This window comes from Eggerthella sp. BIOML-A4 (genome assembly GCF_009875575.1).
GTDB lineage: Bacteria > Actinomycetota > Coriobacteriia > Coriobacteriales > Eggerthellaceae > Eggerthella > Eggerthella lenta.
On the sequence record NZ_WWRX01000004.1, the window covers coordinates 1 to 57,671 of the forward strand.

Annotated in this window: 42 protein-coding genes (1 of these 42 running past the window's edge); 31 read left to right on the forward strand and 11 right to left on the reverse strand. The window is 58.5% G+C overall.

What is annotated here, in order from left to right:
- Positions 1–165: 165 nt before the first annotated feature.
- On the forward strand, positions 166–2,469 hold the full coding sequence (locus tag GT613_RS04045) for an NlpC/P60 family protein (RefSeq protein ID WP_009608219.1): 2,304 nt from the start codon (positions 166–168) through the stop codon (positions 2,467–2,469).
- A gap of 62 nt (positions 2,470–2,531) precedes the next feature.
- Here GT613_RS04045 and GT613_RS04050 read toward each other — a convergent pair whose 3' ends face one another.
- The 3 genes from GT613_RS04050 to GT613_RS04060 are packed head-to-tail and all read right to left on the reverse strand — an operon-like array spanning position 2,532 to position 4,872.
- Entirely contained in the window at positions 2,532–3,746 is a 1,215-nt protein-coding gene (locus tag GT613_RS04050; RefSeq protein ID WP_009304062.1) for a glycosyltransferase family 4 protein, read from the reverse strand.
- Entirely contained in the window at positions 3,715–4,122 is a 408-nt protein-coding gene (locus GT613_RS04055) for a DUF2304 domain-containing protein (protein WP_009304063.1), read from the reverse strand. The genes GT613_RS04050 and GT613_RS04055 overlap by 32 nt, the downstream gene beginning before the upstream one ends.
- A gap of 15 nt (positions 4,123–4,137) precedes the next feature.
- Complete coding sequence (locus tag GT613_RS04060; protein WP_009304064.1) at positions 4,138–4,872, reverse strand: glycosyltransferase family 2 protein; 735 nt, start codon at positions 4,870–4,872, stop codon at positions 4,138–4,140.
- 281 nt (positions 4,873–5,153) lie between these two features.
- On the opposite strand from GT613_RS04060, the gene GT613_RS04065 reads away from it, so the two are divergent.
- Positions 5,154–6,761 carry a DUF6020 family protein gene (locus GT613_RS04065; RefSeq protein ID WP_009304065.1) on the forward strand — a complete coding sequence of 536 codons (1,608 nt, stop codon included), beginning with the start codon at positions 5,154–5,156 and terminating at the stop codon, positions 6,759–6,761.
- A 276-nt stretch (positions 6,762–7,037) separates the two neighbouring features.
- Positions 7,038–8,570: a DUF2142 domain-containing protein gene (locus GT613_RS04070; protein ID WP_009608217.1), complete on the forward strand. Its 1,533-nt coding sequence runs from the start codon at positions 7,038–7,040 to the stop codon at positions 8,568–8,570.
- A gap of 134 nt (positions 8,571–8,704) precedes the next feature.
- On the opposite strand, the gene GT613_RS04075 is transcribed toward GT613_RS04070, so the two are convergent.
- Entirely contained in the window at positions 8,705–11,080 is a 2,376-nt protein-coding gene (locus tag GT613_RS04075; RefSeq protein ID WP_009304067.1) for a glycosyltransferase family 2 protein, read from the reverse strand.
- Between the two features lie 210 nt (positions 11,081–11,290).
- On the opposite strand from GT613_RS04075, the gene rfbA reads away from it, so the two are divergent.
- The 5 genes from rfbA (at position 11,291) to GT613_RS04100 (ending at position 17,121) form a co-directional block, all read left to right on the forward strand.
- Positions 11,291–12,193: a glucose-1-phosphate thymidylyltransferase RfbA gene (gene rfbA, locus GT613_RS04080; RefSeq protein ID WP_009304068.1), complete on the forward strand. Its 903-nt coding sequence runs from the start codon at positions 11,291–11,293 to the stop codon at positions 12,191–12,193.
- Positions 12,194–12,195: 2 nt separating this feature from the next.
- On the forward strand, positions 12,196–13,098 hold the full coding sequence (gene rfbD, locus GT613_RS04085; protein WP_009304069.1) for a dTDP-4-dehydrorhamnose reductase: 903 nt from the start codon (positions 12,196–12,198) through the stop codon (positions 13,096–13,098).
- 4 nt (positions 13,099–13,102) lie between these two features.
- A complete protein-coding gene (rfbB, locus tag GT613_RS04090; RefSeq protein ID WP_009304070.1) occupies positions 13,103–14,122 on the forward strand; it encodes a dTDP-glucose 4,6-dehydratase in 1,020 nt (339 codons plus the stop codon).
- 8 nt (positions 14,123–14,130) lie between these two features.
- Positions 14,131–14,703, forward strand: a complete 573-nt coding sequence (gene rfbC / locus GT613_RS04095) for a dTDP-4-dehydrorhamnose 3,5-epimerase (RefSeq protein WP_009304071.1) — start codon at positions 14,131–14,133, stop codon at positions 14,701–14,703.
- A gap of 558 nt (positions 14,704–15,261) precedes the next feature.
- Positions 15,262–17,121, forward strand: a complete 1,860-nt coding sequence (locus GT613_RS04100) for a glycosyltransferase (RefSeq protein ID WP_240132859.1) — start codon at positions 15,262–15,264, stop codon at positions 17,119–17,121.
- Here GT613_RS04100 and GT613_RS04105 read toward each other — a convergent pair.
- The 3 genes from GT613_RS04105 to GT613_RS04115 are packed head-to-tail and all read right to left on the reverse strand — an operon-like array spanning position 17,118 to position 20,951.
- Positions 17,118–18,245 (reverse strand): glycosyltransferase, encoded by a 1,128-nt coding sequence (locus GT613_RS04105; RefSeq protein WP_009304073.1) that lies wholly within the window; start codon positions 18,243–18,245, stop codon positions 17,118–17,120. The two genes, GT613_RS04100 and GT613_RS04105, sit on opposite strands and share 4 nt — an antisense overlap.
- Before the next feature lie 9 nt (positions 18,246–18,254).
- Positions 18,255–20,087 carry an ATP-binding cassette domain-containing protein gene (locus GT613_RS04110; RefSeq protein WP_114550511.1) on the reverse strand — a complete coding sequence of 611 codons (1,833 nt, stop codon included), beginning with the start codon at positions 20,085–20,087 and terminating at the stop codon, positions 18,255–18,257.
- A gap of 15 nt (positions 20,088–20,102) precedes the next feature.
- Positions 20,103–20,951: an ABC transporter permease gene (locus tag GT613_RS04115; RefSeq protein WP_255459187.1), complete on the reverse strand. Its 849-nt coding sequence runs from the start codon at positions 20,949–20,951 to the stop codon at positions 20,103–20,105.
- 136 nt (positions 20,952–21,087) lie between these two features.
- Between GT613_RS04115 and GT613_RS04120 the strand changes: the two genes are divergently transcribed.
- The 10 genes from GT613_RS04120 to GT613_RS04165 all read left to right on the forward strand — a co-directional run bounded on the left by GT613_RS04120 (position 21,088) and on the right by GT613_RS04165 (position 32,276).
- Complete coding sequence (locus GT613_RS04120) at positions 21,088–23,145, forward strand: DUF6541 family protein (protein ID WP_161172511.1); 2,058 nt, start codon at positions 21,088–21,090, stop codon at positions 23,143–23,145.
- Between the two features lie 38 nt (positions 23,146–23,183).
- Positions 23,184–24,164 carry a glycosyltransferase gene (locus GT613_RS04125; protein ID WP_021410988.1) on the forward strand — a complete coding sequence of 327 codons (981 nt, stop codon included), beginning with the start codon at positions 23,184–23,186 and terminating at the stop codon, positions 24,162–24,164.
- A gap of 9 nt (positions 24,165–24,173) precedes the next feature.
- Positions 24,174–25,286 (forward strand): glycosyltransferase family 2 protein, encoded by a 1,113-nt coding sequence (locus GT613_RS04130; RefSeq protein WP_114513156.1) that lies wholly within the window; start codon positions 24,174–24,176, stop codon positions 25,284–25,286.
- A gap of 180 nt (positions 25,287–25,466) precedes the next feature.
- Entirely contained in the window at positions 25,467–26,588 is a 1,122-nt protein-coding gene (locus tag GT613_RS04135) for a glycosyltransferase family 4 protein (protein ID WP_114518480.1), read from the forward strand.
- 12 nt (positions 26,589–26,600) lie between these two features.
- Positions 26,601–27,590 (forward strand): LCP family protein, encoded by a 990-nt coding sequence (locus GT613_RS04140; protein WP_114513154.1) that lies wholly within the window; start codon positions 26,601–26,603, stop codon positions 27,588–27,590.
- Between the two features lie 61 nt (positions 27,591–27,651).
- Positions 27,652–28,482, forward strand: coding sequence for an ABC transporter permease (locus tag GT613_RS04145; RefSeq protein ID WP_229026937.1), 831 nt, complete (start codon positions 27,652–27,654; stop codon positions 28,480–28,482).
- Positions 28,472–29,263, forward strand: a complete 792-nt coding sequence (locus GT613_RS04150; RefSeq protein ID WP_021410993.1) for an ABC transporter ATP-binding protein — start codon at positions 28,472–28,474, stop codon at positions 29,261–29,263. The genes GT613_RS04145 and GT613_RS04150 overlap by 11 nt, the downstream gene beginning before the upstream one ends.
- Before the next feature lie 15 nt (positions 29,264–29,278).
- Entirely contained in the window at positions 29,279–30,463 is a 1,185-nt protein-coding gene (locus GT613_RS04155) for a CDP-glycerol glycerophosphotransferase family protein (RefSeq protein WP_227101286.1), read from the forward strand.
- A 35-nt stretch (positions 30,464–30,498) separates the two neighbouring features.
- A complete protein-coding gene (gene tagD, locus GT613_RS04160) occupies positions 30,499–30,987 on the forward strand; it encodes a glycerol-3-phosphate cytidylyltransferase (RefSeq protein ID WP_021410995.1) in 489 nt (162 codons plus the stop codon).
- The gene (locus tag GT613_RS04165; protein ID WP_086414467.1) at positions 30,984–32,276 is read left to right on the forward strand and encodes a CDP-glycerol glycerophosphotransferase family protein; all 1,293 of its coding nucleotides are present in this window, start codon (positions 30,984–30,986) and stop codon (positions 32,274–32,276) included. Before tagD ends, GT613_RS04165 begins: the two co-directional genes overlap by 4 nt.
- Positions 32,277–33,139: 863 nt before the next feature.
- On the opposite strand, the gene GT613_RS04170 is transcribed toward GT613_RS04165, so the two are convergent.
- A complete protein-coding gene (locus GT613_RS04170) occupies positions 33,140–35,752 on the reverse strand; it encodes a CDP-glycerol:glycerophosphate glycerophosphotransferase (RefSeq protein ID WP_021411001.1) in 2,613 nt (870 codons plus the stop codon).
- Between the two features lie 46 nt (positions 35,753–35,798).
- A complete protein-coding gene (locus GT613_RS04175; protein ID WP_157666220.1) occupies positions 35,799–37,256 on the reverse strand; it encodes a CDP-glycerol glycerophosphotransferase family protein in 1,458 nt (485 codons plus the stop codon).
- Positions 37,257–37,861: 605 nt separating this feature from the next.
- Here GT613_RS04175 and GT613_RS04180 point away from each other — a divergent pair.
- From GT613_RS04180 to GT613_RS04195, 4 genes are all read left to right on the forward strand, one after another.
- The gene (locus GT613_RS04180) at positions 37,862–40,315 is read left to right on the forward strand and encodes a glycosyltransferase (protein ID WP_021411003.1); all 2,454 of its coding nucleotides are present in this window, start codon (positions 37,862–37,864) and stop codon (positions 40,313–40,315) included.
- An 840-nt stretch (positions 40,316–41,155) separates the two neighbouring features.
- On the forward strand, positions 41,156–41,935 hold the full coding sequence (locus GT613_RS15420; protein ID WP_227101278.1) for an LCP family protein: 780 nt from the start codon (positions 41,156–41,158) through the stop codon (positions 41,933–41,935).
- Positions 41,936–41,961: 26 nt separating this feature from the next.
- Entirely contained in the window at positions 41,962–42,993 is a 1,032-nt protein-coding gene (locus GT613_RS04190; protein WP_021411007.1) for a glycosyltransferase family 2 protein, read from the forward strand.
- A 22-nt stretch (positions 42,994–43,015) separates the two neighbouring features.
- Positions 43,016–43,999 carry an LCP family protein gene (locus tag GT613_RS04195; RefSeq protein ID WP_114526352.1) on the forward strand — a complete coding sequence of 328 codons (984 nt, stop codon included), beginning with the start codon at positions 43,016–43,018 and terminating at the stop codon, positions 43,997–43,999.
- A 44-nt stretch (positions 44,000–44,043) separates the two neighbouring features.
- Here GT613_RS04195 and GT613_RS04200 read toward each other — a convergent pair whose 3' ends face one another.
- Both GT613_RS04200 and GT613_RS04205 read right to left on the reverse strand, forming a co-directional pair.
- The gene (locus GT613_RS04200; RefSeq protein WP_114526350.1) at positions 44,044–45,156 is read right to left on the reverse strand and encodes a glycosyltransferase; all 1,113 of its coding nucleotides are present in this window, start codon (positions 45,154–45,156) and stop codon (positions 44,044–44,046) included.
- 17 nt (positions 45,157–45,173) lie between these two features.
- Complete coding sequence (locus GT613_RS04205) at positions 45,174–47,135, reverse strand: MBL fold metallo-hydrolase (RefSeq protein WP_240132863.1); 1,962 nt, start codon at positions 47,133–47,135, stop codon at positions 45,174–45,176.
- Positions 47,136–47,359: 224 nt separating this feature from the next.
- Here GT613_RS04205 and GT613_RS04210 point away from each other — a divergent pair, with 224 nt between their 5' ends.
- The 9 genes from GT613_RS04210 to GT613_RS04250 all read left to right on the forward strand — a co-directional run.
- A complete protein-coding gene (locus tag GT613_RS04210; RefSeq protein WP_009304099.1) occupies positions 47,360–48,154 on the forward strand; it encodes a phosphorylcholine transferase LicD in 795 nt (264 codons plus the stop codon).
- Positions 48,151–49,443 (forward strand): lipopolysaccharide biosynthesis protein, encoded by a 1,293-nt coding sequence (locus tag GT613_RS04215; protein WP_009607756.1) that lies wholly within the window; start codon positions 48,151–48,153, stop codon positions 49,441–49,443. The genes GT613_RS04210 and GT613_RS04215 overlap by 4 nt, the downstream gene beginning before the upstream one ends.
- The gene (locus GT613_RS04220; protein WP_009304101.1) at positions 49,440–50,558 is read left to right on the forward strand and encodes a glycosyltransferase; all 1,119 of its coding nucleotides are present in this window, start codon (positions 49,440–49,442) and stop codon (positions 50,556–50,558) included. The genes GT613_RS04215 and GT613_RS04220 overlap by 4 nt, the downstream gene beginning before the upstream one ends.
- Before the next feature lie 24 nt (positions 50,559–50,582).
- Entirely contained in the window at positions 50,583–51,419 is an 837-nt protein-coding gene (locus GT613_RS04225) for a phosphorylcholine transferase LicD (RefSeq protein ID WP_009304102.1), read from the forward strand.
- Positions 51,420–51,541: 122 nt separating this feature from the next.
- Positions 51,542–52,537: an extracellular solute-binding protein gene (locus GT613_RS04230; protein WP_009304103.1), complete on the forward strand. Its 996-nt coding sequence runs from the start codon at positions 51,542–51,544 to the stop codon at positions 52,535–52,537.
- On the forward strand, positions 52,537–53,331 hold the full coding sequence (locus GT613_RS04235; RefSeq protein ID WP_009304104.1) for an ABC transporter ATP-binding protein: 795 nt from the start codon (positions 52,537–52,539) through the stop codon (positions 53,329–53,331). The genes GT613_RS04230 and GT613_RS04235 overlap by 1 nt, the downstream gene beginning before the upstream one ends.
- A gap of 6 nt (positions 53,332–53,337) precedes the next feature.
- Positions 53,338–54,939: an ABC transporter permease subunit gene (locus GT613_RS04240; RefSeq protein WP_009304105.1), complete on the forward strand. Its 1,602-nt coding sequence runs from the start codon at positions 53,338–53,340 to the stop codon at positions 54,937–54,939.
- A gap of 36 nt (positions 54,940–54,975) precedes the next feature.
- Positions 54,976–55,872, forward strand: a complete 897-nt coding sequence (locus GT613_RS04245; protein WP_009304106.1) for a sugar phosphate nucleotidyltransferase — start codon at positions 54,976–54,978, stop codon at positions 55,870–55,872.
- 174 nt (positions 55,873–56,046) lie between these two features.
- Positions 56,047–57,671, forward strand: the 5' portion of a protein-coding gene (locus tag GT613_RS04250; protein WP_161172513.1) for an N-acetylmuramoyl-L-alanine amidase. 1,804 nt of this gene lie beyond the right edge of the window; 1,625 of the gene's 3,429 nt are visible here — the first part of the coding sequence; its start codon is at positions 56,047–56,049; its stop codon lies off the right edge, out of view.

The following is a 57,671-nucleotide window of genomic DNA, read 5'->3' on the forward strand; positions in this document are numbered from 1 at the left end:
CTCGCGGAGGGCGTTTCGGCATGCGAAGGCCCCGCCCCCCTCGGGAGGCGGGGCCTTCGCGCGTTCTGGGGCTCCGCAATTACCCTTGCGCTAGGGGCTCTCTTTTAAGTTGATATCTATGCTAAACTTCAAAGAGTAGCTGCAATATGAAGGAAGGTTGATGATATGACAGGGGATGCTTCTCGTTTCTTTTCGGTTCGCATGTCGATAGTGCTCACGTTGTTCGCGGCGGTGCTTCTATCGGGCATGATGGTGCCGAGCATTGCCTTTGGTGAAGAGACGGGCGTTGGGCATGAGGCTGGAGCAGTCGATGGCGGCACGCAGGCTTCGACGGAGGCCCACGGGGCTGCTGATCAGGATGAAGATGATTCTGGCTCCGGAAATCCACATGATCCCGACGCTCCTTCTGACGAGGGTGCAGGTTCGGGAGGGGTCTCTCCTTCGCCTGCATATGTCCCTGGGTGGAACACTGTCGATGGCAACCGCTATTTTGCCGACGAGCAAGGAAAGCTCAAGAGCGGGTGGTTGATTGATGGAGGGAAGCGTTACTACCTGGATCCTGGCAACGGCAATGCGATGGCGCGCGGCTTCGTCGCTATCGAAGGCAAGTCTTACTATCTCGATACCGATGGGGTTCTGTTCTCTTCGGGATGGCTGCTGGTCGATCGCGCCTGGTACTACGCAGCTGCGTCGGGCGAGATAGAAACCGGCTGGCTGAAGCTGGGCGGGACCTGGTACTACCTCGATCCTTCGCGAGGTGGTGCCATGTTGACCGGCTCCTACCGTGTGGGATCGACGCTGTACCATGCACGTCCGAGCGGGGCGCTCGTCACCGGCAACGGTTGGGTGCGTACGGATGGCGCTTGGTACTATGCGAGTCCCTCGGGTGCTTTGCGCACCGGCTGGCTGAAGCTGAGCGGCACCTGGTACTGGCTCGACCCGGAAACCGGAGTCATGGCAACGGGTTGGTATAAAGATGGATCGACCTGGTACTATTCTGACGGGTCCGGTGCGATGCTTGCCAATCGCTGGATGAAGCAGGGAGGAACGTGGTACTACCTTAGGGCATCCGGTGCGATGGCTACCGGTTGGTTGAAGCAAGGTGGTATCTGGTACTGGCTTGATCGTTCTTCGGGAGCTATGGAGACCGGCTGGTATCGTGATGGGTCAACTTGGTACTACTCTGACGGATCAGGTGCGATGCTCGCCAATCGCTGGTTGAAACAGGCTGGGACATGGTACTATTTGAACCCATCGGGCTCTATGCGCACGGGCTGGTTCAAGCAACACGGAGTTTGGTACTGGCTTAATCCCGAAAGCGGCGCCATGGCTACTGGATGGGCGAAGGCGACTGATGGAAAGTGGTACTACTTCAACGGATCCGGCGCGATGCTTGCCGATCGATGGCTTAACCTGGGCGGCACATGGTATACGCTCAGCGCATCAGGCGCCATGCGCACCGGTTGGTACCAAGAGGGATCGGCGCGTTATTGGCTTGATCCGGAAACCGGAGCCATGGCTGTCGGTAGGTGCACGATCGATGGACGCGAGTACGTGTTCTCTGGCAGCGGTGCTATGGTCAACAACGTATGGGTGTCGCTTGGGAACGGCTCCTGTGGCTTCATCGATGGCTCGGGGGATGCCGTGCTCGTCGCCTCGTACGATGCTCAGGGCAGAATCGTATGTGCTGATGGGAAGACGGGCTGGCGCACAGCCGCTGGAAAGACCTTCTATTTCGATCCGAAGGACGAAGGCGCGTTGCGTACGGGCATGTTCGACGTCGATGGAGTTCGTTACTACGCCGACGCTTCGGGCATCAGGCAAACGGGATGGGTCAAAGCCTCCGGAACGTGGTATTACCTGGATCCCTCGAGCGGGGTCATGCGCACCGGTTGGGCTTCCGTGGGCGGTTCTTGGTACTATCTCGATCCTTCGACGGGGGCTATGCAGACCGGTTGGCTGCAGGAGAGCGGTGATTGGTATTACCTGAAGAGCAGCGGCGCGATGGTTTCCAACGCAAGCGTGAAGGTGTCGGACGGCACCTACTGGTACATGAACGGGTCGGGACGCCATGACAAGCAGGCGGGCATCGATATCATCATGCGCACGGCGCGCTCGCTTCTTGGCGTGCCCTATGTATGGCTTGGCGTGTACCCGCAGGACGGAGGCATGGATTGCGCTTCGTTTACGTGGTATCTGTATAAGCAGCTAGGGATCGATATCGGTTTCGAGACGTATGATCAGATGTACAGCGGCGTGAGAGTGTTCGGCGATCCCCAACCTGGCGATATCATCTTGATGTATTACGGTGCGTGGCCGAACTACAATCCTATGCTGCCTGAGCACGTGGTGCTGTATGCCGGCGGCGGAATGATTTACGAAGAGCCGGCATTCGGCGGTCGCTGCCAGTACGTGTCGCTCGCCTCGAAGGGAGCATCTACGACGACGGCGCAAAGGATTCTGTCATAGAACGGATCGTGGAGGGTCCAGAGGACCCTCCACGTGTTTTCAAGTGGCTTTCTTGATGCGATTTACAAGATGGGTTGGTTTCGCCGTTCCTGCGCCTCGGCGCAGGCGAGGGCAGTCAAACGAGCTGTTTCGCTCCAAGAGAATTTATCGATAACCAGTTGATTGATGTTTTGACCCATGATGAGGCATCGTGTGCGATCGCTATTGAGTTCGAGTATGGCGTTGGCTATCGTTTCGCCGTCCGCCGAGGGGAGTATGATGCCGTGTTCGTTGCTCGGCACCAGCTCTTGCACGCCTCCTACATTTGTGACGATGGGCGTTGCTTTGCATGCAGCTGCTTCCAGCAAGGAGGTCGAGAATCCTTCAGAGCGCGATGGAAGGCAGAACACGTTTGATTCTGTAAGCAGGGCAGAAACATCCGGCGAGTGCAGACGGCCGAGAAACGTTGCATTGGGAAGCGATGCCCGGAGGAGGCTGTCTTCCAATGGACCCTCTCCTGCGATGAGGAAATGAATCGATTTTTCATCGGCCAAGATGCGCATAGCTTCGATGAGGGCCGGTATTCCCTTTTCAGGTATCAGCCTTCCGGTGAAAGCCACGAGGAGCGTTTCGTCGGATAGGCTGAGTTCTTTCCTGAACGATCGGCAAGACGAGCCTTCAGCGAAGGCTCGCGCGTCGATGGAGTTGTTGAGCACCCCGCGGGCTTCGATGCCGAAATGCCGGAGCCATTCGGTTCCCGCGAGGGAAACCGCGTAGTAATCGGCGGAGTGGCGCTTCACCAGCTCGGTGACTGCGTGTTCGACTATTGCCACGAAGGGGTCGACGAGCTTGCTTCCCATGGTCAAGTGAGCCGATCCGTGGTCGACGATGATAGGGCGAATGCCCTTGGCCTCCGCTAGCGCGATTCCTTCCAGCGTATGGCGGTAGAACCGGGTGTTAATGGCAACGTAGTCGATATTTTGGTTGTGAAGGTACGCCATGATCCGTTCGTATGCCTTATCGTGGCGCGTAACGGGGTATCTGTCGCCCAAAAGCTTATAGCAGGGGAGACGAACTATCTCGACCCCTTCTCCCAGGTCTTCCCTCTCGGCGAGATCGTAGACGTTCGATGTGACGATGATGACGCGATTACCCTGGTCGGCCAGTTGGCGCGCAAGGTTCTGGGTGTACTTTTCAACGCCTCCGACGTGAGGGAGGTAGTGGGCGGAAAATATGCAGAAGGTGTCGTTCTTGTTCGTCAATGTGTTACCGAACCTGATCTTGAACGGTGTCTGCATTGGAGAGCCCGCTTGGGTCAGAGTCGCTTGGGCTCCGATCGTCTTTCTCCAGCTTTTTCGCGAGCAGAGCCTGCTCTTGCACGAGGTTCTTGATCATGAGGGCTTGCTTGCTGGCGATTGAGCTAAGCGAAAGGGATATGGCCAGCAAGAAGAACAATCCGATGAAGAAGATGAAGTTCGAAGGGGTTTCGAACCCGAGGAAGGACGAGATGGAGTACAGGGGCTGAGGAAACAGGGCGCATAGCACGATGACGACGGTGAGCGCCATCCACAGCAGCGAGTACTTGAGCAACAGTCGTTCTCGGGCGACCAGATGGACGACGTACGCGAAGAAGGCGACGCATAGGATGATTGCGACAATTTGAAGAACGAACACGAAACCCTCCGCTTTCTAGACTCGCTTGCGCTTGTGTGAAAAGCTGACGATCAAGATGGCCAGCGACACTTTGATCATGTAGTACAGGCTGGAAAGCCCTCCAATGGACGATTTTCCGCCCTGGCGCTCGCGCATGGTTACCGGAGCTTCGTTCACGGACAGACCCGATTTGATGGCGAGCATGATGGACTCGGGCTCCGGGTAGTCGGTGGGGTAGTTCCTTGCGAACAGCGCCATGGCTTTCTTGCTTGAAGCTCGAAAGCCGGACGTCGGATCGGTGATGCGCTTGCCGGAGAATGCTTTTATCCAGAATGACAGCCAAACGATGCCCAGCCTTCTGAGGGCGGTCGATCGGAATCCGTCGGTGTCCTCCACGAAGCGGGAGCCGATGGCCAGATCCGATCCCGACTCGATCAGCTCGACGAGACTGGGAATGCAGCGGGCATCGTGTTGGCCGTCGCCATCGAACTGGATGTCAACGTCGTAGCCGTTGAGGAGCGCGTACTTATGACCCGCTTGCACGCAGCCGCCGATGCCGAGGTTCTGAGGCAGGTTCAAAACGTTGAACCCGTGCGATTCGCATAACGACTGGGTTTCGTCTGTCGATCCGTCATTGACGACGACGTAATCGTATCCTGCGGACACTACGTCGTTGACGACCGAAACGATGCTCTCCTGCTCGTTGTAGGCGGGGATGACGACGAGGACGTTCAGGTGCTTGTTGTTGGGATATGCATTCGAGGTATCCATATATCGAAGTATACCGTAGTTCGAACCCTCTTTCGCGCGTATGCTTTCTTAAACCCGCATTAAGTCCCGCAATGGATCGATGGGTCGATTCTCAAGCTGGGTCGAACGTCTGCATCTTTTTCCTGCTTATCCTCCTTGCTCCCTGTATCATATGATTCGGCATTTTTGGTTTTTGTCCCGAGCTCGCCACCGTGACCCTTGTTGCGGCAAAAGCGGATTGGGTCGTTGCCGTAAAGCCGCATGTGAAAGCCATCGTATTGTTTTTCGTTTGAGGAGTTTTGATGATTGGGAAGCTGATGAAAGACTGGGCGGGTAATTTGAAGCGCGGTGAAGTTTGCGCTTGCTTTGTTTTCGCCGTCCTATTTGCCTGGGCCGTCTTGCTTCCCGAGTTGGGGAAGTTCGGTCTCAAGCAGGTCGCTCTTTTCTCGATCGGGCTATCGATCGTCTCGGCTTCCGTTCTTGTTGCGATTTGCGACCAAATCAAGCAGATCAACCGGAAAGAACGGGTCGCCGCTCGTAGGTCTTCGAAGCAGGTGAGGATCGCGTTCTTGCTCTGCTTTGCTGCTTTGGAGGTTTCGTTTCTTGCGGTGCTGCTGTCTAATTGGCCTGGCTTTTGCTCTACGGACTCAAACGACATCGTCAACCAGGTCTTGGGCGTTTCCGAGTGGAGCACGTGGCATCGTTACGACGGGTTGGCGAACCACCATCCTATTTTCTACACCTTCCTTGTTTGGGTGGTCTTTCAGGCTACGGCATTCTTTGGCAGCGTCGATCTGTCGATAGGCATCTTTCTTTTCCTTCAGATGACCGTGGCCGCCCTTGTGCTCAGCTGGTGCATCTCGGTGTTTGTCAGGCTTGGTTTTGGAAAAAGGTACATCCTGGCGGCTTTTGCCTTCATGCTGTTCAACCCGATTCTCGCAAACTACTCGGTGACCATGTGGAAGGATGTCTTGTTTAGCTGTTGCGCCCTGTTTCTGATTGTTCGCCTGTATTCGCTTTTGTTCCATGGCGAGAAGAAACACATTGGAAGAACCCTGCTTGTCGCTTGTCTGCTGCTCACTTTTTTGAGGAGCAATGGGTTCGTGGTCGTGGGAGCTACCTTGCTTGTCTTGTTCGCGATCGAGCCCGATCTGAGAAAGAAGGTCGCGGCTGTGGGCGCCGCAGTGCTTTGCGCTTTTCTGGTTGTTCAGGGTCCGTTGCTCTCGATCATGGGAGTGCAGAAGGGGCATTTTTCAGAGTCCGTGGGCATTCCGCTTCAGCAAATCGCAGCAACCGTGCACAAAGGCGGACATATCAACGAAGAACAAGAGGAGTTCATCAACAGGGTTCTTCCTATGGAAGCCATGAGGGACTCTTACAATCCTCAAACTCCCAATCCGATCAAGTTCCACGAGTCTTTCGACGATGCCTTTCTGGAGGAGCATAAGATCGAGTTCTTGGTCACCTGGGCTTCGATGCTTCCCGACAACCTTGGAATATACGTCAAAGCCTGGATCGATGAAACGCAAGGATACTGGAATCCGGGCTATCCGTCGTGGCTTGTGACAAACTCCACTCTTTACGAGCAAGCCCCGCGCGATTACCTCGGATTCGATTGGGATCCTGGTTTCTTGGCGCAAAAGCTGATCGCGGCTTTGCCTGTTCCTTTCAGTTCCGGCACGCTAATTTGGGCGGTGGCTGCGCTTGTTTTCGTCGGATGCGTCGGACTCGAGAAGAAGAAGCGGGCAAGATGCTTGGTATGCGTTATGCCTCTCATTGCGCTGCTTGCGACGCTGTTCGTTGCGGCTCCTGCAGTCGGGGACTATCGCTACATATTTGCCTTCAATCTGGCGTTGCCCTTCGTTTTGCCGATTGCTTGCTTGGTGAAGGCGGGCCGACCCAAGGCGTAGCTTTTTCTGTTTCGTGCTGATGAGTAACGGGTGAACGTTTCAAATCTGTAAGAGCGGTTGTGAGCTGAAACAGGTGCGCGCATTCTGTTTTGCTTCGGGAGAGTTTCATTTCGAGGTTGGGAATGCCTTACACTTGTACATTCTTGATACTTTGCAATGCGAGTGGTTTTGCTCGTCTGCGTTATGGTTCGATCGACAGGAGAGGTGCGGATCGCTTCCGCCAAGCAAGTTATGCAAAAGGGATTTCTCGAGGTTTTGCACAGGCACAGAGTCGATATGATCCTGATCGCCGTCGTTGCGGTCATGACGATCCACGCCCTGTACTGTTACTCGTTCAGCGATTCGCGGCTCGCCCTTGCTTTTTCGTGCGTTTCCGTGATCGTCGTTGCGTTTGCATACCTGTTGATACGGGCGCTTGAATCGAGGGTGCGCCATCAGGTTGAAATGGCGTTCTTGGTGGGTTTGATAAGCTGCGGCCTCTTGTATTCTGTGGTTTTCGCGCCGGGGACCGTCCCTGACGAGACTTTTCATTTTGAAGCGTCGTACAAACTGGCGGACTACATCATGCTTCAAAGTCCTACTGTCGATTCTCTGCCGGTAAGAGAAGACGATTCGATCATGCTGAACGGTATGCTCGAATCTTATACGCTTGGATACGATAAGTACCGTACGGCCATAGACCAGTTCGCCTTTTTCGCGAACGACGCGTCTCGTGTTGCGGTCGAGCCCGTCTCCTCGTTTGACTGGACTGCGAACCCTCCGTACATCAAGCTTCCCTCGGCTTTGGGCATCGTATTGGCCACGCTGCTCAATCTCGGAAGCTATCCGCTGTTCTACCTGGGCAGGTTCTTCAATTTGTTGATGTTTGCAGTGTTAGTATATTCTGCCGTTCGCATCACTCCTATCGGCAAGAACGTCATGATGACTGCAGGGCTTCTTCCTATGACACTGCATTTAGCGTCTTCGTATTCGTACGATGCTGGAATTATAGGGTTGGCCTTCCTGTTGACGGGTATGTGCTTGCGAGCCGTGTATGGAGAAGGGCTCATGAGCCGATGGGAGAAAGTAGGGCTTGTCGTTATTGCAGCTTTGCTCGCTCCGTCCAAGGTTGTGTATGCGGTCATCGTGTTCCTCGTCGTTTTGATACCGCGGAAGCGTTTTCCCTCAACCGCTGCTTCCGTGCGGTTCAAGTCCATTGCGATTGGCTGCTCCCTGGTTGCCATACTCGCATTTCGTGCTGCGGTATTATTGCAGATGTCAGGGATCGCGTCTTCTGGGGGTGGCGTAAGCTCGCGTGGCGACGAACAAGGCACGTTCTATAGCCTGACCGGACTTATCTCTGATCCTGCGAATACGGTTCTGCTTTTTCTCAGGACGTTTGATGTGCAAGGCTCTTTTTATTTGGAAACGCTTGTCGGGGGGTCCCTCGCTTGGTTTCAGATTGAGCTGAAAGCTCCGCTTTATGTCACGGTCGTTCTGTTGATTATTGTGATGATATCCTTTCAACGATGCGAGGACGACAATGCCTTAGTGCCGGTCGCTCATAGGATTCTGTTCGGAGGTTTAGCGCTGGTCGGCGGTTTGGGAGTGATTCTCTCGATGCTGGTCGGATGGACATTTACATATGAAAACGTCATACAGGGTGTGCAAGGCCGCTATTTCCTCCCGTTGCTTCCTATGGCAGCATTGGCGATGCGAAGCAAGCATGTATGCATCGACATTCCTCTTGGTGAAGGGCTTGTCTTTGCCATGATCGCCGTGAATGCAATGTACCTCGCGCGAACCTTCTCCATCGCTGTAGGGGTTTAGCATCCGATCATGCGATTTGATTTTGACGGCTGGTTAGGCACACCTTATCGATGAGGGTGCTCTCGCATTGTGGCTAAAGAGTATCTGGTCAGAGGCGGTTTCCTTCGGTAGGCCGACAGCGATTGCGTTTGCGATCAGTTGAGGTCGCGGTCGTCGAGGCGAAAATACCCGCAGCTCGGGTGCAGGTTCCTGTTCATATACGGATCACCGATGACGAAGTATTCGGGCCATGTTGCGTTGAGCAGCGACGCTTCCCGATGGAATCGCATTTGCTTGGCGACAGTCGTCTCGTATCCGCGGGAAAGCGATTCGTAATGATAGAGCTCCGCTTCCGGCGCGAAAACGATGCTGTATCCTTTGGCGCGGAGCTTCAGGCAGAAGTCGACATCGTTGAAGGCGACGGCGAACTCTTCCGAAAAACCTCCCACCTCCTCGAACGCCTTCCGTTTCGTCAAAACGCACGCTGCGGTTACGGCGCTTACCTCGCGAGTGCTCGAAGCTGTGTGATAGTAGCCCTTCTCATTGCGATCTAAGCTGGAATTGAGATGGCCCGCACCCGTTCCTTGAACGTAAACTCCTGCATGCTGAATGGTTCCATCCCGATAGTAGAGTTTTGCGCCGACTGCGCCTACGGTTGGTTCTTGGGATATTCCTAGCATGGATTCTATCCAGAAGGGAGATATGACTTCGGTGTCGTTGTTCAAGAGGAGCAGGAATTCGCCTCTAGCATGCTGTGCGCCGAAGTTTATGAGCTTCGAGAAGTTGAACTCGTGCTTCCAGGTTGCGATCTTGATACGGGGGTCTCGTCTCTTCGCGTTTTCGTAATAATCGAAGGTTGATGCCTCGGTGCTGTTGTTCTCTACGACGATTATCTCAAAATGGTCATAGGTGCTTTTATCCAGTATCGAGGATAAGCACGTATCGAGCACTTCGGCGTTGTCTTTGTTCGGGATGATGATCGATACGAGGGGTTTGCCCGTAACATGGTATTCGATGTGATAGCGACAAGCTTCTTCGGTGTGGTGAGCCTTCCCGGGGATAGCCATCGCTTGTAGATGCTCTTCGATCGCGAGCTTACCTGCTTTGTCGGCGTAGGGTTTTTCACCGGTTCCGCTTGCTGTCGAGTTCTCGCTAATGCGCCAATGGTATAAAACACTGGGTACGTGGTGTATCCTCGCCCCCTTTTCTACTGCTTGCAGGATCATGCGATGATCTTGAGCGCCGTCGAATATCGGATCGGCGGGCGCAAGGCGGGCGAGCAAGTTGTTCCTTACCATGAGCAAGTGGCAGACGTAGTTCACCTCGCGAAGCAGGTGGGGGCTGAAGTCGGGTTTGAAATAGGGGTCGCCGTAGGTTCCGTCGGGGAATAGCTTATCTTCGTCGCAATAGAGCAGATCGATATTCTCATTGACATTGATGGCGGAGGCGTATTCGAAAAGAGCGTTGGGCTCCAGCAGATCGTCGTGATCGAGGAAGGCGATGTAGTCGCCTTGTGCAGCGGCGATTCCTTGGGCCGAATTGAGCGATATGCCAAGATTCTTCTCGAGGCGCACTTCTTTGACTCTATCGTCTCGATTGGCGAGGTTTTTGATCGCTTTAGCCAAGTCGTCATTGTCGGGATCTGCGTTGACCAGTATCAGCTCAAAATTTCCGTAAGTTTGCTCGAGCACGCTCGATGCCATCTCGCGAAAGAACTTCAAAGGAGTTCGAAATAGAGGCGTTACGATGCTGATCAGGGGTTTGCTCTTGAGAAAGGCGTTGCGTTGTTCTTTTATTACGGCATCGTCCGCCCGATGTCTGTCAAGCCATTGGGGATACCTTGTGTCATGGGTAGCGTCAAGCGCTTCTTCATGCCGCTTGGCGAGAAGCGTTTCGTAGAGCTGAGGTTCGAGCGTTGCGAAATTGGTACGAACCGAGCCAGAGGGATCCTCAAAGCTTACTACATACGTTGCAATGGGCTTGGGGATGCGTACGGAGAAATCGATGCGTCTTACGGGCATTGGAACCATACTGCTTTCCGGCTCGACGGAATCGCTCATAACGATAAAGCTAGAGTCGATTGGTCTGAAGCGACCATCAAGGAGCTTGATCGAATAGGGGATGTCGTCCACGGTTGGTACGGTGATCGTCCCCCGCAGAATGTTAGCGTTGTCTGACGGTATGCATTCGCGAAGAATGATGGTGGCATGGCGGAAGAAGTCCGTTCCGTCTATGTCGCGGATCCGGGCGCATTCGCGGTCCTTTAGGCGGTAGTTGATTCTCGATTGCCATTTTAAAGCGGAGGGTTGGATCGTGAAGGTGCAGCTGTTTGTCGCGTCGCCGTTCGGTGCTGTTTCGTCGAGCTTCAGCTTGATGGTAACGGGGGCTAGGGGGAAAACGAGCACGGCGGTCTTCGACGTGTCGTCTTCGTCTATGACGTAGAGCTGGGTGGGCGCATGATCGTTCTCGTCGGTGAATCCTGCGAGCTTGAGCCTGGCGTCTTCGGAAAAACGAGTGACCTGGACGCTCATGTACCCTCTGCCGTCTCCTCGGCATGTGCAGATAACGCGTGCTTTCATAGGGCTCCTCGTTGAAGTCGTCGGAACGTAATATGAAGGATAGTATAGAAGAAAGAGGTGCTCTGGCAATTATCGGTATCTTTTCGTCTGGTTAAACATATAATCTAGCGGTATGCAATTTAGGTTGATCTTGCCGCCTGTGGCGGATTCAGAGGAGCGTCTATGAAGGGCATCATACTTGCTGGAGGCAGCGGCACGCGCCTGTACCCGCTCACCACGGTGACGTCGAAGCAGCTGCTTCCGGTGTACGACAAGCCGATGATCTACTACCCGCTGTCGGTGCTCATGATGGCGGGCATCCGCGAGATCCTCATCATCTCGACGCCCGCCGACCTGCCGAACTTCGAGCGTCTGCTCAAGGACGGCTCGGACTACGGCGTGAGCCTGTCCTACGCCGAGCAGCCCAGCCCGGACGGCCTGGCGCAGGCCTTCGTCATCGGCGAGGAGTTCGTGGGCGGCGACAGCTGCGCGCTGGTGCTGGGCGACAACATCTTCTACGGCAACGGCCTGGGGCGCCACCTGCGCGCCGCCGTCGAGCGCGCCGAGCGCGAGGGCGGCGCCACCGTGTTCGGCTACCACGTGGACGACCCCGAGCGCTTCGGCGTGGTGGAGTTCGACGAGGAGTTCAACGCCGTGTCCATCGAGGAGAAGCCCGAGAACCCCAAGAGCAACTATGCGGTGACCGGCCTGTACTTCTACGACAGCCGCGTGTGCGGGCTGGCTAAGCAGGTGAGGCCGAGCGCGCGCGGCGAGCTGGAGATCACCACCCTGAACCAGATGTACCTGGAGGACGGCTCGCTCAACGTGGTGACGCTCGGCCGCGGCTACGCGTGGCTGGACACCGGCACCATGGAGAGCCTGTTCGAGGCCTCCGAGTTCGTGCGCGCCGTCGAGCGCAGCCAGGGCCTGAGCGTGTCGGTGGTGGAGGAGATCGCCTACCAGAACGGCTGGATCGACCGCGAGCGCCTTCTGGCCGCCGCCGACAAGTACGGCAAGTCCGTCTACGGCCAGCACCTCAAGAAGGTGGCCGAGGGCAGGATCGTGCCGCACAAGGAGGCGATGTGAGCATGAGGATCCTCGTCACCGGCGGCAACGGCCAGCTGGGCAACGAGCTGCAGCGCATCCTGCGCGAGGGCCGCTCCGAGATCGGGCCGATCCCGGACGCCTACGCGGGTGCGGAGATCGTGGCGGCCGACGTGGACGAGCTGGACGTCACCGATGCCGACGCCGTCATGGCCTATGTGGCCCAGGGCGGCTTCGACCTTATCGTCAACGGCGCCGCCATGACGAACGTCGATGGTTGCGAGACGGCCGAGGACGCGGCGTTCCGCGTGAACGCCGAAGCGCCGGGCAACCTCGCGCGCGCCGCCGAGGCGGTCGGCGCGAAGCTCGTGCAGGTGTCGACCGACTACGTGTTCCCCGGCACCGAGCCCGAGCCGCGCGTCGAGGACGACCCGACAGGCCCCGTCTCGGCTTACGGTCGCACGAAGCTGGCCGGCGAGGAGCGCTCGCTCGCGGCGTGCAGCCGCTGCTTCGTGGTGCGCACGGCGTGGCTGTACGGCTACGTAGGCAAGAACTTCGTCAAGACCATGATGCGCCTGGGCGCGGACCGCGACGAGGTCACCGTGGTGGACGACCAGTTGGGCAACCCGACGTCGGCGAACGACCTGGCGCACGAGATACTGAAGATCGCCTCCACCGAGGACTACGGCGTGTACCACTGCACGAACGAGGGCACCTGCTCATGGGCCGACTTCGCCGAGGCCGTCATGGAGGGCGCGGGGCTCGACTGCGCCGTCATCCGCTGCACGTCCGAGGAGTACGCGGCCATGAATCCCGCGTCGGCTAAACGCCCGGCGTACTCGTCTCTGCGAAACAAGCGCCTCGAGGACACCGTGGGCAACGAGATGCGCCCGTGGCGCGACGCGCTGTCCGCGTACTTGAACAACCTACCCGAGATGGAAGGCTAGAGGAATGTCAGAGATCTTCGAACCGAAGCGCATCATCGTCACCGGCGGAGCCGGGTTCATCGGAAGCAACTTCGTCCACTGGGTGGTGGACAACCAGCCGGACGTGCACGTCGTCGTGCTGGACGCGCTCACCTATGCCGGCAACCTGGACAACCTCGCCGGCATCCCCGAGGAGCGCATGACCTTCGTCCACGGCGACATCTGCGACGAGGCGCTGCTGGAGGAGATCGTCCCCGGCGTGGACGCCATCGTGCACTTCGCCGCCGAGTCCCACAACGACAACTCCATCGCCGACCCGGAGCCGTTCGTGCGCACCAACGTGCACGGCACGTTCCGCCTGCTGGAGGCCGCGCGCAAGCACGACGTGCGCTTCCATCACATCTCCACCGACGAGGTGTACGGCGACCTCGCATTGGACGACCCGGCGCGCTTCACGGAGGAGACGCCGTACCGTCCGAGCAGCCCGTACAGCTCCACCAAGGCGTCGTCCGACATGCTGGTGCGCGCGTGGTTCCGCACCTACGGAGTGCGCGTCACCATCTCGAACTGTTCGAACAACTACGGCCCGCGCCAGCACATCGAGAAGTTCATCCCGCGCCAGATCACCAACGTGCTCACCGGCATCCGTCCGAAGCTCTACGGCGACGGCCTGAACGTGCGCGACTGGATCCACACAGAGGACCACTCCTCGGCCGTGTGGGCGATCCTGACGAAGGGACGTCTGGGCGAGACGTACCTGATCGGGGCGGACGGCGAAAAGAACAACATCGACGTGCTGCACGCCATCCTGGAGGGCATGGGCAAGAGCGCGGACGACTTCGACTGGGTCAAAGACCGTCCCGGCCACGATCGCCGCTACGCCATCGACTCCTCGAAGCTGCGCTCGGAACTGGGATGGGAGCCGAAGCGCACCGACTTCGCGGAAGGTCTCAAGGCCACCATCGCATGGTACCGTGACAACCCCGGATGGTGGCAGGGCGCCAAGGAGGCCGTCGAGGCCAAGTACGCGAAGCAGGGACAGTAGGAGGCGGTATGGCAGCGGGAGACAGCGTCAAGCACGGCAACTTCACGTTCACCGAGACCTCCATCGAGGGCGTGCTCGTGGTGGACGTCACCGCTTACGGCGACGAACGAGGCTACTTTGTGGAAACCTACAAGCGCCCCGACTTCGTCGCGGGCGGCATCGACTGCGAGTTCGTGCAGGACAACCAGTCCTCCTCGGTCAAGGGCGTGCTGCGCGGCCTGCACTTCCAGATAGAGCATCCGCAGTCCAAGCTCGTCCGCGTGGTGTCGGGCGAGGTGTTCGACGTGGCCGTCGACTTGCGCCCGGACAGCCCCACCTACGGAAAATGGGAGGGCGCGGTGCTGTCGGCGGAGAACCGTCGCCAGTTCTTCGTGCCGCGCGGGTTCGCCCACGGCTTCCTCGTGTTGTCCGATATCGCCGAGTTCTGCTACAAGTGCGACGACGTGTACCATCCCAACGACGAGGGCGGGCTTATGTGGAATGATCCCGAGATCGGCATCGAGTGGCCCATCTCGGAGGGTATGGAACTCGTGCTGAGCGAGAAGGACAAGGCGCATCCGGGGCTCAAGGATCTCGCCTAGCTTATGAAAATCAAGAATCTTGTCCTGTGCAGAGGCGACGGCAAAGGTTATGCCCGTCTCCGCATCGTTGGCTCTGCCGGACGTGACGTTGCGGTTGAGGCGGCGCTTGAAGATGGCTCATCGATTCCGACCCTTTGGCTGAAGGAGTCCGATCCCGCTTCGGATGTTGTCGGGGTGTTGGTGTTCCCCTTGCTCGACGATGTCACGTTGTTCGTCAGAGTCGTGCAGCGCGGCGGGGATGAACCCTTGTGCGCGATGCGCTTGCCTGCCGGGAAGCTGAAATGGCTCTCTCGCCTGAACTACCGCCTCCGTCCGTCCCTGTGCGTTGCTTTGCGTGGCACGGACGAGCGGTCGGTCGATCGTTTGCGCCTTTCGCTGGTCATGTGTATGCCGGATGGCGAGGAGGGGGTATGGCGCATTGCCGCCGAGTCCCGTTCGCTGGGATCTCAGCCGAGGTTCTCTGCCTGGGACGGTGTAGGGCATGCGCTTCAAATAGATCCTATCTTCTTCGAGGATCAGTGCATACCCGATGGCACTGTCGAAGGCGTTCGCCGTCGGATGGTGGTTTCGGTTCGCGTTCCCGCTGCGACGGGCGGCTTGTTCGTAGTCGCCGAGGACGAGACGGGTGCTGCCTTGCCCGCCATGCTGGGGTTCGATAAGGCTGCGTTTTTCGGCGAGCTGCACCGCGCGCTTCGGCGCGTGCGCAACGCTGCGGACGAGGGCGACTATCGTGCTTGGCGCGAATCGCGGAAGATGGAAGGGCTTTCCGGGTCGCGCTTGGATCCTGAAGTTTCCCTCTCTCCGTTGGTGAGCATCGTCGTGCCCTGCTATCGGGTGAACGAGCGCTACTTCGAGGAGATGCTGGAATCCGTCCTTGCGCAAAGCTACGTTCGGTGGGAACTCGTCCTCGTCGATTCCGAGAGCGAATCCTCAAAGGTGCCGGGCATCGTCGAGCGCATCGCTGACGATCGCATCACGGTGGTTCCGCTGCGCGACAACCTCGGCATCGTGGGCAACACGAACGCCGGCATTCAGCATGCGCGGGGCGAGTACGTGGCGTTCCTCGATTACGACGACGTGTTGGAGCCGAACGCGCTGGAGGCGTACGTCCAGGCCATCGCCGAGCATCCCGACGCGGGCCTGCTGTACTGCGACGAGGACTCGTTCGAGGTCGGGGGAGCGTTCAGGAACCCTGTGTTCAAGACTGATTTCAACCGAGATCTGCTGTACTCACACAATTGCATCACGCATTGGCTCATGGTGCGCAAGGACGTTTTGGCCGAGACGGGCCTGTCCGACGACGAGGTGAATGGGGCGCAGGATTACGACCTCTCCTTGCGTGTGTCGGAAACCGGACGCGAGATTGTGCACGTGCCGCACATGCTGTACCACTGGCGCGTGCATGGCGAGTCGACCGCAGGGGACAACCTGGGGAGCAAGCCCTACGCTCACCAGGCGGGGAAGATCGCGCTGCGCCGGCATTTCGACCGCCGCGGGATACCCGTCTCGGTGGAGGACGGCGACGGGCCGTTCGTGTACCGGGTCCGCTACCAGCTGCCCGACCCTCAGCCGAGCGTGGAGATCCTCATCCCCAGCAAAGACCATGTTGACGTGCTGGATCGCTGCGTTCGCAGCATCCTGGAGAAGTCGGCCTACGGGAACTACCGCATCACCGTCATCGAGAATAACAGCATGGAGGACGAGACGTTCGCCTACTACCGCGAGCTCGAGGCGCGCAGCGATCGCGTCCGCGTCATCGAATGGCCGCACGGGTTCAACTATGCCAAGATCATGAACTTCGGTGCCGCTAGCACCGATGCGGATCTGCTTTTGCTGCTGAACAACGACACCGAGGTGATCGCACCCGACTTCATCGAGGAGATGGCGGGCTACCTGCAACGTCCCGAGGTGGGCATCGTCGGCGCGAAGCTGCTGTATTACGACGGTCTCGTGCAGCACGCGGGCATGCTCATCGGCCCTGACGGCACGGTTGTGCACGTAAACCAGAACGTGCCCGATGCGCAAGGCTGCTATCTTGGCCGGTCGGTGCGCCCCGGCAATTTCTCAAGCGTGACGGGCGCATGCCAGATGGTGAAGAGGACGGTGTTCGAGGAGGTGGGTGGTTACTCTGAGGAGTTCGCGGTGGGGTACAACGACGCCGACTTCTGCTGCAAAGTGAGCGCAGCGGGCTACTCGGTGACGTTTACGCCGTACGCGAAGCTGTACCACAACGAGTTCGTATCTCGTGGGCGCGAAGAGGGGGATCCCTCGAAGATGCAGCGCTGGCTGCGCGAGCGCGCTCTTATGCAAGAGAAATGGCCGCAGTTCTTCGAGCAGGGGGATCCGTTCTCGAACCCGAACCTCGATAGGGACAGCCTGTACTTCGCGCTTCCCTCGCCGGAGGACGCGCGCCGTTAACGGCCGAGGATCTTTTTCGCGGGTTTGAGGACGGCCTCGCCGACGCGGTACGTCTTCGATGCGCGCAATTCCTCGACTTCGCGCCAAGCGCGCAGTGCATCGTTCTTCTGCTCTTCCATGCGCCGATTCGTTTCCCTGAGCAGGAAGAACAGGAAATCGTCGGCGTCGTCGCACAGCAGGTGGCGCACCTGGTCGTAGGTGCGCGGGTCGAAGAACTCGGCCTTTTTCATCGTGTCGAGGCCGAGTTCGACGCATCCGCGCTGCTGCATCTCGCGACGCAGCTCCTCGAAGGCGTCGCGGGCTTTCAGGCTGCAGAGGTTGAAGAACACCGACTCGGCCGCCCAGTTCTTGAAGCCCCGCTCGACCGCGGCGAAGCGCCCGACGTTCTCAAGGTGCTGCTTGACGGCGACGAAAGATCGGTAGAAGTCGAGAGGAGCGCGCTCGTTCGTGGCGATGTTGCTGTTCGGATTGTTCACGCGGTAGTGGTACAGCACCTCGTCTACCGTGGCGACACGGTCGGCCTGGGCCAGCGCGCAGCAGACGAAGTACAGGTCGGCGCTGCGCTGGACCTCATGGAAGCGTAGGCCGCTTGCCTGTACGAACGAGGATCGGAACAGCTTGTTCCACGTCCAGTTCTGAAAGGCATAGAACAGCTTGTCGGGGTTGTCGCCGGGTGACGACACGCGGTCGGCGGGGAAGGCGTCGGCGTCCAGCGACCAGGGCATGGGCAGCGTCTCGCCGGTTTCATCGTTGTACGAATCGACCCGGTACGCCACCACGTCGGCGCCGGTTTCCTCGGCGCGCCGAACGACTTTCTCAAGCAGCTGCGGTTCGGCGAAGTCGTCGGCGTCGAAGAACGCGAGGTAGCGTCCGCGCGCCACGTCCAGTCCGGCGTTGCGGGCGGCGCCCTCGCCCTTGTTCTCCTGGTGGATGACGCGCATACGATCGTCTCGGGCGGCCATGTCGTCGAGGAGGCTTCCCGTGCCGTCGGTGGATCCGTCGTTTACGCAGATGAGCTCGAAGTCGGCCAGCGTTTGGGCCAGCACGCTTTCGACGCACTGGCGGATATGGCGTTCGCCGTTGTAGGCCGGTACGATGACGGAGACGAGGGGGGTGTCGCTCATGACCGCTCGCTACCTTCCCGAGCGCGCGTCGTCGAGGGATTCGACGAGCAGTTCGCGGTCGAGGCGCGCGACCCCGCTTTCTTTGCCGATGAACACGAGCTTGTCGACCTGGGCGCTGGAGCGCTCGACGAAGTCGAGGCATTGGGCGATGTCGTCGAGATCGGTGGGGTTTTCAAGCAGAAGCGCGCTGTCCCGCTTGGCCGCGTACGCGCCGCATCCCAGCAGCTCAGGCCATTGAGAAAGCGACAGGGAGGCAATGCATAGCTCCCGCCTTCCGTTTCGCGAGGGGCGCGTTTCCGCGAGGGATCGCTCGCAGAGGGCGATGCAGGTAGCCTGTGGCGTATCGCGAGCGATGCGCTCGACGGAGACGCCTCGCTCGCGCAGGCGGTCGTCGATCGTCGCGTCGGCGGCATTGCCGATCACGAGAGCCCGGCTGTGCCGGCCTTCGGAGAAAGCGTTCTCGAGAACGTCATTCGGAACGGCTCCGTGTGTGGCGATAACGGGGCAGCGTTTGACGCATGCAAGCGGTGCGGCCGCAAGCGACTCGGGGTTGTCGTCGAAATCAACGATCATCATCTCATCGCCCCAGAGCCCTCGTTCGATGCCGTGGCGATGTATATCCAGAGACAGGTCGAACACGTTTCCGTCGTTCACGAAAGCGACAATGGTAGGAGACCAGGAAAGCCGCTCGAGGGCGGCAAGCGGCTCGACTGCATTGCGCTCCCCGTCAACGAAGTAGATGATGGAGGGTTTCGTCTCTCTCAGTATGGATGCGACCGCATCGGGTATCCTATCGGGTTTCACCGGCAGGACGGGCGCATCGATGGCTCCGGCAAGGCCGTTCGCCATGATGGCGTTGATATGGGTTGAGGCGCATACGATGACGGCGGCATCGAACCCGTTTTCCCAGCCTCGGTATGCGAGCTGCACGGCAGTGCCGTTGGCGTCGTCTCCGGCGATCGCGCTGAAATCGCTCTCCTCGTGCTCTCTGCCGCGCTGCAGCGCTTCGAACACGCGCTGTTCCGCTTCGGGGCTGCCGGTACGGCCTCCCAAGCCGCCGTACACGCGGCATACCGACGCGGCGTCGCCCATCATGCGCGTATGGCCCTTCTCGATCCAGATGACCTTGTTGCACAAACGCTCCACCTGGGCGTTGCTGTGGGACACGATGAGCACGGTCACGCCGTGTTTCTCGATAAGCTCGCTGATGCGGTCTTCGCATTTCTTCTGGAACATGAAGTCGCCAACCGAAAGCACCTCGTCCACTACGAGGATCTCGGGGACGATCACCGTGGCGATGGCGAACGCGATGCGCGCCACCATGCCCGAGGAGTAGTTCTTGAGCGGCATGTCGAGGAACTTCTCGATCTCGGCGAACTCCACGATCTCGTCGAAATGATCGTTGATGAACTCCTTCGAATAGCCAAGCAGCGCGCCGTTGAGGTAGATGTTCTCGCGAGCGGACAGCTCGGTGTCGAAGCCGGCGCCGAGTTCGATGAGGGGTGCGATGTTGCCGTTGATCTCGCAGGTTCCCTTCGTGGGCTCCAGGACGCCGGCGATGATCTTGAGCATGGTGGACTTGCCCGACCCGTTCGTGCCGATGATGCCGAACACGTCGCCCTTCTTCACCTCGAACGAAACGTCGTCGAGCGCGGTGAAACCCTCGAAAAAGAGTTTGCGCCGGGCGATCTGGATGGCGTATTCCTTCAAGCTGTTGAGCTGTTCGGACGCCATGTTGAAGATCATGGACACGTGATCGACTTTGACCATAGTCCGACGATTGTCCTCGCTGAGGTCTTCGACTGCGGCGGCCAAAGAAGAGGTGTTGACGTTTTCAGGCATAACGAACCTTCGTCTCTATACGTACAGGATGAATTTTTTCTGCTGCTTGCGGAACACGGCGAACCCGATGACGAGGGTGGCGACGCCGCAGCCGAGGCAGATGACATTCGCTCCCAGGCTCGGCGTCACGCCGTTGAGGGCGATGTCGCGGAAATAGGTGACGTAATAGTACATGGGATTGAACTGCATGATGGTCCACATCCAGTCCGTGAGGATGCTGGTGGGATAGAACAGAGGCGTCGCGTACGTCCAGGCGGTCAATATAACACCCCACAGGTGCATGACATCGCGGAAGAACACGGCGAGTGACGACAGCAGCAGCCCAAGGCCGAGGCAGAACAGAAAGATGTAGAACAGCAGAAGCGGCAGGAGCAGGATGTTCCATGTAAGGGGGATCTGGAAGAAGGCGATGACCGCCGCCACGGCGACGAGCGAGATGGCGAAGTTCAGCAGACTGAACACGACTTTCTCAAGGGGGAACAGCATCTTGTTGATGCGGATCTTCTTGATGAGAGGAGCCGAATCGATGATGGAGCTCATGGCGCCCGATGTGGCATCGCTCATGAACGTGAACAGGGTTTGGCCGAGGATCAGGTAGACGGGGAAGTTTGGGATGTCGAACCGGAACACCACGGAGAACACTGCGGTAAGAACGATCATCATGAGCAGGGGATTCAGCACCGACCACAGCACGCCGAGCATGCTTCGTCGATATTTGAGCTTGAAATCCTTCGAAACGAGAGAGGTGAGGATGAACCAATCCCTTTTGAACTGTGTCTTAGCTGCACTCATATCGCTGACCGCTGCCTCTCTGATGCGACGCGCCCCTGCGCGGTGTGTTCTGCAATCTTCGCAAAACCGCATGATACCACGGATCGGCTCTTTTCTTTTTCGGGCAAGGTCGAGTCCATCCTTTATGCGCTCTATGCTACCCTTGCAGATGTCGTTCGTCAGATACCGTATTTCCGTCGGCTTGCCGCGGGATGGCAGGGGAGTTCGCATGTGGGTTGATTTTTGCTTGGCTGTTCTGACAGGGGCTGCGGTGCTGTATGGGCCGGGCTTTTTCGCTTGGAGAGCCCTCGGCATGAGGGGATTGGCCGCGCTGTCCTGCGCACCCCTCTTTTCGATCTTGGCGTATTCCATCTTGGGGGTCGCGTATTTCTTCATCGGCGTGCGGTCGACCGTTTTCTCAGTAGGGATTCCCGTGGTGGTGCTGTCGATTGCGGCCTGCGGCTTCGTTCTGCTCGCCGCGCGCAAGAAAGGTGCCGTGCTCGGTTCGGGTAAGCGTGCGGATCGGCGGCTCGATGCTGCTCTTGCTGTGGCGTACTTGGCCGTCGGGGTGGCCGTTGGCCTGTTCGTGTTCGTCCTTCCCCTGGATGGCCCCGCGTCGTCGGTGCAGACGTATGACAACGTGCATCACTTCGCCTCGGTGCGCAGCTTCTCGGATTCCGGCATGTGGTCTTCGCTGCACGTCTCGTCGTACTTGGACGTTTCCGATCCCGCAGCCAACCCTCTGCCGGGAACCGGATACTATCCCTCGGGATGGCATATCGTATGCTCCATGGTGGTAAGCGCTTTGGGCGTCGAGGTGGCATTGGCCGTCAATGCCGTGAACTTCCTGTTCGCGGCAATCGTCTTCCCCTTGAGCATGGCGTTCCTCATGAAGGTTCTGTTCTCCGGCGATCGCGCTATCGCCTTGATCGGAGCATTGGGCGCGGTCGCCGTCGGGGCGTTCCCCTGGGTCCTCGTCGAGGTGTGGCCTCTGTATCCGAACACGGCGGCGTTCGCGCTGGTGCCGGTTCTTGTTGCGTGTTTTGCGGCGGTTTGGGGCCGGGACGCCTCGAGGAGGGAGCGCGTCGCGTACGGCGCCGTGTTCGTTCTCGGTTGTTGCTGCATGGCGTTCATGCAGCCGAACGCGGTGTTCTCGGCGGCGGTCTTCCTCATTCCTTTTTGCGTGTATCGATCGGCGGTCGAGACGGGCCGTCGATGCCGGGAGCCGAAACGTCGCATGGAGGTCATGCTGGCGGCCGGGTCGGTCGCGCTCGCGTGCGTTGCCTTGCTGTGGGTGGCTGCGCTTTCTCTGCCCTTCATGCAAGGAGCCGTCGCAGTGTACTGGCCTCCGATCCATTCAAGGGCGCAGGGTCTCGTGAGCGTGCTCGGCATGGGATTCGCCGGATCCTCCGTGCAGCCGATCGCTGCGTGCCTAGTCGCGGCGGGCGCGCTGTACACGCTGCGCAAACGACGCTATCTTTGGCTGACGTGCTCGTATCTTCTGGCATGCTGCATCTATTACGTTTCGGCCGTGGAGGGAGATACCCTGCTCAAACACGCGCTGTCGGGATTCTGGTACACCGATCCTTATCGCACCGCCGCACTGGCCGGGATACTGGCTCTTCCGCTTCTGGCGATGGGACTGTACGTCGCGTGCAAGATCGTCGGGAAGACTCTTGCATCCGTTCGCGCGCCAGGCGAGAACCGTTTGAAGGCGCTTTCTCTGGCCGTCGTTGCCGTCGCCTTCCTCGCATTGAACTTCTTGCCGGTTCGAGGGGCGCTCGGACTGGGCCAGGGCGCGTTCCAGGGCATCGCCGCCACCGCAACGGCTCTCAATGACGGTTCGGCGGTAAACGCCTACAGCGAAGAGAAGAGCCGGTTCTCGAAGCACGTGAAAGAGGTCGTGCCGTCCGGGGCGCTTATCGTCAACCAGCCTTACGACGGATCGCTTTTCGCATACAGCCTCGATGATTTGAATCTGTACTATCGCGACATATCGGGTTACGGTGGAGAGGACGAACGGCCGGAGAGCTCGACGATCCGCTGTCGGCTGGCTGCCGAGGCGTCCAATCCTTCGGTGCGAGACGCGGTTCTGACGACCGGAGCCGAGTACCTCCTGGTTCTCGATCGGGATGTCGAGCGCATGAAGGAGCTGTTCTTCCTCTACGATCCGGCTGTCTGGGAGGGCATCGAGGGCGTGGTCGATGAGACGCCCGGTTTCGAGATGGTTTTGTCCGAGGGCGATATGCGCCTGTATCGGATAGCGAGCGGCGATGCCATACAATAAGCATGTACAATGCAGGTTCGAGAAAGGACGGTGAGTCGATGCAGCAAGCTTGCCCCAGCGTCTCGGTGCTGGTTCCCATATACAACGTGGAGCGCTATTTGCCGCAGTGCCTTGAGGCGCTGTGCTCGCAGACGCTGCGCGACTTGGAGATCGTGGCCGTCAACGACGGGTCGACCGACGGATCACTGTCTGTTTTGCAGGAATGGGCGCGGAAGGACGAGCGCATCGTCATCGTCGACAAGCCGAATTCGGGGTACGGCGCTTCTATGAACTGCGGCATCGAGGCCGCACGCGGCGCGTACATCGGCATCGTTGAGCCCGACGACTTCCCTGAGCGCGACATGTTCAAACGCTTGCTCCGCATGGCGCAGCGACATGACTGCGACCTCGTGAAATGCAACTTTTTCGAGCACTACGAGGATCATGACGACCGCATACGCAACTTCGCCGATTTCCCCTACGGCAGGCTTTTCGATCCCGTCGAGCAGCCGCGCATCGTCTGCACGATCCCCGCGATCTGGACGGGGCTCTATCGCAAGGCTTGGCTCGACGATGAGGGCATCCGCTTTCGCGAGACGCCGGGCGCGTCGTTTCAGGACACGTCGTTCGTGATGAAGTCGTGGTTCGCGGCCCGTCGGTGCGCGCTGGTGCGCAAGCCGCTGCTGCACTACCGCATGGACAACCCGGGTTCGTCGGTGAAGACGACGGACAAAGTGTTCGTCGTGTGCGACGAGCTGGAAGACTGCGAGCGGTTCTTGCGCGTCCGTCCTGACCGCTGCCGCGCGCTGCTGCCATGGTTCTACGTGGACAAATGGAGCAAATACCGGTGGAATTACGAGCGCATCGACGCGAGCGCCCACGAGGCGTTCGCGCAGCGCATGGCCGACGAGTACGCGGCGGCGCGGGAAGCAGGCGAGCTCGATATGCAGCTGTTCGATCCTATCAGCAGAGACGTTCTCGGCGAATTGCTCGACAGCGGGGCGGCGAAGTTCGCAGCCGACCATCCGGAAACATATTAGGAAGCTTTCATGAAGCGCAATGGCAAGCAGCCCGTCGTATCCGTTATCGTGCCCACGTACAACGCGGGGGAGTTCGTGGCGCAGTGCCTCGACAGCGTGCTCGGGCAGACGATGGGCGATTTCGAACTGATCTGCGTCGACGACGGTTCGACGGACGATACCTGGGCGATCGTGGAAGAGCGTGCGCAGCGTGACGGGCGCGTGGCGGCGCTTCGCCAGGCGAACGCGGGGCCAGGTGCGGCGCGCAACGCCGGGCTGGAGCGGGCGTGCGGACGGTACGTGTACTGCCTCGATGCGGACGACTACCTCGAGTGCGATATGCTTGCGAGCTGCGTGAAAGCGCTCGACGACGCGCAGGCAGATATGGCGCTTGTGGCGTTCCGCACGTACAACCAGCGGGCAGGCAGGACCTATCCGGCCGAATGGGGGATGCGGCACGAGGACGCGTTCCCCTCGTACCCTGCAGGTTCGTTCACGTGGGAGACGGCGCCCGATCTGTTCTTCGAGACGGTGCAGAACGTTCCTTGGAACAAGATGGTGCGTCGCTCGCTGCTCGAGGAGCGCGGCATCCGCTTTCAGGAGCTGCGCTTGACCGAGGATCTCATGTATTCGCTGCCTGCGGCGGTGTCGGCGAGGCGCATCGTGCGCATCGCCCGCCCGCTCGTGGTGCATCGCGAATTCTCCGGCACGAACGCGATGGCCGACAAAGGGCGGCATCCACTCGATTTCCTCGACGCGTTCGCCGCGTTGCGCGCGTGGCTGCAGGAGGAGGGCTTGTACGAGCCGTTGCGTTTGGCGTACCAGGCGTGGCTGCTCGATGCGGTGTATTACAACTTGCCGACGTATCGCGACTTCGACGCGTTCGCCGTCGCTTACGAGCGACTGGCTTCCGGCGGGCTCGAAGCGTACGACCTGGCGCACGTCGACGCCGACCGCATTCTCGACCATCGTTATCGGGAATTGCTCGAAGCGCTCCAGCGGGGTTCGCGCGAACGATTCTTGCTGGCGTGCGCCAATATCGAGGCGGCCGAGGTTCAGGAGCAGAAGTGCGGTTTCCAGGACGCCCAAGGATCGCTCAAGTGGCTTGTGCGGCGGCTGAAGGAGCGTTTGCGCTCGAAGTGAGAGTGCGGTTTGCGGTTGACGATCCGCTTTGCGGCGTTTCGCCCTTTTCGGGACTGCAATTGAATTCTGAGATGCGCCGTCCCCGACGCTCTGTTTACGTGTCGACTCGCATACGTTTCCGTACTGTTATAATAAGGGCGTTGAACGAGCGCATTTGCGCGATATCCGGCAAGGACAATCATGGAATGGTATCAGGCGGTAATCGTGTTTGCCGTGGCCTTTGCGGTCGCGTACTGCATGGTACCCGTTTCCAAGAAGATCGCATTTCGGATCGGTGCTATCGACTACCCGGGGTATCGTCGTATGAATCGCGAGCCTATCCCGCGTTGCGGAGGCATCGCGTTGTATGTTGGGCTGATCGCGGCATGTTTCACGATGTTCCTCGGAGTGCGGTTCTTCGATTGGGATTTGCATGATCTGTATATTTTGAGCGACGTGAACTACATCGTATTGTTCATCGGCGTGACGACAATGTTCACCGTGGGTCTGGTGGACGACATCACGCAGCTGTCGCCCGGCGTGAAGCTGGCGGGGCAGATCGTGGCCGCGACGGTCGTCACGCTTTCGGGCATCACCATCGGCGCGGTGCGCACGCTGGTCGTGGGCGACTATCTGTCGCTCGGTTGGATCGACTATCCTTTGACCGTGTTGTACCTCGTGGTGTTCGTGAACATCACCAACTTGATCGATGGGCTGGACGGGCTCGCTTCGGGTTTGGTGGCCATAGTCGCCGGCGGACTGCTGTACCTTGTTTTGATGCGGGGAAGCTTCACCCTCGTGCTCGTCTGCCTTGCGCTGATAGCCGTCTGCCTTGCGTTTCTGCGCTACAATTTCTTTCCCGCCTCGGTGTTCATGGGCGATTCCGGATCGCTGTTGCTCGGGTTGGTCGTCGGCATCGTGTCGGTGGTGGGCGTCGTTCGGACGCAGAGCTTCGTGGTCATGCTGGTGCCGCTCATTATCGCGGGAGTTCCCGTGCTCGATACCGTCTCGGCTATCGTCCGACGCAAGCGTCTGCATCAGCCGGTGAAAGACGCCGATTTGGGGCATATCCATCATCGTCTCATGCGCGCAGGGTTGAGCCAGAAGCGCTCGGTGGCGGTGCTGTGGCTTTGCTCGGCGGCGCTCGTGCTCGTAGGTTGCCTGATGGGAAGCTTCTCGGGGCCGGTGCGCTGGATGGTATGCATTGTGCTGGCTGTGGTTTTGTTCTTCGTTATCTGGAAATTCGGTTTGTTCAAGCCTGTTTTGAAGCATCATTACGACAACAGGGGCAAGCGGGGCCCGCGCGTTCCGCGCCAACGATAAGCTGGTAGAGCGATGACTGAGATTTCCGAAGCGCATAAGAGACAGTCGAAGAGGACGGCCGCCGCGGCCGTCGCCGTCGTTGCGGTGCTATCGCTTGCGTTCATTGGGCTGGTGTCGTTCTTGGACAACGCAGCCGGGCAGGTTCAGACCGACAGCGTCTCCATCGAGGCTGTCTCGTCGTCCGAGCCGTTCTATACCTTGCTCATTGGCTCCGACTCTCGCAAGGGCACGGCGCTCTACACGGGTAAGAAAACCGACCATGCCCAGGTCGACCAGCACGCCGACGTCATGACGCTCGTGCGCGTTGATCCGGAAACCTACACCATCACGCTTGTCAGCATCCCTCGAGACACGGTGTTTCAGGGCACATCGCTGAAGATCAACGACTCTCTGCTGGGCGGCGATCCCGAGGAGGTCGTGGCGAGCGTCGAGCGCCTGACGGGCGTGGCTATCGAGTACTACATGTTGACCACGTTCACATCGTTCGAGGCGCTGATCGACGCGCTTGGCGGCGTCACCGTCGACGTGCCGAAAAACGTTACGGTTCCCGATCCCATGACGGCCGAGAACGTGTCCCTGAAAGCGGGCCGGTCGCAGAGTCTCGACGGATCGGAGGCGCTCGTCCTCGCTCGTGCGCGCAAGGAGTACGGCGAGCATCAAGAGGCCCTTCGGCAGATGAACGTGCGCAACATCGAGACGGCCATGATCCAGAAAGTGCTTTCGCTCAACAGCGAGAAGAACGCGAACGCGGTGCTCGTCGACTTGGAGGAGTACACGGATACCAATTTGGACATGGCCTCGGTGGGGTACTTGCTTGTGGACTTCATTGCGAATCGTGAAGAGGTGACGATCTATTCGACCACGGGGCCTTATGCGGGCGGCGAGAACGCGGAGGGGTTGTGGGTCGTGCAGGAGGATCCCGCTGCCTGGGCCGAGCTGATGGCTGTGGTGGACGCAGGGGAGGATCCCGAGGACATCGTGAAGCTGCCCTCCCACTCGTAGAGGCGATGGCGAATCGTTTTAGATTTGTTGCTATGCTATTATGTCAATTTGTCTGTTTGGGATGTCGAATGGGAGCGTTGTGCTGAGTACTCTTGCGACGATATTGAAGGACAACTGGGAGTGGCGCAAGCAAATAGGCCGGTTGGCCATATTCGAATTGGTCAAGAAAAGCCGTGGCGCCGTTCTCGGTTGGGCATGGTTTTTCATCAAGCCTGCGATGTACATTTTCTGCTTCTGGTTCGCTTTGGAAATAGGGCTTCGTGCGGGCAACAGCGATGCCGGCGCCCCTCCGTACATCCTGTGGCTGTGCGCAGGTCTCATTCCGTGGTTCTTCATGCAGGACATGTTGGGGCCGGGTCTCGACGTGCTGCACCGGTATTCATATTTGGTGAACAAGATCAAGTTCCCTCTCAGCGGTATTTCCACGATATTCTCTGGCGCTACCCTGATCGTTGAACTCATGCTTATGGTGGCGTTGTTCGTCATCTATTTCGCGTGTGGTATGCCGCTGGACGTGTATCTTTTGCAGGTTCCTATCTTGCTGGTGCTCATGTTCTTGTTCTGGAACACTGTGTCCATCCTGTTCTCGCAGCTCTCCGCTATGAGCAAGGACGTGAAGAATCTCATGTCTGCCATGTCGACGCCGTTCTTCTGGCTTTCAGGGGTGCTGTTCGATGTCAAAGATATCCATATCGGCTGGGTTCAAACCATGCTGGACTTCAACCCTATCACCTTCTTCGTCACGGCGTTTCGCGGCGCCTTCTACGACAAGACGTGGTTCTGGAACGATCCGTCAGCTTGCGTGGGCTTCGTTGTCGTGTTCGCGATCACCCTCCTGGCAGCGCTGTTCGTGTACAAGAAGTTCAATGAGGAGGTGTGCGATGTCCTCTAACGACGAGTCGTTGAAGGATACCAAGTCCCTTCATAAAACCAGCGTGAGCGACGAAGTGGTAATCAAGTTCGATCATGTGACCAAGACGTACAACCTGTACAAGAACGATCGCGGGCGTTTCCTGGGCATCTTCAACTACAACCGCAAGGGCTCTTTCCTGGGAAGCGTCGATGCCAGCAAGGACCTTTCGTTCGAAATCAAGAAGGGCGAGGCCGTGGCTTTTCTCGGCCGCAACGGCGCAGGGAAGAGCACGACGTTGAAGATGGTCACGGGCGTGACGCATCCGACCAGCGGAGACATCGAGGTCAAAGGTCGCGTTTCCGCGCTTCTGGAGCTCACGGCGGGTTTCGACTCCCAGCTGACGGGGCGGGAGAATATCAACCTGCGCGGCCAGATCCTCGGCCTGAAGCGATCGGAGATACGCGACCTCGAACCCCGGATCATCGAGTTTGCCGAGCTCGGCTTGTACATCGACCAGCCGATGCGCACATACTCGAGCGGTATGAAAGCGCGTTTGGGCTTTGCGTTCGCTGTTGCCATCGACCCCGAGATACTCGTCGTCGACGAGGCCCTTTCGGTGGGCGACCGGGCTTTCCAGAAGAAGTGCATCAACCGCATACGCGAGATCATGATGGACGAGAGCGTCACGGTGCTGTTCGTGACGCATACGTCCGCGACCGCGAAGGAGTTCTGCGGTCGAGGTATCGTGCTGGACCAGGGGACGAAGGTGTTCGACGGTTCGATCGACGATGCAACGGCATATTACGAGAAGAATTACTAAGCGAGCTCGCTCATGATGAGGCTTGCGGCGTGGTTCATCCGGTTCGCGTACTTCGTGTGCGCGTTGTTTCCGCGTCGAGACAAGGTGTCCTTCCTATCTCGGCAATCGTCGAGGCCTTTCGATTTCGCGCTGCTTGAGCCGGAGATCAGGCGTTCGCTTCCCGGTTACGACATCGTGTGGTCGTGCGTTCCAGAGTCCGGCTCTTTCGGGCCTCTGTTGGCGTTTCGTCAGGTGTGGCATGCAGCTACTTCGCGTGTATGCATCGTCGACGGTTATGTTCCCGCCGTGAGCGTTCCGAAGAGCCATGAAGGGGCTCTATGCGTGCAGCTATGGCATTCGTTGGGCGCGATGAAGAGGTTCGGCTACCAGGCTCTCGACACGCCGGACGGTAGATCGTCGAAGGCCGCGAGCGCTTTGCGTATGCATCGCGGCTACGACATGGTGGTCGCGGGGCTTCCGGGCGCCGTGCCGGCATTCGCCGAGGCGTTCGATTGTTCGGAGAAGAGGATTCTGCCCCTTGGTCTTCCTCGTGTCGATTACCTGCTTTCCTCCGAGTTCGAAGACGAACGCGCTCGACGCCAGCGTGCGGCTGTGGAGCGGTTGGACATCGATCGGGATCGGTGGAGGGCCGTAGTGCTGTACGCTCCCACGCTGCGGCGCGGGGTGGCCGGAGGCGATGCGTGGTTCGATCGCTCGACGGAGGAGCTGACAAGGGCTTTCGGCGAAATCGATGCGGCGCTCGTCGTGGCCGGTCATCCTTTGCAGGCTGATGTCCAGCATGATGGGGGGAACGTGGCCTTCCTGCGCGGTGCCGCCTCCATTGACGTGCTTTCGTGGGTCGATTACGTGGTGACCGATTATTCCGCTGTCGCGTTTGAGGCGGCGGTTGCTTCGAAGAAGGTGCTGTTCTACGTTCCCGACATTGAGGAGTATCGTCGTTCGCCTGGGTTGAACGTTGATCCGCTCGAGGAGTATCCGCAGCTTTCTTTCAAGGACGCAGATTCCTTGGCGAGCGCTGTGGCGTCCGATATCCGGACGGACGGCAGCAAGGTGCGGCCTTTCGACGAATGCGCGAAGGCGTATCTGGGCGATTTGAGACAGGGCTGCACGAAAAGGATCGTCGCCGAGGTGGCATCGGCCGCTGGTGCTGGCTCGAAGACGGTCGGGGATGATGATGGGTTTGCGCGGGCGACGCTGTAGGGAAGCGCCTCGCGGCTGAAAGAAAGGATTGAGCGATGAGCGAGAAAGACGGGATGCAGGGAGTTCATTCTGTTGAGATCAGCGCGACCAATGACGTGGTGTACGGAAGCTCGCATGTCGGGCTTCGGCGAGTTTTGACCTACGGCACGTACGACCTGCTGCATTACGGACATATCCGTCTGCTGCAGCGGGCGGCATCTTTGGGTGATTACCTGATCGTGGCCTTGTCTACCGATGAGTTCAACGCGTTGAAGGGGAAGAAGAGCTTCTACTCGTATGAGGTTCGCCGTGAGATGTTGGAGGCTATCCGCTACGTCGACCTGGTCATTCCGGAAACGCATTGGGAGCAGAAGGCATCCGATGTGGAGCGCTATTGCGTCGACGTGGTGTGCATGGGAGGCGACTGGAAGGGAGACCCTCGCTTCGAGGCGCTACGGAACCAGTGCGAGGTGGTGTACCTCGATCGCACCGACGGCATATCGACCACGGAGGTCAAAGGCCGTTTGGGTAAGGATTCGCTGTGAGGACAGCTGGACGAGTGAGCGATGCCGCTCGAGCGGCGGGGTACGCGGTGCTTCGTCGCGCGCCCCGCACGAGGCTTGCCGTCAGGCACGCTTACTGGGCGTTGCAGAAGCGCAAGTACGATGCGCTTGCAAAGTCTATAGCCACGGAGGCGCGCACGGTGCTGTTCGAAGCGTACGGCGGACGTTCGTACGCGTGCTCGCCGAAGGCTCTTTACCAGGAGATGCTGGGCGATGAGCGGTTTGCGGGCTGCGAACTTGTCTGGGCGTTTCGGGAGGGCGCTGTCCCTTCGGACGAGCCGGACCTGGAGCATGCGACCATAGTCAAGCGTGGTTCGAGTGCGTACTTTGAGACGTTAGCTCGCGCGGGCTGCATCGTCGTGAACAACCGGTTGCCGGAATACGTGTACCCGAAAGACGACCAGGTGTACGTCCAATGTTGGCACGGCACCCCCTTGAAGCGCCTGGGGTACGACGTGGAGATCGAGATGGAAAGCGCTCTGAACACCACTAACGAGCTTGCCGAGCGCTTCGGAATGGATGCACGGAAGTGGACTCACCTGCTTTCTCCATCGCCGTACGCGTCGAAGCATCTGGCGGATGCGTTCGGGTTGCCTCTGGAGAAGCGCGGGAGCGTGATCGTCGAGGAGGGCTACCCGAGAAACGATGCCCTCGTTCGCTCGCGAGGCGACGAATCCGTTCGCGCAAGGTTGCGCGATTCGTTGGGCGTGCCGGAAGGGAAGCGCGTGCTGCTTTACGCACCAACGTGGCGTGACGATTCGTACCAAGACGGCGTGGGCTACACGTTCGATTACCTGTTGGATTTCGACCTTATGAGGCAACAGTTGGGCGACGAATGGGTCGTGCTGTTCCGTCCGCACTATTATATAGCCAACCAGTTCGATTTCTCCGCCTACGAAGGCTTCGTCATCGATGTGTCGAAGGTGGATGATGTCAACGACCTGTATCTGGCTTCCGACGTGCTTTTGACGGACTATTCTAGCGTCATGTTCGACTATGCCAACCTGCGCAGGCCCATCGTCTTGTTCGTGCCGGATCGCGAGCGTTATGCCGATGCTATTCGCGGGTTCTACTTCGACTTGGAGGAGGTTCCCGGCCCCCTTTGCTCGACTACCGACGAAGTGGTCGAGGAGCTGACGCACGTGGAGGGTCATCGAACGAAGTACGAGCAGGCTTACGCGGCGTTCGTTGAGAAGTTCTGCCCGCTGGACGATGGTTGCGCTTGCGCGAGGGTGCTGGAAAGGCTTGCTAGTTTTGTCGCGCTGCCGTAAGAGGCTTGCGAGGCGATCAACGAAATCGAGGCGATGCCGGCCGATTCAGAAGGTGGCGCATGCTGGCATCCGTCAATGCCTGCACGGTGGCGAAACCTCCGCTCCGCGGTAGCAATCGATCGGCTTGGTAATCACACTGATTCGCTTTACTTTGCGTTTCGAGCATCCGAACTGGGAAAGCGCCTTCGAGTGCGCTCGGTGGATCCGAAACGCCTTGGCCGAGCCCTCGTCAGAATTGCCAAACCGATTGATTCCTACCGCTCGACGCCGTTTCCGCTGTTAAACCGACATTGACATGGCTTGGGCGGGTCGCGTCTCGTAAAAAACCTCGTCGGAGGGATCGGTATCGGTGCCTGTTAATGCTGGCTTGATAGCGGAGCCAAGCACTGAGTCGCAAAAATCACCGCTGTAGACTCGATGCGGGGATGGCGGTCGTCATTATGATCGGGGCCTGCGCAAATGCGAGGCAGGTGCAACTGGAAGGTGCCGAATGCCGTCACCGGGCGCTTTGAAGCTTGGAATTCACTTCCCATCGGTGAATTTTAAGACTCGACGGCCTTCCTGTCGGCTGCGTTCCGGCATTGGCGTAGGCGGCCGGATGCTCGTGGTTGACGACGGCGTTCAAGGATCCGGCAAACCCATATCGATATTGGCCGTGCGATAGAATCTCGAGGTTTCGGCAGGAATCGGTGGGATGCCTAGTGCCTGTTTGGCAAAGGTGTGCCGATGCCGTGATCGAAGAAGGTTCGGCGTGGCCTTCTCCTATTGTTGATGTTGTGAACGTGCGAATAGCGGGGGCGATTATTCGCCCCCGCTCCAACTGGCTCATCCTGTCTCGGGCGTCCGAGTTAGGGAGTTGCCTTTTAGCTCCGAGGCTCGTCAAGCTGCATAATTGCCTCATATACCCGTTCGCAGCATTTTCCGTCGCGGAAAGCGAATGTCTCTTCCATTCGCTTTTTGTATACGTCGTCGGGTTTGAAGTCGCGGGCGGCTAGCTTCTCGAGTTCCGCCAGAAGGTCGTTTTCGTTGTCGACGACAGGGCCGAAGCCATCGCGTTCATAGTCGAAATAGCCTTGGGAATACACCTGAGCTCCGCCGTAGAAGAACTCCCTGTCGAATTGGTAGAAAATGCACTCTTTACCCAGATAGGCCACATCAAACGCCATTGATGAGTAGTCGGTTATGCAGACGGATGCGCTGCAAAAGCATTCTTGAATTGAGCGGTCTCTATTGTTTGTGTGTACCGTTATATAGTCGGGAACGGAGAATGCCCCTGTCTCGATATAGGGAGCAATGTTCGCATGTGGTACGAAAAGGACTTCACATGAGTTTTTCTTTGCGAGTTTCTTCAAGGTTGAGTTGTTGAGAAACGACTCCCAGGTTTCTTTGTATTCGGAAACTAAAAAGGAATCTTTGAATTCGCGATTATTTCCTAGCCCCAAAGTGTTTCCAACTAGCGATGCCCTCCATGTGGGAGCAATCATAATGGCATGTCTTGCTTGTTGAGAAAAACGCCTGCTAGATTGCATCTTGAGCAGTGCATCGTGTCGAGGAAAGCCCGACAAGGTCACGGATTCCGGTGCAATCTCGTAGGGTGATCCGTCATCGACGAAAGAGTGATACTCTTCCGTCGAAGCCGCAGCAAGAAGCGATATAGGTTTTCCGTTCAACCATGTAGATAAGTTGTGAACAGTGAGACCGTGCTGCAAGAATATAAATTTTTTCGATTTGAAAAAATTATCTTGGAAATAGGAATGGACGAAATTGTCGGCATGGGAACTGATTATCATTGAGCATTTCCGAAGCTCTAACTCATGAGCTTTCGATCCAAAATTAAGCAGGTTAAAGCCTTCTTGAGCGAGCCTCTTCCAATCGGGGGACTCCTTGCGCAATGCGAACAAGCACCTTTGCTCAGGATGATTTCTCATCATATAACGGTAGAAGTGCTCTCCGTTGTCGTCTGCTTGCGTGTCGCGATCCATGATGATCCACGTCGATCCTTTTTGTTCGTACGCAGACCAATTTCTGGTATAGCGTCTAATAGCTTCGCGAACGCTTAAGCTGTTTTCAAATTGCTTACCGTCGACCGTAAGGCGTGCGGATTCTCTCTTTTTGCCGACGTACGAAAGGACTTGGTTCTGCCTTTCAAACTTGAACGAAAGTTCATACGTGTCGTACAGATTGACTCCGAAGAAGCTATTCCCAACCCTTTTGCTCCGAATGGGGGTCAGCACTTTGCCGTCAAGGTAGAAGGCGATTTTCTTCGAGCATGTTCGAATATGGATCAACTTCTTAGGAAGATCGATGCTCGTGACATAGGCGATCTGGTAAGGAGGTTCGCGAGTCATGAAAAACTGCGATATCGCCGCCTTGTGCGCAAAACGCAAGAAACGTCCAGGGAAATCGAAAAGAACTTTCGTGTCAATGCATGCGAATATTTCACGAAGTAGATCAAGGAACTCCTCCTGCACGCCAGCTTCTTCGGCAAACCTGCTGCGTTGAGGTCGATTGACAAACCAGCCAAGGTAGTACGACAAATCGTACAAGATGGTTTTTTGAATATTGACAGGATAAAACCCTCGTACCCTTTTAGAGTATTGAAGCAGATCGAGGTAGCCGTATCGTGGCACTGAAATCAGCTTGTTGGTATCACGCCATGATCCATCTATTGTCGAAGTGCCGCTTTCCCGTTTCCGATAGTAATATCTCGGCTTGCTTAAAAATCCAACTACTCCCGCCGTCAGTTCGAGCAGGTACCTCCCAACGAAATGTCCGTCTTCGAAGTTCGGTTTAATGTCTTCGCTTATTTTCAGCCCACGATCCTTGATTACGGACATTTTGAAAAAAGCAGTACTCATTGAAAACTGCATAGGAATGTGCTCGTCAAGCGCCGAATAGAATTTGTCGCCATGCTTGTAATTGTTGTTAAGCGGGTGGGTGTCGGAGTAGCGTCTCCCTTTTTCAAAAAAGTACACTAGTCGGCAACTGACCATCTGAACTGACGGCCATGCGACGATCGCTCGGTCGACCTCCTCGAAATAGCGCTTTGATACGAAGTCGTCCGGGTCGATGAACGTCACCCATTCGCTTTCGGTATGATTCATGCCGAGGTTGCGGGCGGATGCCTGGCCCCCGTTTTCCTTTTTTAAATACGTGATGGCGCCAGGCCAACGATCTTGCCAGCGCTTGATGATCTCAGCTGATAAGTCCGTGGAGCCGTCGTCTACTGCGATGACGCGGATGCTTTCTTTAAACATGGTTTGGTTGTAAAGGCTGGTGAAGAAATCATCCAAGTAAGCCTCAACGTTGTACACGGCGGTGACCACCGTGTAGGTCTGGCTGCTTCGGTAGGTATTCGGCTTGGGCTCAGATCCTTTCCGAGTTTTACGGTAGGCTCGGATCTTCCGAATGGCGGGATCGGGCAGAACCTTCTTGGCGGCTCTCTTAATATCTTTCTTCAATTCGTTCGATGACATGTTGACACCTTTCGTAGCAATATGACCTGGCAGCATAATCGACGAGTTATTTATTCAGCACCCCTTTGTCGGCCAGCTCCTTCAAAAGACGGTCGGTGTTGTGGCCGTCCCGATGCTCGACGATTTCGGCGAAGCGCTCCGCGTACTCGCGCGACTGCGGCTTGCCGTACAGCTCGGCCACCGCCGCCTCCAGCTCGTCGGGGGAGTAGCAAACGGGACCGAAGGCGCTCTGCTCGTCTATCATCAAATGCGTGCCCTCGCCGTACCGGGCCATACATTCGTCCTTCTCCTCCCACCAGAAGACGACGTTCGCACCCCGGTAGAATGCATCGAAGGCGATGCTCGAGTAGTCGGTGATCAGCAGGCGGACGCCCCTGAGGAGCTCGTCGTAGCTCCCGACGGCGGCTTTGCCCGGCGAGCCGGCGAACGTCGCCTGGTCGAACAACGGGTGAGGGGCGACCACGACCTTGTCTCGCAGGCTTTCCGGGATGGACGAGACGATCTTGGCTACCATCTTGGTGTATGCGGCCTTCTCCGGATGCTCCCTCATCTCAGCGAACTCCCATATCCGCCATGTGGGCATGACCAGGATCTTGTCGGCGTCATCGTTCATGAAGCTCCTGTCGAACTTGGGCAGCCCGCACACGATGAGCTCCTCCTCGGAGAAGTCGGCGGAGTCGATGAAGTGCTGCGCCTCCTTGTGGGAGGATACTACGACCAAGAACCGGCCTTTGACGTTTGTCCGTCGGAAGGAGGTCCGCTGCGGCGAGTCCAGCGAGATCATGTACATGACCCCGTGCTGCAGGAAGACGTGGGTCGAGCGCCTGCTCTTGAGCTTTCTTTGCACGAAGAGGTTCTGACAGCGAAGTTCTAAGGCGTGTGCCGCGGTCTCCGTTCCCAAGAAGGTTTGGCAGCGGAAGAACCGCACGTAATGCGCGAACGTGTGCTGGTAAAGGAACCTCTTCCGATAGCGCGGATCGACATCGAGCTCGTTCGCGACGCCTCGATCGATAACGAAGCGGACGTTCGGGCACCCCTCGTCGACCAGCCGCTCGAAGACGACACGCCCGCTCTCCTCGTAATGCCGTCCGTTCTTCTCGTACAGCAGAATCGGGTCGATCCAGAATGCAAGCTTGGAAGCCGCCCATGCGAGGAACAGCTTTGCTTGTTTCGTCCATGAGTCCGTGACGTTCAGATGTCGGACGGTGAAGGTCGTACCTTTCCCGGCGTTCTGCCGGAAGTACAGGACAAGGCGCTCGTCATCGAGTACATGAAAGGCTGTGTGCGCAGCGAGGTACTTGGGCATGAAAGCGCTGAACCGCACGCCGGAGGAGTCATCGGCGAAGAGGGATGCGGAGGCTCTAAGCCGCACCACGTTATGGATCGGCATCGTGAGCGCCTCTTCGAGCGGGATGTCTATGCGGATTAGGCGGAGGTTGAGCCTTCCTTCCCCCTTGAAGGGGAGGGAAGGCCATACGGTCGGGCGCGGTTCGAGGCCTCCCACTCGCGCAGTCAGGCTTTCAGCGTGTCCTGCGCAGGGCGTGCGAACGGAAGCAAGCGACACGAGCGACATTGCGTTGCGTCTACGGGAGAAGAACCCGAACGGCAAGACGAAGGAGAAAGCCTCGCTCCTACCGCTCGTAGCATCGTTCTTGCGGAAACGCCAGCTCATCGAGTGTGCCTTTTCGCAAAAAAGGAGTCCTTACCAGGTGCGATGTATCCGTATGGCGCATTAAGAATGACCGAACAGGATGGGTTTACATAATCGGGGTTATCAGACTTAAACATTGAACCATTTCTCCCGTTCGAAATACTGCAGCAAACTGTAAGCCATTCGTAAACTGCCTGTCGATTGTACCCGAAAAACTATCCCTGGCAAATACTCCAATAGGCAAGTCCCGGAAATCCTGTCACACGTAAAGCTCGTGACCTGGGATGTTGCGCCGTTTTCTCGATAACCCCGATTATGTGAATCTCCGCCCTTGAGTCATTCGGTCAAAACCAGTCCAGCTAGGCGATGCTGTCCCGTTCGCTCGACTCGGGCTTACCGCCGAAAGCAGTCAAAATTGCTGGTGATCTCTAATTGACTAACAGGAGGATCGGAAAGACATGGGAAAAAATTTGAAGGCCGTGCGCCGCGCAATAAAGAAATTCAAGAGCGATCCCCAGTTTAGGGCAAAGTTCCTCTACGCTTCTGCTTTTGACAAGGCTCCTCGAATAGACGAGCATCGTGTCCTGCTCGAATCGTTCAACGGGAAAAATTTTGGCGGCAACCCATTTTACCTACTTAAAGAATTGCGCTCGAACAAGCAATATGCCCACCTAACCGTTATTGTAGCTGTTAATGAAACCCGCATTGAAGCCACGCGGATCCTGCTGGACAATCATGGATTGTCCGATGTCCCAATAGTAGCCGTCCATTCTGAAGAGTACGTAGATGCCCTCGTTGCCTCAAAGTATCTCGTCAACAATTCGACTTTTCCCACGTACTTCATAAAGAGGTCGGGGCAAATCTACCTAAACACGTGGCACGGAACCCCTCTTAAGGCTATGGGAAGAAAAATCATAGATGAGCCTCATAAGACGGGTAATACGCAGCGCAATTTCCTCATGTCAGACTACCTGCTCTATCCAAACGAATACTCTTTCGAACATTTTAAAAACGACTACATGATAGCTCCGTATTTTTCCGGCAAATACGTTTTAAGCGGTTACCCGTGCAACGCCGTGCTCTACGACAATGAGCTAAAGCAAGCTATGAAAGAAAAGCTTGGCGTTGAGGACAAGCGGGTCGTCGTATTCATGCCAACCTGGAGGCAAGGAAAAAAGAACGGCCATAAAGGTAAGCATTCTCAAATGCTTCAATTCATTCTGATGACGCTTGACGAACGACTTGATGACGATGTCGTAGTTTTCGCCAAGCCCCACTATTACGACACCCGAAAGATCAATTTCAAAAGTTTCAAGCACGTAAAGCAGTTTCCTTCCGATCTTGAAACATACGAAGTGCTGTCTATGGCCGATCTTCTTGTCACGGATTACTCTAGTGTTATGTTCGATTTCTTGAACACGAACAAGGAGATCGTTCTCTTTCCTTATGACCAGGTCGAATATTTTGAAACGAGAGGAGCTTATGTTTCGTTAGACGAGCTTCCGTTCGATCGGACAATCGATGTATATGATCTTTGCGAGAGAATAAACAAAACCACGAAAAGCGAGTCGACCGCTTCTCGCTATCCCGAGGCGAGGAAAACATACTGCCCTTACGACTGCGAAGATGCAGCTAAAAAGCTTTGCGATTTGCTGTTCTCAAAGACCGAGCAAGACATGATGGTCATTCCGGGCGCAAAGTATCACAACGACAACCCGAACATTATTATTTTTGGCGGGGCGCTGACAAAGAACGGAATCACGTCGTCGCTGCTTGGGCTTTTGGACTCCTTAGACTTCGATCAGGTCAATTACCTTGTAACGTACCCATCAAACAAGGGCGCTGCCGTCATCGAAACCATAAACGGATTTAGCGACGACCTTGGCTACTACCCCATCCAGGGTGAGCAAGTGATGACCTATTCGGAGGCAATAGCTCGATTCCTGTTCTTTAGATTCAGCATTGAGAATCCCTGGATTTCAAAAAGGATCAAAAGCCTCTTTTCTCGAGAAGCGCTCCGTCTCTTTCCTTCGATGTCGCTTACAAGGTGTATTCATTTTAGCGGGTATGAGCGAAGCTGGATGCACCTTATCCTGGGGATGGAGAGCGAAGAGAACGTAATCTACGTCCACAGTGACATGTTGCAAGAAAGATCTATGAGGTCGAACTATCACATACCGTCGGTAACGAGGGCTTATCGGGAGTTCGACAAAGTTGCAGTAGTGAGAGACGGTTTGAAGGGGATCATTGCTCAGGGTTTCAACATAAGTCCTGACAAAATCTCGGTGGTTCACAACATAAACAGGATAGATCCTATCCGGAATCTCGCTTTGCAAGACGTGCATTACGATGCCCAGACCAGCTCCAACATGCCCATAGAAGAGCTGAAGGCAATCCTTGAGGACAAGTCGATAACCAAATTTATAAACGTCGGGCGCTTTTCACCAGAAAAGGGCCATATGCGACTCATCTCTGCCTTCTGTCGCTACTCGGATGCGCATCCCGATAGCGCGCTCATCATCATAGGAGGACACGGGGTAGACCATCGCACCATCCTCGACATGGTCGAGGGGCATCCAGGAAAACGCATCGTAATTATCAAAAGCTTATCGAATCCTTTCCCCATTCTGGCTTCTTGCGACGCTTTCATTCTTTCGTCGTTCTACGAAGGCTTGCCTATGTCGATCATGGAGGCTCTCATCTTGGGGAAGCCTGTCATCTCCACAGCGATTTCGGGTCCCAAGGAGTTTCTTGAACAAGGCTATGGGCGCATCGTCGACGATTCAGAGGACGGCCTCTATGAAGGTATGTGCGATTTCGAGAAGACCGGGCTTTCCGATCTCAAGAGCTTTGATGCTGAAGCGTTCAATGCTCAAGCGGTAAAAGAGTTTTACGATGCAATAGGTCTTTAAGCGCTTATGTGCATGCTCTCGTTCGCATGCACATTGCGGCAAAACGAACGACTGCTAGAACCCTTCGAGTCGTCATCAAGCGATCGGGGGGTTCTGTTGTGGATCGGGCACTGAATCGTTTTTTTGAAAACTAACAATTCCCACGTATTGCTTCGATGCGGGAATCAAACACGGACCGTACGGGGCGGAGGATGTTCGACATTGTTGCTGTTGCCTGACCGGTTTATAGCATGGTGCTGCATGGAGCTACATCCTCTGTGGTGTCTTCTTCGGCTGCATGCTCGTTTGGCTGCCGCATACGCGTTTGCTGCCTTGTTGGTCTAATGGGTTCTCATTCTGGGGTTTTGTGCGCGTGCTATCATTGATGCCGAACAGATTCACGCATGATGGAAGGGTGAGGTTTTGGGACCGAGTTCGAACCGACGGGCTCCTTACGGTCGGGGTGGAGAGCGCACGCCGGGCGTGGTTTCGCCGTATGACCGCAATCGATCTTACCGGTCAAGTTCGCTTCAGGGTCGCCCAGCGGGCAGCTCGGTGCGCCCGGCGCCCAGGCCCACCGCGCAGCAGCTATATCCCGAGCGTGTTAGGAATCGAAAGCGCAACCGGCTGATCAGGCGCATCGGTTTGTGCGTACTGGCCGTGCTGCTCGTGGCGGTCTGTGCGACAGGTGGGTATGCGCTGTGGTATTCAAATGCCCTCGATGGCGCTCTGTCCATGGGCTCCGAGCAGGATGCTTCGGTTGACTCCGTTTTGGTGAGGCCCGAAACGGGCAAGCCCTTTTACGTGTTGCTTCTTGGTTCCGACTCCAGGGAAGGGTCAGGCACGTCGAAGAATCCCGACATGCAAGGCGACAACCAGCGTTCCGACGTGATGATCTTAGCCCGTGTCGACGCAGGCAAGAAGCAAGTTACTTTGGTGTCCGTGCCGCGCGATACTCCCTATACGCTGGACGGTGGGAGCGTTGTTAAGATCAACGAGGTGTACAACATCGAAGGAGCGGCCGGCTCCATCAAGGCCGTGTCGAAGCTGACGGGTGTTCCCATCTCGCATTACGCCGAAGTGCATTTTTCCGAGTTTCAGGAAATCGTCGACAAGCTGGGTGGTATAACGGTGGACGTGCCTATCGAGGTGTCGTACAAAGATGCGCTCACGGGCGACAAGGTCACCATCAAGCCGGGCGTGCAAGCTTTGAACGGCCAGCAGGCGCAGATATTCGCGCGCGCTCGTCATGAGTATGGCGAGAACCAGGAGGCGAAGCGGCAGAGCAACATCAGGACGGTGCTCATGGCCATTGTCGAGAAGGTTCTCGAGAAACCCCTGGCCGAATTGCCGGGCACGGTGCTCGATCTTGCTGAGAGCGTGGGCACCGACATGAACACGTCGGACATCCTGTCGCTCGCCCTCGATTTTTCGGGCGGCTCGGGTGAGATGACCGTATACAGCTGCACCGGCCCCAGCAACGGCGATTTCATGGAGCAGCATAACGGTCTATGGTTCTGCTACGAGAACCCGGAAGGGTGGGCGAACCTCATGGCCGCGGTGGACGCCGGCGAGGATCCTGGCGAGCTGGACGTCGAATCGACTGCGATCATCCCTGCGTCTTCGGACGCGTCGGTCTGATAGGCATCAAGGAAGGACGAGAGGCCATGCCGGCTGTTTCCGTGATCATACCCATGTACAACGTGCGTCCCTATATCGAGGACTGCCTGCTGTCGTTGAAGCGGCAGACGTTCGGCGATTTCGAGGCGCTGTGCGTCGACGACGGTTCGACCGACGGCACGCTGGAAGCCGCTCGGAAGGCGGGCGGCGACGACGCTCGCTTCTCATTCCTTTCTCAGGCGAACGCGGGGCAGTCTGCCGCGCGCAATGCGGGCATCGCCCGCGCGACGGGGAAGTACGTCGTCTTCCTGGATTCCGACGATTACTACGAGGATCGTGCGTTGCAGATGCTGTTCGAGCGGGCGGAGCGCGACGGGTTGGACGACCTGTTCTTCTCGGCCCGCACGCTGTACGAAGGGGAGGACGTGCGAGCGCGCTATCATGATGAGTATGGCGGTCGCTCCGACATCGACGGCATCATGACGGGTCGCGAGCTTATGGTGCGCTTCGTCGAAGAGGATTCGTTCTGCGTGTCTCCCGGAATGCAGTTCGTCCGTAAAAGCTTTCTCGACAAAGTTGGCCTTCGGTTCTACGAGGGAATCGTGCACGAGGACAACCTCTTCACCTGCCTCATGCTGGCCTTGGCGCCGCGAACCGGCTTTCTGAACGAGTCTTTGTACGTGAGGCGGGTGCGGCGCGGCTCCACGATGACCGAGGATCGCGAGATCAAGCACGTGTACGGTCACTTCAAGGCAGCGTACGAGATCGAGGCGTGGCTGCGCGTCCATGTGGGGGAGTGCTCGGAGGCGTTCGTCCGCGTTTTGCTGCGTCATGTGGCGTTCTGCTACGATCGGGCGGCGTTCGATGCCCTGTCGCTCGATGAGGCGCAACTAGAGGCGTGCGCGACCCAGCTGGGCGCATCGGATCCCGACGAGGGTGTGTCGTTTCGCTTGCACGTGATTGAGCACGCGCGAGAAACCGGGGGAATTCGTCAAGAGTACCTTGGCTCCACGACGTACCGGATAGGCCATGCTATCATGGCCCTGCCTTGTCGACTCAAGGAGCGCTTGGGTCGTTAGGCGCACTGCTCGAACGAAAGGAATGGTACAGGTGAAATTGAAGAACATCGTGCGCTACGGTGCGGTTGCGGCGCTGATGGCGCTAACGATGGCAGTTATGGTTAGCTGTCAGAAACAGGAGCCTGCTGCGGAGTCGGAGCCCACCGATACGCAGCTCATGCAGGAGGCTGCCGGCGATGCGAAGGCTCCCTTCTACGTGCTAGTGGTTGGAAACGATTCGCGCGTTGGAACGACTCAGATCTCGCTCGAGGACTACGCCGACGGCACGGGGCGCTCCGACACCATGATGCTGGTTCGCGTCGACCCCGTTACCTACAAGATAACGCTAGTCACCGTGCCGCGCGATACTGAGGCCGACTACGAAGGTTCGGTGGTGAAGATCAACGAGCTATACCGCCAGGGAGGCATGGAGGCCGCTGTCGAAGGGGTGGAGAGCCTGACTGGCGTGCATGTTCAGTACTATCTCGACATGGGCTTCGTCGACTTCGAGAACTTCGTCAACGCGCTTGGAGGAGTCACGGCGAACGTCCCCATCGACATGCATTTGAAGGACATCGTGAACGGCGGCACCATTGAGCTGGGCGCCGGAACGCAGGAGCTCGACGGCCCCGAGGCCCTTGTTCTCGCCCGTGTACGCAAGCTATACGCGACCGATATCGAGGCGTGCCGCCAGATCCAGGACCGCCAGCTGGTCGAGGCGGGCATCAAGCAGGTTGCGGCCGACCCGGCGAACGCTGCGGCGCACCTTGACGCGCTTCTTGGCAATGCCGAAACGAATTGGCCGAAGGACGAGCTGGCGGCTATGGTGGCGGACTTCGCCGCGAACGCCGACAGGATCGCTTTCCAGTCGGGTACCGGCCCTTACGTTGGCGACTTTATGGAGGAGCATGACGGCCTCTGGATGGTTCCTCGCGACGAGGGAACGTGGAGGAAGGTTATCGAAGTGGTCGAATCCGGCGGCGATCCGACGACGGTCGTAGCCTTGCCCGAAGTAGAAGCGGCGTAAGCCACTTAGTATGCAAGAAGACCCCGAATGCTCGGGGTCTTCCTTTATTTCCCGCCTTCGCGGCTGCTTTTTCTCGTCACGTATTTCTTAAAGGTGCGAAGAGTGAACCAAGGACCTACGTTGCGTAGGTTGTACAGCCCCTGCTTGACGAGCCCCCAGGCGTAGGGCGCGCTGCGGACGTACGGTTCGGGCATGCCGCGCAGTTCGGCAAACATGCGCTTGCATCCTGGAGGTATCTCGGCGTCAGACAGAACAAGATCGGTATCCATTCGCTCGAACATGCGCGTGGCTGCCGCCCGCACCTCGTCGTTCGTCAGGTCGACTTCTTCCAGGACGCCACCTAGGTAGGTGAAGCCGCGGCTGTTGTGGGCGCGCAGCACGGCTTCGTCGCGGATGCCTATGCGTTCGAGCGCATCCATCATGTCGTTCCATCGGTCAAAAGGCAGTAGCGTGTTGTTCAGCGCGAAGGACTTCGATTTCTCGGGCGTTTCCTCGCGGTAGCAGTAGTACGGCTCGTCGAGATAGACGATGCGCTCGGCTTGGCAGAGCGTCTCTATCAGAAACGGGTTGTCGGCCCATCCCGCTCCCGGATACTCGCGGAAACGGATACCGTGCTCTTCAAGGAATCCTTTGCGGTAGATGGCCGACCATATGGACGGATGGTGCGTGAGCAGATGCGCCGCGTCGCGGATGATGAACGGCTGGCAAGGCGGCTTGATGCGACGGCGGTAGCTGCAGTTCAGCTTGCGTTGCTCGGGGGTGTCGGGCATCCAGATGCGCCAGTACGGGGTTTTCACGATGTCTGCGGGATCGTTGAAGGTTGCTTCGAAAGCGAGCATGTCGGCATACATGCCAGGTTCAATCCAGTCGTCGGGCTCGACGATGGAGATCCATGCGCCTCGCGCCTCTTCCAGTCCGCGATTGCAGGTGGCTCCGTAGCCTTGGTTCTGCTTGTCGATGACGCGGATGCGCTCGTCGCGAGCGGCGTATGCCTGCATAATGGCGAGAGAGCCGTCCGTGCTGCCGTCGTTCAGGCAGATGACCTCCAGCTCGCGGTGCGTTTGCGCGAGAATGCTGTCGAGGCATTGCGCAAGGTACGGCTCCGCGTTGAAGACCGGGACGATTATAGAGACGAGCTGATTATCTGCGTTGCGCATGAAGGGCCTTTCTTTTTCTATTCATCCACGAAATCAGCGCACGCGCCGGAATCGTCGAATATGTAGCGGGTACCGTCGATTACCGCGGTGCCGGTCGCCATGGCTCCAGAGGAGGGGTCAAGATAGTACCATGACCCTCCGTTCTCGAGCCAGCCCGTTGCCATCATGCCTGATTCGGGATCCATCCAGTACCAAGCTCCTCCCGTGAGCAACCAGCCGGTTTGCATGGCTCCCGATCCGCTCAGGTGATACCAAGCGGTTCCTTGTTTCAGCCAGCGGCTCGACTGCATGGCCCCGGAGCCTTCGAAGTAGTACCACTTGCCGTCCGCCGCCTTCGCCCAGCCCGTGGCCATGGCGCCGGAGTCGGGGTCGAGCCAGTACCAGGAGCCGCCCTTGCTCAGCCAGCCGGTCTGCATCGCGCCGGAGCCGGAGAGGTAGTACCAGGAGGAGCCCTGCTTCATCCAGCCGCCGGAGCGCATGGCGCCGGAGCCTTCGAAGTAGTACCACTTGCCGTCGGCCGCCTTCGCCCAGCCCGTGGCCATGGCGCCGGAGTCGGTGAGCCAGTACCACGTGCCTCCCTGCTTGATCCAGGAGTTTTGGGTGGCGGATGCGCTGTTCGCGAACCAGTACCATGATCCGCCCAGCGTCTTCCACCCCTGATAGGCCTGTTTGAGCCCTTGGTAGTACAAGACGAGTCGGGGGTCGTGATTGAACGCGTGGTACGTGGCGGCGTCCTTCATGACGTTCAGATGCAGGCCATCTCTCGCGAACGTGGCCACGACGGCCCCGTATCCGTTCGCCGACGCTTCCGGCGCGGTGAAGTAGCGGACGCCGAGCCGGTCAAGGGTCTTGGTCGCGTATTCGGGAAGATTGCTGCTGTTGCCCGTCTGCACGGCGTACGTGGGGGAGAGTGCTGTCAGGTAGGACGGCGTGTTCGATCCGCTCAGGCCGTGATGAGCCAGCTTGAGCAGATCGACGTGGCCTATCATGCCCGAAAGCCGATCCTCGTCTCCATCGTAGTTGTTAATGTCTCCTGCGAGGAAGGCGGTGGAGCCGCCCGCCTTCACCTTGACGCCCCAGGAGAAGTAGTTCGCGTCGGGCACGGGGTTGAACTTGTAGTCGTCTCCGTAGTTGACGATCTCGATGTTCATGTCTCCTAGGGTGAAGAAGGGGCTTCCCGTGGTCGAGGGGTCGGGGGCGTGCTCGTGGATCAGGTTGGGATCGACCGACCGGGTGACCGCGATGCCCTCTTCTGGCAGTAATTCGGAGTTGTACGGATCGTCCTGGTCGGTGGGGTCCACGCCGAAGCGCTCCATCACGCCTTCGGCGTCCAGCACGTCGGCTTGCGGAGCGTCGCCGACAGCAGTCAAGTCGCTTTGAGCTTCGACGGGGTTCGGCGCGGGTTCCACGGGCGCGTTCGGATCCAGGTTTTGGATCAGGATGGCGCCCGTCTCTTTCGCCGCAGCGATAGCTCTGTCGTACACGTACTGGTTGTCCCAGAGGCGAGCTTCGTCCGATATGAATGAATCCTGATATTCAGCCAGGTACACGCGCTGGGGGCGGAACTCGCGGATGATCTCGTCGGCGGAGCCTATGTGGTCGCTGTGGGGATGCGTGCCGAGGTAGAACTCGAGGTTGCCCGAATTCACCCCGAGGTTTTTCAGGTATGCGACGACAGCATCCTCGACGCCGCTCCCTTTTACGATTCCGGGGCGGAGCGGGTAGCGTGGATCCGATCCGTCAGGGTAATCGCTGTCCTCGCCTGAATCCACGATGCCGAAGCGGCCGTTGCTCTCCAGGACGATGGCGTCCGTGCCGGCGAAGGGGAGGATATGGATGTGCGTGCCGGCGCTCGCCGCTTCGGTCTGGCTCTGATCAGCGTACGCAGTCGGTGGGCTTGCAAGCGCCGGAGCCGCGCAGGCGACTGCGAGAACGATTGCGAGCATGGTTCGGAAGGCGCAGGGGCGCGGCAAGCGCATGGGATTCACGGAAGCCTCCTTGACGATGGCGCGCTGGGCGTGCGGGTTCGTTGCTTTCGACGGGTCGCTTGGATATTCTCCTCATTATACGATTTGGTCCTGGTTCTTCGGTAATCAACGCTAAAATAGGGCTTTGCAATTGAGGAACTCGACGGGATTGGGCGGATGCGGCCGATTACCGGGCACATTTTGATGACGTGAAGAAATCCGAGGTAGGACTTGCCATGGAGCGCCTGACGATAGACGACATGAAGGAAATCCAGCTTGAGCTGATGGACGAGCTGGACAGGGTTTGTCGTGAGCAGGGCATAACGTATTTTTTGGCGTACGGCAGCCTTTTAGGTGCGGTTCGCCACGGCGGGTTCATTCCGTGGGACGACGACATGGACGTCGTGATGCTGCGCGCCGACTACGAGCGTCTGATTGCAGGGTTCGACGAATGGAAGTCGAGCGATCGCTTCTCCTTGGCGTGGTATCGGGACGGAAAGTCCATCTACTCCTTCGTCAAGCTGGTCGACACCACCACGCGCGTGCTGGAGAATTTCGTCGACAAGAAAACGTCCACGGGCGTGTGGGTCGATATATTTCCGCTCGAAGATTTGAAGCCCGGCGACCGACGTCCTTATCGAAAGAATGCCCTCTTATCGCTGGTGCGCGGCTTCATCGTCGCCGATCCGTCGGTGGGGTCGAGCGCCTTCGTGAAGCTCGTCAAGCGCATCGTGTGTCCGTTCGCGCGCAGGCTCGATGCGTTGAAGTACGCTCGCGCCATCGACGAGAACGCTCGCGATGCCAACCGGGGGGAAAGGTCGGACGTGGTGGCCGACATCGTCGGCACGGAGAACAAAATCGTCGAGTTTCCCAGAAGCCTGTTCGACCCCGTCGAGATGCCCTTCGAAGATCGGGTGTTCCTGGCTCCGGCGGGCTATGAACGATTCCTGGAGCTACAGTACGGAGATTGGCGGGCGATTCCGGGCGACGATGATCGGGAGATCCATACGTTCGAGGCGTATCGTCTATGAAGCCGACATCTTCCAAGATGCGAGACGTGCCGCCCCTGTCCACCAAGCAGAACATGCTGTGGAACTCTGCGGGGTCGATGACGTACTTGGCCTGCCAATGGCTGGTCACGGTTCTCGTTGTGAGGTTGTCCGCGGGCTACGACGATGCCGGCCTGCTCTCTTTGGCCATGTCGGTTGTTGGCATCTTCGGCACGTTTGCGAACTACAAGATGGGGACGTATCAGATTTCTGATATCAGGCGCGAGAACGACCTCGCCGAATACCTGGGCTTCCGTTGTTTGACGCTGGGCTTGGCTTTCGTTGCGTGCATGGTGTACGCCTATCTAACATGCGCCCCGTACGCGCTGGCCACCATCGCGCTTTTCTTCGTGTTCAAGGCCGTAGGCTTGCTGATTGACATCCTGCACGGTGCCGACCAGCAGCATCGCCGTATGGACTATATAGGAAAGTCGTTCATCGCCCAAGGCTTGAGCACGCTCGCCGCGTTCGTAGCGGTTTTTTGGTTCACGCGGAACCTGAACCTCGCTATCGTGGGGATGACCGCTTCGGCGCTCGGAGTCCTTGTGCTGTTCGACATACCGAAAGCTGGCCAGTTCGAGCGCGTCTGCTTGCGGCTATCTCGCAGCAAGGCGCTCTTCTTTCTCAAGGTGTCGTTTCCCGCCGTGCTGGCCTCTTTGGCCGCTAGCGCGATTTTCGCCATCCCGAAGCAGTATCTGGCCATGACCTCGGGGGATGCGGCTCTCGGCATCTACGCGTCGGTGGCCGCGCCTGCGCTCGTCATCCAGATGGGAGCGATGTATTTGTACGGCCCTCTCCTCGACGTCTTCCCGCGCCACTTCTTCGACGGGGATCTTTCGGGTTTCCTCAAGCTGCTGGGGAAAACGATCGGCGGTATCGTCTTGGTGGGGATCGCCTGTTCCATTGTCTTGGAGCTCGTCGGATCGTGGGCTTTGCAGCTTTTGTTCGGTTCCAGCATCGAGCCGTACGTCTATCTTCTGCAGCCCATCATCCTATCCACGATACTGACGGCTTTTCTCTGGTTTTTCGGGGATTTGTTGATCACGTTGCGCAACTTCAAAGCCAATTTCATCGGCAACATCGTCGCGCTTGTCTCGGTGCTGGCGGTCACGTTCCCGTTCGTGAACCTGTGGGATATGAACGGGGTGAGCTTTGCCGGAGCCGTTGCCTGCCTGGCGGGCGTGCTGACCCTTCTGGGATTCCTCATAGCCACGGTGCGGCGCGGGCCTGCTCGCGCGCACGGGGGCAATGGAGAAAGGACGGACGGATGATACGTGTTCTGCATGTCATTGGCGCTATGGATCGAGGGGGCGCCGAGACGATGATAATGAACCTGTACCGCGCCATCGATCGAACGAAGGTGCAGTTCGATTTCCTGGTTCACGAACAGCGCGTGTGCGACTACGACGAAGAGATCAAGGATTTGGGAGGCGAGGTGTTTCGCGGGCTGCCTCGTTTCAAGGTGGTGAACTATTCTACGTATCGCGACGAGTGCCGCGACTTCTTCTCTCGTCATTCCGAGCATCCCGTCGTGCATGGGCATATCGGAAGCTGTGCCCCGGTGTACCTCAGGGAGGCGAAGCGGCAGGGCCGGGTGACGATCGCGCATAGCCATTCCCAGAAGTTCCCTCTTTCCGTTACGGAGCTGGGATTCAGGGCGTTGGCGTATCCCGTCCGACGCGTGGCCGACAACTTCATCGCCTGCTCCATGGAGGCGGGGGTTGATCGGTTCGGAAAGGCCGTCGTCGAGGGCGAGCGGTTCCATCTGTTGAAAAACGCCATCGACGTCGATTCGTACGCCGGCGACCCTTCCGCTTGCGAGCGTGCCAAACGATCTCTTGGATTCGCCGGCGTTCCGTTGATTGGACATGTGGGCAGATTCGATCCGGTGAAGAACCACCTGTTCCTCGTCGAGACGTTCTCCGAAGTGAAAAGGCGCATTCCCGATGCCAAGCTGCTGCTGGTGGGTCGAGGTCCTTTCGAGGGCGGTGTTCGCCAAGCGGTCGAGGATGCCGGCCTTGAAGGCGATGTGGTGTTCTTCGGAGTCACCGATCGCGTGCCCGACGTGCTGAAGGCCCTCGATGCGTTCGTGTTCCCCTCGTTTTCGGAGGGCCTGCCTATGTCCGTGATGGAGGCTCAGGCCGCCGGCGTGCCGTGCGTGTTGTCCACGGGGGTTCCCGAGTTGGCGGTTGCGGTTCCTTTTGCGGTCGAGCGGCTGCCTTTGGAGGCCGGAGCGGGGGCGTGGGCTGATGCGGTTGAGCGCGCTCTGTCGAAGCGCTTCGACCGGGCGGAAGCTGCCGCGGCCGTGCGCCTGTCGGGTTTCGATATCCGCGACACGGCCGCATGGCTCGAATCGTACTATCTGGATCTGGCTGAAACCCAATAAAAAGCAAGGGAAGGTGCGAAAGCGGTGCAATACGAACAGGACGTGCTGAGGAAGCTGCAGCTTGCGGAATTGAGCATCCTCCGCGACATCGATTCGGTATGCCGATCGGAGGGCATACCGTACTTCCTGGAGTGCGGCACGCTTTTGGGCGCCGTTCGGCACGGAGGGTTCATTCCGTGGGACGACGATATCGATGTAGGGATGCTTCGACCTGATTACGAACGCTTCTTGAAGGTGGCTCCGAAAGCGCTTGGAGAAAGGTATGCGGTGTGCGAGCCTCGGGCGAATTCCCGTTGTGCTGGCATGTTCGCGAAAGTTTGGAAGCGTGGCACGAAGTTCTTCACGGCGGAAACCATGGAGGCGGGAATCGATCAGGGCATCTTCGTGGACGTGTTCCCCTACGACATCCTCCATGCCGACGAGAGCGTTGCTACTCGGCAGATTCGGCGATGTCGAGCATGGCAAAGCGCGTCTTACCTGCTGCACGCTCGGCATGTGACCGTGCCCCATTGCGGCATCCTTGGTGCGCTCGAAAGAGGTGCTTGCTCGGTTGCCCACGTGGGTGCAAAGGCGTTTTTGAACCACGAGCGTGTCGTGAGGTCGTTCGAGGCTTGGGCGCTTCGAGGTTCGGAGCGTCCCGGCAGTGATTACATGAGCATGGCGTACGTTACTGATTCGGCGTTTCCTGCGGACGAGCTTTCGCCTGGTCGTGAGATGCTGTTCGAAGGGTTCTCGTTTCCCGTTCCCGCTCGAGCGGAGTCTTATCTTGAGAGGGTATACGGCTCGAGTTGGAGGGAATTGCCCCCGATTGAGGCTCGTCGCAACCATGCTCCAATTGAGCTCGACTTCGGAAGCGATTAGGCGCTGCGGATCGGAAGCTCCCGATAAGCTTATGTTCAAAAAGTACACCTACTTTACAGTATTGAACAAATCTACTATGCTTCGTTTTGCTATTCGATAAAGTCGACGAGGAAGCGGAGCGTATGGTCGCGGCAATTTCACGAAGAAGGTTCTGCTGGATTGCCGCGGGCGCGCTAGCCGTCTTGGCGCTGCCCGGCTGCAGCTCGGCGAACGACGGCACCGTCGTCATCTACTCGTGTGCCGAAGGCGTGCGCAACGAGTCGCTGATCACGGCGATGCATGCGCGTTTCCCAGAGTACGACATCCGCCTGCACTACATTCCCACGGGCAACTGCGCCGCGAAGCTGAGGATGGAGGGTTCGCAATCGGAGGCCGACATCGTGCTTGACCTCGAAGGCGGTTACATCAAGCAGGTGTCGGAGTGGCTCGACCAGCTTCCCGCGCAGGATGCGAAGCGCTACTGCGCCGACCTGGTGGATCCCGACCATCGCTACTTCCCCTTCGCGCGTGAGAGCGCATGCATCGCCGTGAATGAGACGACGCTTTCCGCGCACGGCCTCGAGGCCCCGCAAAGCTACGAGGATCTGACCGATCCTCAGTACAAAGGGCTGGTTACGATGCCGAATCCAAAATCGTCGGGCACGGGCTATAACTTCGTCAAAAGTCTGGTGAACGCTTGGGGCGAGGACGAGGCGTTCGACTACTTCGACCGTCTGGCCGACAACGTGTACCAGTTCACCTCATCGGGATCGGGCCCGGTGAACGCGCTCGTTCAGGGCGAGGCCGCCATCGGCCTGGGCATGACGTTTCAGGCCGTGTCCGAGATCAACCAGGGCGTGCCGCTGAAGGTGCTGTTCTTCGAGGAGGGCGCGCCGTGGGCCGTATACGGCATGGGCATCGTCGAAGGCAAAGGCTCGCGCGCCGCCGTGCGCGAGGTGTTCGACTGGCTTTCCACCGAGGGCGTCAAGATCGACAACGAGACCTACGTGCCCGATCAGGTGCTCGCGGACTTCAAGGCCGAGATCCCGAACTACCCGACCGATATCGATTACGCCGACATGACGGGCATCACCGACCCCGACGAGAAGAAGAGGCTGCTGGGAAGATGGAAGTACTGATGACGAACGAATCGAAGGCGCCGGCCGCCGGCGGCGCGCCGAAGAAGCTGTCCGCGCGCGGCCTCGTGAAGCGCTTCGACGGTAAGGAAGTGCTGCACGCGCTGGACTTCGACGTGTTGGACGGCGAGTTCCTCTCCATCCTTGGCCCGTCGGGGTGCGGTAAGACCACCACGCTGCGCATCCTCATCGGCCTCTTGATGCCCGACGAGGGTACGCTCACGCTCGGCGGGCGCGACATCACCACGGCGCCTCCTGACGACCGCGGCATGGGCATCGTCTTCCAGAACTACGCGCTGTTCGAGAACATGACCGTGCGTGGAAACGTGGAGTATGCGCTGAAGTTCAAGCCCGAGCTGAAGGCGCGTCGTCGTGAGATCGCGCAGGGCGTGCTGGAGCAGCTGGGGCTTGCAGAGCACCTCGACAAGAGCGTGCGCCAGCTTTCGGGCGGCCAGCAGCAGCGCGTGTCCATCGCACGCACGCTGGCGCTGAACCCCGAGGTCATCCTGTTCGACGAGCCCATGAGCGCGCTCGACGTGGAGACGCGCCTGTCGCTGCGCCTCGAGCTCAAGCGCATCCAGCGCGAGTTCGGCACCACGATGGTGTACATCACCCACGACCAGGAGGAGGCGTTTGCGCTGTCCGACCGCGTGATGGTGATGGGCGAGGGCAGCATCCACCAGCTGGCCGCGCCCGACGAGATCATCGCCAACCCGGCCGACGACTACGTCGCCGACTTCGTGGTGAAGAACCTGCGGATCAAGATGGATTCGCTCGCCCGCTTCATGGATCGGTAGGCGGCCGTGAGACGGGCAGGGAAACTCAACCTCACGCGCATCGTGCTGGCGGCCTTCTTCCTGGTCGCGGCGGTGCTGCCGCTCATTGGCATGTTCTCGCGGCTTGCGAGCCCCGAGGCGCGCGCCGTGTTCGGCACCGAGCAGTTCGCCACGGCGTGCCTCAACTCCATCGGCGTCGCGTTGACCTCGACGGCCATCTCGCTCGCGTTCGCGCTGGCGATGTCGTGGGTGCTCTGCCGTACTAATGTGCGGGCGAAGGGCGTCATCGCCGTGGTCATGACGCTGCCCATGCTCATCCCGTCGCTCGCGCTCGGCATGGGCCTGGTGTTCCTGCTGGGCTCGAACGGCGTCATCACGAACGCGCTGGGGCTGGACTTCTCGCTGTACGGGTTCTGGGGCATCGTGATGGGTTCGGTGCTGTACTCGTTCCCGTCGGCCTTCCTGCTGCTGTACGATGTGCTGAAGTACGAGGACGCCTCGCCGTACGAGGCTGCCGACGTGCTGGGCGTGCCGAAGCGCAGCCAGTTCTTGCGCATCACGATGCCGTATCTGCGCAAGCCGCTCATCTCGGCGGTGTTCGCCACGTTCACGCTTGTGGTGACCGACTACGGCGTGCCCCTCATGGTGGGCGGCAAAACCACCACGCTTCCGGTGCTCATGTACCAGGAGGTCATCGGCCTGCTGAACTACGACACGGGCGTGGCTATCGGCTTCGTGCTGTTGATCCCGGCCATCGTGGCTTTTCTCATCGATGTGCTCAACGCGGACAAGGGGAAAAGCTCGTTCGTGTCGAAGCGCTTCTCCATCGCCCGAAGCGCCGTGCGCGACGTGCTGGGTTACGCGCTGGCCGCCATCGTGTCGGTCGCTATTATCTTGCCTCTGGGTTCGTTCGTGCTCGTGTCGTTCGTAAAGAAGTACCCCGTCGACATGGCCGTGACGTTCGACAACGTCGGCCGGGCGCTCAACATGAACGCGGGCGATTACTGGTTCAACTCCATCGTCATCGCCTGTCTCGTGGCGCTCGTCGGCACGACGTTGGCGTACTTCGCAGCGTATATAACCGCGCGCATGGGGGGCCGCTTCGCGAAGCTGCTGCATCTCGTGTGCATCACGACGCTGGCCATCCCGGGCCTCGTGCTGGGCCTGTCCTACGTGCTGTTCTTCAAGGGCTCCGTCCTGTACGGCACGTTGGCCATCCTCGTCCTGGTGAACCTCGTGCACTTCTTCGCCTCGCCGTACCTGATGGCGTACAACTCGCTGGGCAAGGCGAACGAGAACCTGGAGGCGGTCGGATCGACTATGGGCATCGGGCGCGCGAGCATCCTCAAAGACGTGCTGATCCCCCAGACGATGGATACGATCATCGAGATGGCGGGCTACTTCTTCGTGAACTGCATGGTCACCATCTCGGCGGTGGCGTTCCTCGCTACGACGCTCGACATGCCGCTTGCGCTGCTCATCACCGATCTGGACGCGCAGCGTCTGACGGAGTGCGCCGCGTTCGTGTCGCTGATCATCCTCCTTACGAACATTGCCTCGAAGCTCGTGCTCGCAGGCATCAAAAAAGCTATTCATCGCGCGGAAGCGCCCGAGGCCTTCGCGGCCTGACGCGTCCGTCGCTCGAACGAGAGGGATACTGCTGCCATGGAACGTTCTCTTGGTGTGAAGGATTTCAAGATACTGACCGCGCTCGAGGAGCGCGTCGACGAGGCGCTCACGCAGCGCGAGATCGCCACGGCGGCCGATTTGTCGGTGGGCACGGTGAACCGTGCGATGGCCGACCTGCACGAGCGCGGCTTCGTGCGCGAGGGCATGCTGTCGGCGGCCGGCTTGGAGGCGCTCGAGCCCTACCGTGTGAAGCGTGCGGTGCTGATCGCCGCCGGGTTCGGCTCCCGTCTGGTGCCCATCACGCTGAACACCCCGAAGCCGCTCATCCGAGTGCAGGGGCGGCGCATCATCGACTCGCTGCTCGACGCCGTGTACGCGGCGGGCATCGAGGAGGTGTACGTGGTGCGCGGCTATCTGGCCGAGCAGTTCGACCAGCTGCTGTACAAGTACCCCGGTCTCAAGTTCATCGAGAACCCCTTCTACAACGAGGCGAACAATATCTCGTCGGCCGTGGCGGCGAAGGATCTGCTGCAGAACGCTTACGTGTTCGAGTCCGACCTGCTGCTGTACAACCCGAAGCTGATCACGAAGTACCAGTACTCGTCGAACTATCTCGGCGTGCCCGTGCAGGTGACTGACGACTGGTGCTTCCAAACGCGCCGCGGTGTGATCACGGGACTGTCGGTAGGCGGGACGGACTGCCATCATATGTTCGGCATCTCCTATTGGACCGAAGAGGACGGCAGGAAGCTGGCCGACGACGTGCCGGCGACGTTCGCCATGCCCGGCGGCAAGGAGCGCTATTGGGACGAGGTAGCGCTGCGATACTTCGCCCGCAACTACGAGGTGGTCGTGCGTGAGTGCACGTTCGACGACGTGATCGAGATCGACACGTACCGCGAGTTGCAAGAGCTTGACAAAGCGTACGTGTGACACGGAAGGTCCGATACCGTTCGCTCACGCGTTCAGCTGCTTCGGCGCGTCCGACATACGCCATCTGTCGAGAGGTCTTCGGGAGGGGCTCGTTTACTGATATACTCATCAGCGGTAATATTTGCGACAACGCATCGTAGTAGCAACTGACAGTTCGAAGTACGGAGGTGCTCCATGCACCAGGTTTCATCCCGATTGTCCAAGCTGGCCTTGTCGGTTATGCTGGCTTTCGCGCTCGTTCCCACGGCTTCCGTGGCCGCGATGGCCGATCCCCAGATCTCCGATCCGGCATCCGACCCGGTCATCCAGTCGCCTTCCATCGATCAGGGTGTGTCGGAAGAGGCTCCCGCTTCTACCGAATCGTGGCAAGGGGAGGGCTCGGAGCCCGCTGAGGCGGACGAAACCGCCCAACCCGATAGCGAGGCCGAAGCCTCGGCGGCGGCTCTCGGTCCCGACCGGCAACCGGTGGGCTTCGTGTACTTCGACGAAAGCTCCCCCAGCGCGGGCGGTTCCCAGCTCGTCGTGGTTGCGCTGGACGACGAGTCGATCGAGCTGACGTCCGCAGAACTGACGCTGACGGCTCCTTCGGGCGCGTCGGTCAAAGCGACCGCTTCCGAGTACGCGGGCAATGCGGCGCTCTTCTCCGTAGACGTTCCGGAGGCCGGGGAGTACCGTCTCGAACGGATGGAGGGCGCGTCTGCCGCCGACAGCCGCACGCTGCTGGTGGATCTGTCCTCCTGTGAGGGCGAGCCCTACGCGTTCATGGTGGCCGAGCCGCAAGCCGAAGCGTTTTCCCTGTCCGATGAGTCGACCGGCGGCGTGTCCGTGTACGCACTGACCGACGACGGCCAGCTTGAGGAGGCATCGTCCTTCGAGGAGGCTGCGCAGCTGTCCGCCGAAGCGGCTTCTGCCGTCGCAGGTCGTTCGGCCGCCTCGGGCGCGCGCAGCCCCTCCGGCAAGTTCGTGGTTGCCTTGGATCCCGGCCACGGAGGTAGCGAGCCCGGGGCTTCGGCCAACGGTTTGGTTGAGAGGGAGCTCACATGGAAGATCGCGTTGTACTGCAAGGAGGCGCTGGAGTCCTATGCGAACGTCGAAGTGGTGCTGACGCGTGGAAGCGACGAAAAGGTGAGCCTTGTTGAGCGCGTGAACCGCGCGGTTGACGCAGGAGCCAACGTGTTCGTCAGCTTGCATCTTAACTCCGGACCTGCTTCGGGCAACGGTGCCGAAGTGTGGTATCCGAACGACAGCTCGTATCGTCACGAGCTTCACGAGGAGGGCGCACAGCTCTCCAGCAAGATCCTGGAGAAGCTGACTGCACTCGGCTTGACCGACCGCGGCATAAAAGTGCGCGATTCGGAGCGCGTGGATGGCGAAGGCCCGTTCTACTATCCCGATGGCAGCATCCAGGACTACTACACGGTCATCGAGGCAAGTCGCGAAGCCGGCATCGTGGGCATCATCGTCGAGCACGCATTCCTGTCTAATAAGAGCGACAGCGACAAGCTGAAAAGCGAGGCGTTCCTGAAGGAGCTGGGCTACGCTGATGCCGAGGGCATAGCCGAGACGTACAAGCTCTCTTCTGGGTGGGAAATCGACAACGGCCGCTGGAAGCTGAAGCTGGCCGACGGTACGTATGCTACGAGCAGCTGGCAGCAGGTCAAGGGTAAGAAGTACTGGTTCGGGGCGGATTCGTACGCCGTCACCGGATGGCAGACCATTGATGAAAAGCGCTACTATTTCGACAGCTCGTGTGCCTTGCGGACAGACGGGTGGTTGAAAGACGACGGGTCCTGGTATTG

Bases quoted from the DNA above. Each gene is read 5' to 3' on its own strand.
- GT613_RS04045 (WP_009608219.1), top strand. From the start codon at position 166: ATGACAGGGGATGCTTCTCGTTTCTTTTCGGTTCGCATGTCGATAGTG.
- GT613_RS04050 (WP_009304062.1), bottom strand. From the start codon at position 3,746: ATGCAGACACCGTTCAAGATCAGGTTCGGTAACACATTGACGAACAAG.
- GT613_RS04060 (WP_009304064.1), bottom strand. From the start codon at position 4,872: ATGGATACCTCGAATGCATATCCCAACAACAAGCACCTGAACGTCCTC.
- GT613_RS04065 (WP_009304065.1), top strand. From the start codon at position 5,154: ATGATTGGGAAGCTGATGAAAGACTGGGCGGGTAATTTGAAGCGCGGT.
- GT613_RS04070 (WP_009608217.1), top strand. From the start codon at position 7,038: ATGATCCTGATCGCCGTCGTTGCGGTCATGACGATCCACGCCCTGTAC.
- GT613_RS04075 (WP_009304067.1), bottom strand. From the start codon at position 11,080: ATGAGCGTCCAGGTCACTCGTTTTTCCGAAGACGCCAGGCTCAAGCTC.
- rfbA (WP_009304068.1), top strand. From the start codon at position 11,291: ATGAAGGGCATCATACTTGCTGGAGGCAGCGGCACGCGCCTGTACCCG.
- rfbD (WP_009304069.1), top strand. From the start codon at position 12,196: ATGAGGATCCTCGTCACCGGCGGCAACGGCCAGCTGGGCAACGAGCTG.
- rfbB (WP_009304070.1), top strand. From the start codon at position 13,103: ATGTCAGAGATCTTCGAACCGAAGCGCATCATCGTCACCGGCGGAGCC.
- rfbC (WP_009304071.1), top strand. From the start codon at position 14,131: ATGGCAGCGGGAGACAGCGTCAAGCACGGCAACTTCACGTTCACCGAG.
- GT613_RS04100 (WP_240132859.1), top strand. From the start codon at position 15,262: ATGGTGGTTTCGGTTCGCGTTCCCGCTGCGACGGGCGGCTTGTTCGTA.
- GT613_RS04105 (WP_009304073.1), bottom strand. From the start codon at position 18,245: ATGAGCGACACCCCCCTCGTCTCCGTCATCGTACCGGCCTACAACGGC.
- GT613_RS04110 (WP_114550511.1), bottom strand. From the start codon at position 20,087: ATGCCTGAAAACGTCAACACCTCTTCTTTGGCCGCCGCAGTCGAAGAC.
- GT613_RS04115 (WP_255459187.1), bottom strand. From the start codon at position 20,951: ATGCGGTTTTGCGAAGATTGCAGAACACACCGCGCAGGGGCGCGTCGC.
- GT613_RS04120 (WP_161172511.1), top strand. From the start codon at position 21,088: ATGTGGGTTGATTTTTGCTTGGCTGTTCTGACAGGGGCTGCGGTGCTG.
- GT613_RS04125 (WP_021410988.1), top strand. From the start codon at position 23,184: ATGCAGCAAGCTTGCCCCAGCGTCTCGGTGCTGGTTCCCATATACAAC.
- GT613_RS04130 (WP_114513156.1), top strand. From the start codon at position 24,174: ATGAAGCGCAATGGCAAGCAGCCCGTCGTATCCGTTATCGTGCCCACG.
- GT613_RS04135 (WP_114518480.1), top strand. From the start codon at position 25,467: ATGGAATGGTATCAGGCGGTAATCGTGTTTGCCGTGGCCTTTGCGGTC.
- GT613_RS04140 (WP_114513154.1), top strand. From the start codon at position 26,601: ATGACTGAGATTTCCGAAGCGCATAAGAGACAGTCGAAGAGGACGGCC.
- GT613_RS04145 (WP_229026937.1), top strand. From the start codon at position 27,652: ATGTCGAATGGGAGCGTTGTGCTGAGTACTCTTGCGACGATATTGAAG.
- GT613_RS04150 (WP_021410993.1), top strand. From the start codon at position 28,472: ATGTCCTCTAACGACGAGTCGTTGAAGGATACCAAGTCCCTTCATAAA.
- GT613_RS04155 (WP_227101286.1), top strand. From the start codon at position 29,279: ATGAGGCTTGCGGCGTGGTTCATCCGGTTCGCGTACTTCGTGTGCGCG.
- tagD (WP_021410995.1), top strand. From the start codon at position 30,499: ATGAGCGAGAAAGACGGGATGCAGGGAGTTCATTCTGTTGAGATCAGC.
- GT613_RS04170 (WP_021411001.1), bottom strand. From the start codon at position 35,752: ATGTCATCGAACGAATTGAAGAAAGATATTAAGAGAGCCGCCAAGAAG.
- GT613_RS04180 (WP_021411003.1), top strand. From the start codon at position 37,862: ATGGGAAAAAATTTGAAGGCCGTGCGCCGCGCAATAAAGAAATTCAAG.
- GT613_RS15420 (WP_227101278.1), top strand. From the start codon at position 41,156: ATGCAAGGCGACAACCAGCGTTCCGACGTGATGATCTTAGCCCGTGTC.
- GT613_RS04190 (WP_021411007.1), top strand. From the start codon at position 41,962: ATGCCGGCTGTTTCCGTGATCATACCCATGTACAACGTGCGTCCCTAT.
- GT613_RS04195 (WP_114526352.1), top strand. From the start codon at position 43,016: ATGGTACAGGTGAAATTGAAGAACATCGTGCGCTACGGTGCGGTTGCG.
- GT613_RS04200 (WP_114526350.1), bottom strand. From the start codon at position 45,156: ATGCGCAACGCAGATAATCAGCTCGTCTCTATAATCGTCCCGGTCTTC.
- GT613_RS04205 (WP_240132863.1), bottom strand. From the start codon at position 47,135: ATGCGCTTGCCGCGCCCCTGCGCCTTCCGAACCATGCTCGCAATCGTT.
- GT613_RS04210 (WP_009304099.1), top strand. From the start codon at position 47,360: ATGGAGCGCCTGACGATAGACGACATGAAGGAAATCCAGCTTGAGCTG.
- GT613_RS04215 (WP_009607756.1), top strand. From the start codon at position 48,151: ATGAAGCCGACATCTTCCAAGATGCGAGACGTGCCGCCCCTGTCCACC.
- GT613_RS04220 (WP_009304101.1), top strand. From the start codon at position 49,440: ATGATACGTGTTCTGCATGTCATTGGCGCTATGGATCGAGGGGGCGCC.
- GT613_RS04230 (WP_009304103.1), top strand. From the start codon at position 51,542: ATGGTCGCGGCAATTTCACGAAGAAGGTTCTGCTGGATTGCCGCGGGC.
- GT613_RS04235 (WP_009304104.1), top strand. From the start codon at position 52,537: ATGACGAACGAATCGAAGGCGCCGGCCGCCGGCGGCGCGCCGAAGAAG.
- GT613_RS04245 (WP_009304106.1), top strand. From the start codon at position 54,976: ATGGAACGTTCTCTTGGTGTGAAGGATTTCAAGATACTGACCGCGCTC.